The organism is Modestobacter sp. SYSU DS0511 (genome assembly GCF_054050755.1).
This window is the reverse complement of sequence record NZ_JBJGZY010000008.1, coordinates 1-56,774: the sequence shown is the minus strand read 5'-3', so window position 1 is coordinate 56,774 and position 56,774 is coordinate 1. Positions and strand designations below refer to the sequence as shown.

Annotated in this window: 50 protein-coding genes (1 of these 50 running past the window's edge); 25 read left to right on the top strand and 25 right to left on the bottom strand. The window is 75.8% G+C overall.

Features of this window, described 5'->3' with window-relative positions; genetic code table 11:
- From ACI783_RS05995 to ACI783_RS05985, 3 genes are all read left to right on the top strand, one after another.
- Positions 1 to 867 carry the 3' end of a hypothetical protein gene (locus ACI783_RS05995; protein ID WP_457139598.1) on the top strand. The gene continues 894 nt to the left of window position 1, outside the view, so the window shows 867 of its 1,761 coding nt (coding positions 895-1,761); the start codon falls outside the window, past its left edge; its stop codon occupies positions 865 to 867.
- Between the two features lie 194 nt (positions 868 to 1,061).
- The gene (locus ACI783_RS05990) at positions 1,062 to 2,303 is read left to right on the top strand and encodes an MFS transporter (protein WP_457139597.1); all 1,242 of its coding nucleotides are present in this window, start codon (positions 1,062 to 1,064) and stop codon (positions 2,301 to 2,303) included.
- Positions 2,304 to 2,424: 121 nt separating this feature from the next.
- Entirely contained in the window at positions 2,425 to 3,408 is a 984-nt protein-coding gene (locus ACI783_RS05985) for an NAD(P)-dependent alcohol dehydrogenase (RefSeq protein WP_457139596.1), read from the top strand.
- 72 nt (positions 3,409 to 3,480) lie between these two features.
- Here the strand turns inward: ACI783_RS05985 and ACI783_RS05980 are convergent, their stop codons facing one another.
- From ACI783_RS05980 to ACI783_RS05965, 4 genes are all read right to left on the bottom strand, one after another.
- Positions 3,481 to 4,029 carry a hypothetical protein gene (locus tag ACI783_RS05980; protein WP_457139595.1) on the bottom strand — a complete coding sequence of 183 codons (549 nt, stop codon included), beginning with the start codon at positions 4,027 to 4,029 and terminating at the stop codon, positions 3,481 to 3,483.
- Between the two features lie 69 nt (positions 4,030 to 4,098).
- A complete protein-coding gene (locus ACI783_RS05975) occupies positions 4,099 to 4,494 on the bottom strand; it encodes a hypothetical protein (protein WP_457139594.1) in 396 nt (131 codons plus the stop codon).
- A 161-nt stretch (positions 4,495 to 4,655) separates the two neighbouring features.
- Positions 4,656 to 5,186 carry an NUDIX hydrolase family protein gene (locus ACI783_RS05970; protein ID WP_457139593.1) on the bottom strand — a complete coding sequence of 177 codons (531 nt, stop codon included), beginning with the start codon at positions 5,184 to 5,186 and terminating at the stop codon, positions 4,656 to 4,658.
- Between the two features lie 131 nt (positions 5,187 to 5,317).
- Positions 5,318 to 6,844 (bottom strand): DUF4407 domain-containing protein, encoded by a 1,527-nt coding sequence (locus ACI783_RS05965; RefSeq protein ID WP_457139592.1) that lies wholly within the window; start codon positions 6,842 to 6,844, stop codon positions 5,318 to 5,320.
- A gap of 180 nt (positions 6,845 to 7,024) precedes the next feature.
- Between ACI783_RS05965 and ACI783_RS05960 the strand changes: the two genes are divergently transcribed.
- A complete protein-coding gene (locus ACI783_RS05960) occupies positions 7,025 to 7,231 on the top strand; it encodes a hypothetical protein (RefSeq protein WP_457139591.1) in 207 nt (68 codons plus the stop codon).
- A 165-nt stretch (positions 7,232 to 7,396) separates the two neighbouring features.
- Here ACI783_RS05960 and ACI783_RS05955 read toward each other — a convergent pair whose 3' ends face one another.
- Entirely contained in the window at positions 7,397 to 8,413 is a 1,017-nt protein-coding gene (locus ACI783_RS05955; RefSeq protein WP_457139590.1) for an LLM class flavin-dependent oxidoreductase, read from the bottom strand.
- Between the two features lie 75 nt (positions 8,414 to 8,488).
- Entirely contained in the window at positions 8,489 to 11,164 is a 2,676-nt protein-coding gene (locus ACI783_RS05950; protein WP_457139589.1) for a S8 family serine peptidase, read from the bottom strand.
- 250 nt (positions 11,165 to 11,414) lie between these two features.
- Here ACI783_RS05950 and ACI783_RS05945 point away from each other — a divergent pair, with 250 nt between their 5' ends.
- The 6 genes from ACI783_RS05945 (at position 11,415) to ACI783_RS05920 (ending at position 19,489) form a co-directional block, all read left to right on the top strand.
- Positions 11,415 to 12,146 carry a hemerythrin domain-containing protein gene (locus tag ACI783_RS05945; protein ID WP_457139588.1) on the top strand — a complete coding sequence of 244 codons (732 nt, stop codon included), beginning with the start codon at positions 11,415 to 11,417 and terminating at the stop codon, positions 12,144 to 12,146.
- Positions 12,147 to 12,329: 183 nt separating this feature from the next.
- A complete protein-coding gene (locus tag ACI783_RS05940) occupies positions 12,330 to 13,223 on the top strand; it encodes a glucose 1-dehydrogenase (protein ID WP_457139587.1) in 894 nt (297 codons plus the stop codon).
- Positions 13,224 to 13,291: 68 nt separating this feature from the next.
- Positions 13,292 to 15,076 (top strand): glycoside hydrolase family 15 protein, encoded by a 1,785-nt coding sequence (locus tag ACI783_RS05935; protein WP_457139586.1) that lies wholly within the window; start codon positions 13,292 to 13,294, stop codon positions 15,074 to 15,076.
- A 108-nt stretch (positions 15,077 to 15,184) separates the two neighbouring features.
- On the top strand, positions 15,185 to 16,837 hold the full coding sequence (locus ACI783_RS05930) for a protein kinase domain-containing protein (protein ID WP_457139585.1): 1,653 nt from the start codon (positions 15,185 to 15,187) through the stop codon (positions 16,835 to 16,837).
- A gap of 136 nt (positions 16,838 to 16,973) precedes the next feature.
- A complete protein-coding gene (locus ACI783_RS05925) occupies positions 16,974 to 18,527 on the top strand; it encodes a protein kinase domain-containing protein (protein ID WP_457139584.1) in 1,554 nt (517 codons plus the stop codon).
- 113 nt (positions 18,528 to 18,640) lie between these two features.
- Positions 18,641 to 19,489 carry a formate/nitrite transporter family protein gene (locus ACI783_RS05920; RefSeq protein WP_457139583.1) on the top strand — a complete coding sequence of 283 codons (849 nt, stop codon included), beginning with the start codon at positions 18,641 to 18,643 and terminating at the stop codon, positions 19,487 to 19,489.
- A 73-nt stretch (positions 19,490 to 19,562) separates the two neighbouring features.
- Here the strand turns inward: ACI783_RS05920 and ACI783_RS05915 are convergent, their stop codons facing one another.
- Entirely contained in the window at positions 19,563 to 19,814 is a 252-nt protein-coding gene (locus ACI783_RS05915; protein ID WP_457139582.1) for a hypothetical protein, read from the bottom strand.
- A 106-nt stretch (positions 19,815 to 19,920) separates the two neighbouring features.
- Between ACI783_RS05915 and ACI783_RS05910 the strand changes: the two genes are divergently transcribed.
- Together ACI783_RS05910 and ACI783_RS05905 are read left to right on the top strand one after the other, a co-directional pair.
- The gene (locus ACI783_RS05910) at positions 19,921 to 20,961 is read left to right on the top strand and encodes a glutathione S-transferase family protein (protein WP_457139581.1); all 1,041 of its coding nucleotides are present in this window, start codon (positions 19,921 to 19,923) and stop codon (positions 20,959 to 20,961) included.
- A 51-nt stretch (positions 20,962 to 21,012) separates the two neighbouring features.
- On the top strand, positions 21,013 to 21,852 hold the full coding sequence (locus ACI783_RS05905) for a hypothetical protein (RefSeq protein ID WP_457139580.1): 840 nt from the start codon (positions 21,013 to 21,015) through the stop codon (positions 21,850 to 21,852).
- Here ACI783_RS05905 and ACI783_RS05900 read toward each other — a convergent pair.
- Together ACI783_RS05900 and murJ are read right to left on the bottom strand one after the other, a co-directional pair.
- On the bottom strand, positions 21,842 to 23,005 hold the full coding sequence (locus ACI783_RS05900; protein ID WP_457139579.1) for an ATP-grasp domain-containing protein: 1,164 nt from the start codon (positions 23,003 to 23,005) through the stop codon (positions 21,842 to 21,844). The two genes, ACI783_RS05905 and ACI783_RS05900, sit on opposite strands and share 11 nt — an antisense overlap.
- A 62-nt stretch (positions 23,006 to 23,067) precedes the next feature.
- The gene (gene murJ, locus ACI783_RS05895; RefSeq protein ID WP_457139578.1) at positions 23,068 to 24,663 is read right to left on the bottom strand and encodes a murein biosynthesis integral membrane protein MurJ; all 1,596 of its coding nucleotides are present in this window, start codon (positions 24,661 to 24,663) and stop codon (positions 23,068 to 23,070) included.
- A 207-nt stretch (positions 24,664 to 24,870) separates the two neighbouring features.
- Between murJ and ACI783_RS05890 the strand changes: the two genes are divergently transcribed.
- The 3 genes from ACI783_RS05890 to ACI783_RS05880 all read left to right on the top strand — a co-directional run bounded on the left by ACI783_RS05890 (position 24,871) and on the right by ACI783_RS05880 (position 28,418).
- Positions 24,871 to 25,494 (top strand): antibiotic biosynthesis monooxygenase, encoded by a 624-nt coding sequence (locus ACI783_RS05890; RefSeq protein ID WP_457139577.1) that lies wholly within the window; start codon positions 24,871 to 24,873, stop codon positions 25,492 to 25,494.
- Between the two features lie 24 nt (positions 25,495 to 25,518).
- Positions 25,519 to 25,944 (top strand): DUF1810 domain-containing protein, encoded by a 426-nt coding sequence (locus ACI783_RS05885; RefSeq protein WP_457139576.1) that lies wholly within the window; start codon positions 25,519 to 25,521, stop codon positions 25,942 to 25,944.
- A gap of 161 nt (positions 25,945 to 26,105) precedes the next feature.
- Complete coding sequence (locus ACI783_RS05880) at positions 26,106 to 28,418, top strand: HelD family protein (RefSeq protein ID WP_457139575.1); 2,313 nt, start codon at positions 26,106 to 26,108, stop codon at positions 28,416 to 28,418.
- 81 nt (positions 28,419 to 28,499) lie between these two features.
- On the opposite strand, the gene ACI783_RS05875 is transcribed toward ACI783_RS05880, so the two are convergent.
- From ACI783_RS05875 to ACI783_RS05850, 6 genes are all read right to left on the bottom strand, one after another.
- A complete protein-coding gene (locus ACI783_RS05875) occupies positions 28,500 to 29,507 on the bottom strand; it encodes an Acg family FMN-binding oxidoreductase (protein WP_457139574.1) in 1,008 nt (335 codons plus the stop codon).
- A 95-nt stretch (positions 29,508 to 29,602) separates the two neighbouring features.
- Positions 29,603 to 31,852 carry a SpoIIE family protein phosphatase gene (locus tag ACI783_RS05870; protein WP_457139573.1) on the bottom strand — a complete coding sequence of 750 codons (2,250 nt, stop codon included), beginning with the start codon at positions 31,850 to 31,852 and terminating at the stop codon, positions 29,603 to 29,605.
- A gap of 7 nt (positions 31,853 to 31,859) precedes the next feature.
- The gene (locus ACI783_RS05865; protein WP_457139572.1) at positions 31,860 to 32,669 is read right to left on the bottom strand and encodes an alpha/beta fold hydrolase; all 810 of its coding nucleotides are present in this window, start codon (positions 32,667 to 32,669) and stop codon (positions 31,860 to 31,862) included.
- 52 nt (positions 32,670 to 32,721) lie between these two features.
- Entirely contained in the window at positions 32,722 to 33,972 is a 1,251-nt protein-coding gene (locus tag ACI783_RS05860) for a cytochrome P450 (RefSeq protein ID WP_457139571.1), read from the bottom strand.
- 46 nt (positions 33,973 to 34,018) lie between these two features.
- Positions 34,019 to 35,563, bottom strand: coding sequence for an SIR2 family protein (locus ACI783_RS05855; RefSeq protein ID WP_457139570.1), 1,545 nt, complete (start codon positions 35,561 to 35,563; stop codon positions 34,019 to 34,021).
- Positions 35,560 to 36,267: a phosphodiesterase gene (locus ACI783_RS05850; RefSeq protein WP_457139569.1), complete on the bottom strand. Its 708-nt coding sequence runs from the start codon at positions 36,265 to 36,267 to the stop codon at positions 35,560 to 35,562. The genes ACI783_RS05855 and ACI783_RS05850 overlap by 4 nt, the downstream gene beginning before the upstream one ends.
- A 64-nt stretch (positions 36,268 to 36,331) precedes the next feature.
- On the opposite strand from ACI783_RS05850, the gene ACI783_RS05845 reads away from it, so the two are divergent.
- Positions 36,332 to 37,204: a hypothetical protein gene (locus ACI783_RS05845; protein ID WP_457139568.1), complete on the top strand. Its 873-nt coding sequence runs from the start codon at positions 36,332 to 36,334 to the stop codon at positions 37,202 to 37,204.
- Between the two features lie 290 nt (positions 37,205 to 37,494).
- Here ACI783_RS05845 and ACI783_RS05840 read toward each other — a convergent pair whose 3' ends face one another.
- Positions 37,495 to 38,127, bottom strand: a complete 633-nt coding sequence (locus ACI783_RS05840; protein WP_457139567.1) for a hypothetical protein — start codon at positions 38,125 to 38,127, stop codon at positions 37,495 to 37,497.
- A gap of 105 nt (positions 38,128 to 38,232) precedes the next feature.
- On the opposite strand from ACI783_RS05840, the gene ACI783_RS05835 reads away from it, so the two are divergent.
- On the top strand, positions 38,233 to 39,072 hold the full coding sequence (locus ACI783_RS05835; RefSeq protein ID WP_457139566.1) for a DUF1206 domain-containing protein: 840 nt from the start codon (positions 38,233 to 38,235) through the stop codon (positions 39,070 to 39,072).
- On the top strand, positions 39,069 to 39,944 hold the full coding sequence (locus tag ACI783_RS05830) for a DUF1206 domain-containing protein (protein WP_457139565.1): 876 nt from the start codon (positions 39,069 to 39,071) through the stop codon (positions 39,942 to 39,944). Before ACI783_RS05835 ends, ACI783_RS05830 begins: the two co-directional genes overlap by 4 nt.
- A gap of 96 nt (positions 39,945 to 40,040) precedes the next feature.
- Here the strand turns inward: ACI783_RS05830 and ACI783_RS05825 are convergent, their stop codons facing one another.
- Both ACI783_RS05825 and ACI783_RS05820 read right to left on the bottom strand, forming a co-directional pair.
- Positions 40,041 to 40,406, bottom strand: coding sequence for an STAS domain-containing protein (locus tag ACI783_RS05825; RefSeq protein WP_457139564.1), 366 nt, complete (start codon positions 40,404 to 40,406; stop codon positions 40,041 to 40,043).
- 198 nt (positions 40,407 to 40,604) lie between these two features.
- Positions 40,605 to 41,729: a 5-methyltetrahydropteroyltriglutamate--homocysteine S-methyltransferase gene (locus ACI783_RS05820; RefSeq protein ID WP_457081747.1), complete on the bottom strand. Its 1,125-nt coding sequence runs from the start codon at positions 41,727 to 41,729 to the stop codon at positions 40,605 to 40,607.
- Between the two features lie 67 nt (positions 41,730 to 41,796).
- On the opposite strand from ACI783_RS05820, the gene ACI783_RS05815 reads away from it, so the two are divergent.
- A complete protein-coding gene (locus tag ACI783_RS05815; RefSeq protein WP_457139563.1) occupies positions 41,797 to 42,096 on the top strand; it encodes a hypothetical protein in 300 nt (99 codons plus the stop codon).
- A 239-nt stretch (positions 42,097 to 42,335) separates the two neighbouring features.
- The gene (locus ACI783_RS05810; protein ID WP_457139562.1) at positions 42,336 to 42,716 is read left to right on the top strand and encodes a hypothetical protein; all 381 of its coding nucleotides are present in this window, start codon (positions 42,336 to 42,338) and stop codon (positions 42,714 to 42,716) included.
- A 16-nt stretch (positions 42,717 to 42,732) separates the two neighbouring features.
- Here ACI783_RS05810 and ACI783_RS05805 read toward each other — a convergent pair whose 3' ends face one another.
- On the bottom strand, positions 42,733 to 45,687 hold the full coding sequence (locus ACI783_RS05805; RefSeq protein WP_457139561.1) for a sacsin N-terminal ATP-binding-like domain-containing protein: 2,955 nt from the start codon (positions 45,685 to 45,687) through the stop codon (positions 42,733 to 42,735).
- 136 nt (positions 45,688 to 45,823) lie between these two features.
- Positions 45,824 to 47,026, bottom strand: coding sequence for a DUF222 domain-containing protein (locus ACI783_RS05800; RefSeq protein ID WP_457139560.1), 1,203 nt, complete (start codon positions 47,024 to 47,026; stop codon positions 45,824 to 45,826).
- 154 nt (positions 47,027 to 47,180) lie between these two features.
- On the opposite strand from ACI783_RS05800, the gene ACI783_RS05795 reads away from it, so the two are divergent.
- Positions 47,181 to 47,903, top strand: a complete 723-nt coding sequence (locus tag ACI783_RS05795) for an SDR family NAD(P)-dependent oxidoreductase (protein ID WP_457139559.1) — start codon at positions 47,181 to 47,183, stop codon at positions 47,901 to 47,903.
- 176 nt (positions 47,904 to 48,079) lie between these two features.
- On the opposite strand, the gene ACI783_RS05790 is transcribed toward ACI783_RS05795, so the two are convergent.
- Genes ACI783_RS05790 through ACI783_RS05775 form a run of 4 tightly spaced genes read right to left on the bottom strand, consistent with a single transcriptional unit; the run spans position 48,080 to position 52,031 of the window.
- Positions 48,080 to 48,544, bottom strand: coding sequence for a MaoC family dehydratase (locus ACI783_RS05790; RefSeq protein ID WP_457139558.1), 465 nt, complete (start codon positions 48,542 to 48,544; stop codon positions 48,080 to 48,082).
- Positions 48,545 to 48,569: 25 nt separating this feature from the next.
- The gene (locus tag ACI783_RS05785; protein ID WP_457139557.1) at positions 48,570 to 50,192 is read right to left on the bottom strand and encodes an AMP-binding protein; all 1,623 of its coding nucleotides are present in this window, start codon (positions 50,190 to 50,192) and stop codon (positions 48,570 to 48,572) included.
- Positions 50,189 to 51,115: an amidohydrolase family protein gene (locus tag ACI783_RS05780; RefSeq protein WP_457139556.1), complete on the bottom strand. Its 927-nt coding sequence runs from the start codon at positions 51,113 to 51,115 to the stop codon at positions 50,189 to 50,191. Before ACI783_RS05780 ends, ACI783_RS05785 begins: the two co-directional genes overlap by 4 nt.
- A gap of 4 nt (positions 51,116 to 51,119) precedes the next feature.
- Positions 51,120 to 52,031, bottom strand: coding sequence for an SDR family NAD(P)-dependent oxidoreductase (locus ACI783_RS05775; RefSeq protein WP_457139555.1), 912 nt, complete (start codon positions 52,029 to 52,031; stop codon positions 51,120 to 51,122).
- Between the two features lie 191 nt (positions 52,032 to 52,222).
- Between ACI783_RS05775 and ACI783_RS05770 the strand changes: the two genes are divergently transcribed.
- Complete coding sequence (locus ACI783_RS05770; RefSeq protein WP_457139554.1) at positions 52,223 to 52,597, top strand: hypothetical protein; 375 nt, start codon at positions 52,223 to 52,225, stop codon at positions 52,595 to 52,597.
- On the opposite strand, the gene ACI783_RS05765 is transcribed toward ACI783_RS05770, so the two are convergent.
- Positions 52,572 to 53,540 (bottom strand): helix-turn-helix transcriptional regulator, encoded by a 969-nt coding sequence (locus tag ACI783_RS05765; protein ID WP_457139553.1) that lies wholly within the window; start codon positions 53,538 to 53,540, stop codon positions 52,572 to 52,574. The two genes, ACI783_RS05770 and ACI783_RS05765, sit on opposite strands and share 26 nt — an antisense overlap.
- Positions 53,541 to 53,630: 90 nt before the next feature.
- Here ACI783_RS05765 and ACI783_RS05760 point away from each other — a divergent pair, with 90 nt between their 5' ends.
- The 3 genes from ACI783_RS05760 (at position 53,631) to ACI783_RS05750 (ending at position 56,637) form a co-directional block, all read left to right on the top strand.
- Entirely contained in the window at positions 53,631 to 54,158 is a 528-nt protein-coding gene (locus ACI783_RS05760) for a DinB family protein (RefSeq protein WP_457139552.1), read from the top strand.
- 28 nt (positions 54,159 to 54,186) lie between these two features.
- Positions 54,187 to 54,699 (top strand): DUF421 domain-containing protein, encoded by a 513-nt coding sequence (locus ACI783_RS05755; protein WP_457081719.1) that lies wholly within the window; start codon positions 54,187 to 54,189, stop codon positions 54,697 to 54,699.
- Positions 54,700 to 54,942: 243 nt separating this feature from the next.
- Complete coding sequence (locus tag ACI783_RS05750) at positions 54,943 to 56,637, top strand: DEAD/DEAH box helicase (protein ID WP_457139551.1); 1,695 nt, start codon at positions 54,943 to 54,945, stop codon at positions 56,635 to 56,637.
- Positions 56,638 to 56,774: the final 137 nt, after the last annotated feature.

Below are 56,774 nucleotides of genomic sequence, written 5' to 3'. Positions count from 1 at the left end.
ATCTCGACCGACGACTCCTCCGGGAGCCGTGAGCCGACCCGCATCGACGGGGCGATCCGGCTCGACGCCGCCCGGATCGACGGCGGGCTCGTCCTCGACCGGACCGTCGTCCTCCCCGGCGGGATCCAGACCCGGGAGCGGCAGCCCAGGCGCTACTGGCTCTACGCCCGTGACGTCGCCGCAGGACGGCTGTTCCTCGGCGACACCGACTTCCGGCGCTCCAGCGGAGCCGACGAACCGCTCGTGGACATCAGTGAGGCCGCCATCGGCGTCCTCGACGACGACCTGGGTCGCTGGCCGAGCGGCGAAGGATCGCTCCGGCTCCGCGGTCTCACCTACCGTGCATTCGGCGACCAGGCCGCCGGGGACGCCAGCGAGCGCCTGAAGTGGCTCGCCCGCCAATGCGGCTACGTTCCGCAGCCCTACCAACAGCTGGCCGCGGTCTACCGCGCTGCGGGCGACCGGACCGCCGCCGTCCGGGTCGAGATCGCGAGACGGAAGCACCGTCGCCGAACGCTGCCGATCGCCATCCGGCCTTTCGACGCCGCTGTCCACGCGCTGCTCGGGTACGGCTATCGCATCTGGGTCCTGGCACTGGCGCTGGTGGTGGTGTACGGGGGCGGCGTCCTCGCGTTCCACGTCATCCCCGCCGATTTCACACCGCGCAATCCGGCACTGGCCGGCGACCCGCCGTCCCCGTGGCTGTACACCCTGGACTGGTTGGTCCCGGTCCTCAACCTCCAACAGCGCACCACCTGGGCGCCGCAGGGCTGGGAGTCGGTCGTCGCCGTCGCCTTGGCGGTGGTGGGCTGGCTGTCGACGGCGCTGCTCATCGCCGCCGCCACCGGCGTCGTCAAGCGGGAGTGAGCGTCGCCCGGGCGACGAGACCCGGCAGCTCCACGCCCCGCGCGGTGGCGGCTCCCCACACCCCTCCTCCCATCGACGGGCACGGGCGGTCAACGACGGCCCGGTCGGTTATCGTCGAGCGCGTTCCTGTACGTCCGTGTGTAACTACCTGCTTGTGGAGCAAGGCGGCACGCCCGATCCCGCCAGCAGAGGTCATGTTCCGCACCCGCTCATCCGGCAACGAGCTCATCCAGCAGGCCGGCTTCTCCTACTTCCCGCTCGCCTTCATCGCGCGGCTGCCGTACGCGATGATCACCGTCGGCGTGCTCACCCTCGTCGTCGCCGAGCGCGGCTCGGTCACCCTCGGTGGCCTGAACTCCGCCGCCGCCGGCCTGGGCACCGCCGTCGTCGGTCCGCTGCTCGGCGCGGCCGCCGACCGGTTCGGCCAGCGCCGGGTGCTGGTCCCGGTGGGGCTGGTCAACGCGGCCCTGCTCGGCGCGTTCCCGTTCGTCGTCGCCAGCACCCTGCCGGCCGTCGCGCTGCTCGCGCTGTCGGTGCTGATCGGCGCCTCCGCGCCGCAGATCGCGCCGATGTCCCGCACCCGGCTGGTCGCCATCATCCGGCGGGCGATCTCGCCGAACCGGCGCGAGAAGGTGCTCAACTCGACGATGGCCTACGAGTCGGCCGCCGACGAGACGGTCTTCATCGTCGGCCCGTTCCTCGTCGGGCTGCTCGCCACCGCCGTCGCACCCTGGCTGGCGATCGCCGGCGCCGCGGTGCTGACCCTCGTCTTCGTCACCGGCTTCGCCCTGCACCCGACCGGGCGTCTGCAGGTCGGCACCTCCGGGCAGGCCGGCGCCCAGGCGCCCGCCCGGGAACTGGTCCGGTTCCCGCTGCTCACGGTGGTGGCCGGCACGCTCGGCGTCGGGCTCTTCTTCGGTGCCACGCTCACCTCCCTCACCGGCTTCCTCGCCGACGACGGCAACGGCGACCGGGCCGGGCTGCTCTACGGCGTCATGGGCATCGGCTCGGCCGCGCTGGCCCTGGGATCGGCGGCGTTCCCGGTCCGGTTCAGCCTGCGGGCCCGGTGGCTGGCGTTCGGGTCGCTGATGCTCGCCGCCGCCGTCCTGTTCGCCTCCGCCCGGTCGGTGCCGGTGCTGCTGCTCGCCCTCGCGGTGCTCGGCTGCGGCATCGGCCCGACCCTGGTCAGCCAGTTCAGCCTCGCCGCCCGGTTCAGCCCGGTGGGCCGCTCGGCGACCACCATGACGATGCTGGGCTCCGCGGTCGTCGTCGGCCAGGCGCTCGCGTCGGCGGTCGCCGGGTTCGTCGTCGACCGGTTCGGATCGACGACCGGGCTGCTGCTCCCCGCTGTCGCCGCGGCGCTCGTGGTGGCCGCCGGAGTCGCCCACACCGTGTCGACGTCCCGCCACCGCTCGCCGGAGCCGCTCCCCGCCTGATCCGCCCCGGAGGAGTCGGGGTGCGGATCGGGGACCTCCCTGATCACCTTGGCCGGGTCCAGGCCCGGACGTCGGCTGCGCCGGGACCGCCCCGGAGCCCCGCGCACGGAGAGGCGCAGCCATGCAGGCGATCACCCAGGACACCTACGGATCGGCCGACACCCTCACGCTCCAGCACGTCGACGCCCCCGTCCCCGCTGCCGGCCAGGTGCTGGTCCACGTCCGCGCCGCCTCGGTCAACGCGGCCGACTGGCACGTCATGCGGGGTGACCCACGGATCGCCCGGCTCGTCCTCGGGCTGCGCCGGCCGAAGGCCCGCATCCGCGGCCGGGACGTGGCCGGGGTCGTGGCGGCCGTCGGTGCCGACGTCACGCACGTGCAGCCCGGCGACGAGGTGTACGGCGAGACCGGGACGGCCGAGGGCGCGTTCGCGGAGTTCGCCTGCCTGCCCGCCGATCAGGTGGCACCGAAGCCGGCCGGCCTGACCTTCGAGCAGGCGGCGACCATGCCGCTGGCGGGGTGCACCGCCCTGGAGGGCCTCCGCGACCACGCACGCCTGGCGCCCGGGCAGCGGGTGCTGGTGAACGGGGCCGCCGGCGGGGTGGGCACCTTCGCCGTGCAGATCGCCCGGGCGTACGGCGCCCAGGTCACCGGCGTCTGCAGCACCCGCAACGTCGACCTGGTGCGCTCGCTCGGTGCGGACGTCGTCGACTACACCGTGGAGGACGTCACCGCGCGCCCCGAGCGCTACGACGTCGTGCTGGACCTGGTCGGCAACCGGAGGCTGCGGGACCTGCGCAGCCTGCTGACCGGCACCGGGATCCTGCTCCTGGCCGGCGGCGGCGTGTGGGACGGCGGGAGCCTGCTCGGCCCCATCAGGCTCATCGCGACCGGCGCCGTCGTCGGACGTCTCCTGCGCCAGCGCATCGTCCCCTACACCGCGACCCCCACCACCGAGCGGCTCACGGCGCTGGCCGGGCTCGCCGAGTCCGGAGCGGTCAGCCCGGTCGTCGACCGCACCTACGAGCTGGCCCGGGTCCCCGAGGCCATCCGCCACGTCGAGACCGGCCACGCCCGCGCCAAGACCGTCGTCGTTCTGCCCTGATCTTCCCGCGGCGGCACCCCGCAGACGGCGGCGCCCCGGCTCCGCGAGGGAGCCGGGGCGCTCGGAGCGGGATCAGGCGCGGGTCGCGCCGCCACCCGAGGGGGTGGCCCGGTCCGTGCGCTCGTCGTGCGCGACCGGCTGGGTCACGTTCGGCTGCCCGACCGTGTTCGGCCGGTGGTCGCCGTGCTCCTGCTGGTCGCCAGGTTCCCGCGGGTCGCCGTCGACCTGGGGGTCCTCCTCGGCCCGGTGCCGGCCGTCGGTGCCCTGCTGGTCCCGCTCGGACACCCTCGGCGCCAGCTTCTCCGCCTTCGCGCGCAGCTGCTGGGCGGCCGAGCGGTCCTCGTTCGCCCGGCCGGCGTGCTCCTGCGCCTCGCGCTCGGCCAGCGCCAGCCGCTCCTCGACCTCGGCGCGTTCGCGCCGGGTGCGGGCCAGCTGCTCGTCGGCGAGCGCCTGCTCCTTGTCCGCGCGCGCCTGGCGGATCTGCGCGTCGCGCAGGGCCTCGCGCGCCTGGTCGGCCTTCCGCGCCTTGGCCGCCTTGCTGCGGCGGGCCACGGCGAAGGCGACGAGCGCCAGCAGCACGACGGCTGCGATCACGATGACGACGACGGCCCACGTGGGCATGGCCGGTCTCCTCTGTCTCGGGGGACCGGGATCTGCCCGGACGACACGCCGGGGAAACGGCTCGCCCGGTCAGGTGTGCCAGGCGACCGGGCGCAACGGTGCCGAGCGCAGCACCCGCCGGCGGTGCTCCTGGACGACGACGAGCGACCCGCCGCGCGCCGTCCCGCTGAGCGCCTCGAACACCGCGGGGTCCAGCAGCGCCGTGTCGGTGCGCCCCCGCACCCCGGTCTGCTGCTCGGCGCGGGCCACCTGCGCCTGCAGCGCCGCCCGGGCGAGCTCGCGCTCGACGTCGTCCGCCCGCGGGGAGACGACGGTGCAGGCGAGCACGCTGCCCTCCTGCCGCGCCGCGTCCCGCAGCGCACGGACCAGTTCTGCCGCACCGCCCGTGGCCCCGTCGAGCACCACGAGGAGGCGGGCGCGCTCGCGACGGGAGACCCGGCTGCCGACCACCTCTGCTGACGTCATGGCCAGGATGGTGGGGGCCACCACGACCGCCGGGTAAGGGTCCACCGTCGTTCCGAGACCGCCACGGAACTGTGAGAGCGCGGACATGGACGCTTCGTGGTCGGGCACTCACAGCCCGATGGGTGCATCCCCCGCCTCCTGTGCCCAGGGGCGGCGACCCGTCAGACGCCGAGGTGGGCCAGCGCCTGGGTCAGCAGGGCGCTCTGGCCGTTGGCCAGCTCGGCCAGCACCGCGGGCTCGCGCACCTCGTCGGGGGTGAACCAGGTCAGCTCCAGCGCGTCCTGCTGCGGGGCGCAGTCACCCTCCACCGGCACCACGTAGGCCAGCGACACCGCGTGCTGCCGCGGGTCGTGGAACGGGGTGACGCCGGGGGTCGGGAAGTACTCGGCGATGGTGAACGGCTGCGGCGCCGCCGGCACCCGCGGCAGCGCCAGCGGGCCGAGGTCCTTCTCCAGGTGCCGCAGCAGCGCCGAGCGGACCCGCTCGTGGTAGAGCACCCGACCCGACACCAGCGCCCTCTTCACCTGGCCGTCCTGGCCGATGCGCAGTAGCAGCCCGACCGAGGTGACGACGCCGTGGTCGTCGACCCGCACCGGCACCGCGTCGACGTAGAGGATCGGCAGCCGCTCCCGGGCGGCGTCCATCTCCTCCCGGGACAGCCAGCTGGAATCGGAGCTCGTCACCTCGGTCATGCCTGCCTGTCTATCCGACGCCGGCGGACCCGGCACGCAGCGGGGCGGTGCCGTCACTCACGTCGGGGAGCAGAAATGGCCATGATGGCGCCCCTGCAGGGCGCCATCATGGCCATTCTGGTGGGCTGGGGTCAGCGGTCGCTGTCGTCGGCTCCGGCGAGGACGGCGTCGGCGGCCGGCCGGGGGCCGGGCACCTGCGCGGCCGGCTCCGTGCCGCGGGACGACGTGCCGTACAGCCCGGCGTCGTAGGAGCCGGTGAGCAGCGCCTCCAGCTCGCCGGTGTCCAGCGTCGGCTCGATCAGCTCGGGAGCGGCCGGCGCACCGTCCCGGGCCGGGAAGATCGCCCGCAGGGTCCGCGGCAGCCGGCGCGCACGCCGGCGGGCGGCCTTGCGCGCCGCCTCCTCGCGCTGGGCCGCCTCCCGCTCGAGGATCTCCCGCGCCATCCGGTCGGTCTCGGCGGCGACGACGAGGTCGGCGCGGGCCCGCTGCGCCCGCTGCCGGCCGTTCACCCGGATCTTCTCCGCCTCGACCTCCTCCTCGTCGCGCACCTCCAGCAGCCGGTCGTAGGCGCTGGGCGGGGAGAAGTTGAGCATCACCTTGACCAGCACCGGCAGCACCTCGATGCAGAGGAACAGCAGGAAGAGCATCAGGTGCGCGGTGCCGATCATCGGCCGCTCCTCGCCGAGCCGGTCCATCGCCTCCAGCCGGGCCAGGATGCCGTCGCTCTCACCGTTCTCCGCGTCGAAGGCGGCCTGCTCGGCGTTGCGCGCATCGGTCAGCCGGGTGAGCTCCGCGGAGTCGGCGGCCAGGTCGGTCCGGGCCAGCGCGATCCCGCGGGCGTCGGCGCTGGCGGCGTCCGCGGCGGCCGTCGTCCGGGTCTGCTGCAGCGCGGCGTCAGCGTCGTCCAGCTCGGCCTTGGCGCGGTCGCGCACGGTGGCCTGCTGGGCGGCGGCGGCCGCGGCGGAGAAGTAGGCGTCGCCGGTGCCGGGCCGGCCGGAGCCACAGGTGCCGTCCAGCTCGCACTGCGCCTTGGCCTGCAGCTCGTCGTACCGGGCGACGGCGGCGTCGTACGCGGCGCGCTTGGCGTCCCGCTCGGCCTGCGCGGCGACGACGGTGGGGGCGGCGTTCGGGTCGGCGGTGCGCCCACCGGCGAGCACCGCCTGCGACTCGGCGATCCGCTCGGACAGCACCGGGATCTGCGCGTACCGCTGGTCGGCGTCCAGCCCGGCGCTGAACTCCTGCGCCGCCTCGGCCTGCATCGTCACGATCGTCGCGTCGATCTCCTTGCTGAACACCTGCAGCGTCAGCGGGGTGGAGATGACCGTGCCCAGCACCAGGGCGAGCGCCACGCGTGGCAGCGCCATCGCCACGTTCCGCTTCCAGGACGGGTCGTGGGACATGCCGGTGAGCAGCATCCGGTCCAGGTTGAGGATCACCAGCCCCCAGCCGAGGCCGATCGCCGCCGCGAGGGCCCACCAGGCGCCCAGGGTCATGTGGACGGCGAACGCCGCCGACAGCGCGGCCAGCGCGGCCGTGCTCACCAGCACGCCGCCGAGGGCGACCTGCCGGGCGCGGGCGCCGGGGGCGACACGCAGGACGTCGAGCCGGGCGCCGCCGAGCACGGCCAGCCGGTCGCCGAAACGGGTGCGGGTGCGCACTGGGTGGTTCCTTCCGCCGGGATCTCCTCCCCGCTATCGGTCGCCCACGACCGGTCCGGTACCGCCGCGGACGACGCCGCCGGCTGTGGCCTGCACCGCTGCCCGGTCACATCCGGCTCATCCGGCGCACCCGTGCCGCCGGACGTCGCGGGCGGCGCCCCGGCCGCCGAGAAACCCCGCATGAGCACCATCGATCACGCACTCGAGGCGGACGCGCTCGACAGCTGGATCTCCGACCTGTCCGGCGGCGCCCGGTCCATGCGCCGGCTGCGCCAGCGGCTGGGCGCGGAGGGCAACCTGGTGGCCGACCCCTGCCCCGCCTGCCAGCGGCCGGCCACCGAGGACTTCTCGCACACCGGCCACTGGCTCGCCGACCCGACCGACTGAGCCAGGGCCGCCGGACCGGCTGCCGCCCGGGTCAACCCGGCTGCCCTGATGGTGAGCCGCGCCGTGGCACGGCTCCGCGTCCGGTGGCGCGGCTCGACCCGGTCGACCTCGCCGATATGGCCATTTCGGCGGCGCAACTGGCCGCCGAAATGGCCATTTCAGCGGTCAGGCGGACGACGGGCGCCAGCCGAGCGCCGGGCCGAGGTGCTGGGCGGTGTCGGTGAGGATCTGCACGTAGTCGGCGGGCTCGAAGCTGAACGGCAGCGCGAACACCACCTCGGACACCTCGCGGAACCCGGCGTGCGCGTACAGCTGCTCGGCGATCTGCTCCGAGGTGCCGATGAGGTCCTCGGCGAACATCATCCGGGCCGGCCCCTGCGGCGACGTCGTCCGCGGCAGCCGCGCCTCGACGTAGGCGGCGTACCGCGCCCGCTGCTCGGGCGTCGCCGAGTCGGTGGGGATGACCACCAGCCCCTGCGACACCCGGCCCGCCGGGTTGGCGGCCCGGAACGCCCGCACCTGCGCGGCCTGCTCGGTGGCGAAGTCCTCGGTCTGCTCGGCCTTCACCACCGACGAGGTGAGGAAGTGCAGCCCCTGCTCCCCCGCCCACTGCGCCGAGCGCAGCGACCCGCCGCCGTACCAGACCCGCGAGGCCAGCCCGGGCGAGTGCGGCTGCACCCGGTCCGACCACTCCTCGACCACGCCCTCCCGGCCGGCGAACGACGACGCCGGCTCCCCGGCGAGGAACCGCACCAGCCGGGACACCCGCTCGTAGGAGAGGTCCTCCAGCTCGGCGGTGTCCGGGTAGAGCGCCGCCTTGACGTCGTCCCAGTGCATCGGCGGGCCGACGCTGACGCCGGGGTTGAGCCGCCCGCCGGACAGGACGTCGACGGTGGCCAGGTCCTCGGCCAGCCGCAGCGGGTTCTCCCAGCCCAGCGGGGTCACCGCGGTGCCCAGCGCGATCCGGGAGGTGCGCTGGGTGGCCGCGGCGAGCACGGCGACCGGTGAGGAGATGCCGTACTGGAGGTGCCGGTGGCGCAGCCAGGCGCTGTCGAAGCCCAGCTGCTCCCCGAGCTCGATGACCTGCAGCGTCGTCTCGTGGCCGGGGCCCGGGTCGGCGCCGTCGAACAGGCCGATGGTCAGGAAGCCGAGCTGCTGCAGCGGGTCACCGGGTGCGGGCATGCCCCGATCCTGCCCCCGGTCACCGGAGGGGTCACCGCCGGCCCGCCCTGGTGCGGGCGGGCCGGCGGGAGTCCGTCAGACGGCCATCCCGCTGCAGGCCGACGAGCAGTTGACCTGCCAGATCCGCGGCGCCAGCGACGCGAGCAGCGACGACCGCACCAGCCGCATCCCGTGCGGGCCGGCCACCTCGGTCGGCCGGGCCGCGCCCGAGGTCGGCGTGGCCGTGGCCGTCGGCGTGCTGCCGGCCGAGGTCGGCGCCGCACCACCGGAGTCACCGGCCACCGCCGCCAGCCCCTCGGGCAGGGTCGCGGACGTGACCCGGTCGGGGGCGTACACGGTGACGTCGTAGGTGCCGGCCGCCAGCGCCGGCGCGGTGAACACCAGGCGGGTCGCCGACACGCTGGTCACCACCGCCGAGCGGCTGCCACCGATGACCACCAGCGCACCGTCCGGGATGGCGGAGCCGGTGATGGTCACCGAGGTGCCGCCGTCGGTGCTCACCCGCGCCGGGCTGATCGAGGTCAGCCCGAACGGCCCGGTCGGCGGGTACTCGTTGCTCCCGCCGTCCGCCGGTGACGACGGCGCCGCCGCGGAGGTGGTCGGGCTGCTCGGCGCCGGCGCGGTGGAGCCACCGGTCGGCCCGGCGGTGCCGGTCGGGGCCGACGACGAACCGGTCGGGGTCGGCGCCGCCGTGCCCGAGCCGTCCGAGGTGGGGGCGGCCGGAGCCGAGGAGGTGGGTGCCGGGGCGGTCGGCGACGTCGTCGGGGCCGGCGCCTGGCCGGTCGGCGTCGTCGTCGGCGCGGTCGGGTCGGACGACGTCGGAGCAGCGCCACCGGAGCTCCCCGAGCCGGACGACGTCGGGGCGGCCGTCGCACCGGGCGAGGGCGCGACCGTGCCGCCGGAGGTCGGCGTCGCCGTGGGCGCGGTCGGGCCGTTCGAGGGCGCCGGGGACGTCGGGGCGGCCGACGTGGCTGCCGCCGAGGTCGGCGCGGCCGACGGCGGGGGCGCGGCGGCCGGAGCGACCAGCAGCGGCGCGGCGAACCGCCGCCCGGCCGGGGCGCCGTCCCGGTACAGCTGCACGGTCAGCACGTACCGCCCGGCGCCGAGCTCGGTCGACGGGCTCAGCACCTGCGGGCCGGCGCCGTCCCGGGCGCCCAGGTCGAAGGTCACCTCGCCGCTGTCGTCGGTGGTGGCCACCGTGCCGCCGAGGTCGAGCGCGTGCCCGGCGACGGCCATGACCTCGCCCTGGTGCTCCAGGCCCAGCCCGAACCGCACGCCGTAGGCGCCGGCCGGGGTCGAGCCGTCGACGTAGACCTGCGGGGTGACCGTGCCCGGCGTCGCCCGCATGCCGGTGAATGAGTAGTGGACGTCCTCGACGGTGGTGCCGAGCGCGGCCAGCGAGAGCCGCCCGCCGCTGATCGACTTCCCGACGAACGCGGGCACGGTTCGGGTGTCGGCCAGCAGCCGGGCCTTCAGGTCCGCGGCCGAGGCGGTGGGCAGGTGTGCGCGGTAGAGCGCGAGCGCGGCGGCCACCTGCGGCGCCGCGGCGCTGGTCCCGCTGATCGCGTTGTAGCCGCCGGTGTTGCTCGTGGTCAGCACGTAGTGGCCGGGGGCGAAGAGGTCGACGGTGGTGGCGCCGTAGGCGGAGCTCGAGCTGACCGTGTCCGCGGCGGTGCTGTTGCCGACGGTGACCACGTTGGGCGCGCGGTAGCTGGCCGGGTACACCTTGTCCACGTCGCGGTCACCGCTGTCGTTGCCCGCGGCGGCCACCACCGGCACGCCGTGCGCGTTGGCGTAGTCGATCGCGGCGACCAGCTGCGGGGTGAGGCCGGGACCGCCCCAGGAGGCGTTGATGACGTCGGCGCCCTGGTCGACGGCGTAGTGGATCGCCGCCGCGCCCGCGACCTGGTCGACCGTGCTGCCCGCGCCGATCACCAGCGGCATGATCGTGACGTCGGGGGCGACCCCGGCCGAGCCCTCGCCGTTCCCGGCCCGCGCACCGGCCAGGCCGGAGACGCCGGTGCCGTGGCTGTTGTCGCCGCCGGCGTTCGTGTAGTCGGCGTTCGCGCCGTAGAAGTTCCAGCCGTGGCAGTCGCCGGCCAGGCCGTTGCCGTCGGTGTCCGGGGCGTTGCACTCCTGGTCCGGGTTCTTCCACAGCGCGCCGGCCAGGTCCGGGTGGCCGGCCATCAGTCCGGTGTCGGTGACCGCGACCACCAGGCCACGACCGGTGCCCGCTGCCCAGCCCTCGGGGGCGGCCACGTCGGCGCCGGCGACGGCCGGCTGGCCGTAGGCGTTCGAGCCGGTGTTCTCCAGGTTCCAGCCGTACTGCGCCCAGAACGGGTCGGTGATGCCGCCGAACACCGACCCGGTGACCGACGGCTGCACCTCGGCGCCGGGGACGACACCGTCCAGGTCGGCCACGGACAGGCCCTCGGTGGCCACCAGGACCGAACCGTCGAAGATCCGCTGCGCGCTGACCACGCCTGGCCGGGCCTGCAGCGCCGCCAGCTCGGCGTCGCCCACGGCGCCGCCGTCGGAGGTGACCACCAGCCGGCTGAGGCCGTCGCCGTCCGGGCCGAAGTCGGCCAGCGGCTCGACCCCGTCGGCCAGCGCCAGGTGGTCGATGACCGCGGCCCCGCCGAAGCCGAGCACCGCCGCCACCCCGGCGGCGAGCAGCCGTCGTCCGGTCCGGCGCCGCGGGGGCGCGGCGGGGCGGCGCACGGCGCGCTCATCGGCTCGCTGGGGGTCCATTCGGGTGCCTCCTGGTCGGGACCGCGCAGGTCCCGGACGGGGACTGCCTCGCTGGTATCGACCGGGAGCAGGGAGAGCTGGATGACCCGGACGGGTGAGACCCCCTTCACCCTGGGGATGACCCCGGCGGCGTGTCCCCCCGACCTCGGGCTGATCTTGGCCGCCGGGCCCGGAAATGGCTGTCCGGCCGGGGCCCGCCCGCCCTACCGTGCTGGCGTCCGAACCATCGCCGAGCGCGAGAAGGTGCGCCATGACCGCCGCGGTCCTCCCCCGCCCTGCGGCCGCCCCGACCCCCGACCCCACCCGCCTGCCGAGCACCGCCGCCGTCGCCTACCAGCGCGTGCTGCACGGGCTCGCCCGCCGCGAGCTGCGGCTGCTCGCCGAGCTGACCTCCTGGGCGCCGACCGACGACACCGCCCGCGCCGCCGAACTGGCCGGCCACGCCGACCTGGTCGCCCGCGTCGTCGTGCAGCACCACGCCACCGAGCGCGACCTGCTCTGGCCGCTGCTGCTCACCGGCCTCCCCGACGACGTGCGCGCGGACGCCCGCACCGAGGTGCAGGCCTGGTCCACCCGGGCCGCGCTGATCGACCAGCTGCTGCGGGACCTGACCACCGCCGGCCGGCAGTGGGCCGCCGCCGGCGACGACCGGGCCCAGGAGGTCTTCGCCGGGGCCTGCACCCGACTGGCTGCCGCGGTCGGCGTGCACACCGCCGCCGAGGAGCGGGCCCTGCTGCCGCTGGTGGCCGCCCACCTCACCTCCGCGGACTGGGCGGCGATCAGCCGGGCCGCGGGCAACCCGCTGTCCGGCCGGGAGCAGATGCTCGTGCTGGGCCTGGCCCTGGAGGACGCCTGCGCCGGCGACCGGGCCCGGCTGATGGTGGGGCTGCCCCGCGCGGCGCGGACCGCGTGGCGGCTGTTCGGCCGCCGGGACTTCCGTGCCGCCGTCGTCCGGCTGCGCGGCGCCCCGCCCGCCGGCTGACCTCCCTGCTCCGCCGCCGACATGGCCATCTCGGCGCCCTCGTGGGCGCCGAGACGGCCAGGTGGGCGGGAGCCAGGAGGTGGGGCGTCGATCTCCTGCAGCGGGCCGGTGCGCCATCGCGGTGTGTCGTCCGCAACCGGACCGGGCACTCCGGGTGCGCTCGCCCACGATCCGAGGAGCCCCGTGCCCGACCAGTTCACGTTCACCGACCCGACCACGATGTACCGCACCGACGGCTTCCCGGAGCAGAGCCAGGACGCCCCCGGCCTCGCCCGGGACCTGGCGCCCACCGCCGACCACGGCGAGACCAGCTACCGGGGCACCGGGCGGCTCACCGGCCGCAAGGCGCTGGTCACCGGCGCCGACTCCGGCATCGGCCGGGCAGCGGCGATCGCCTTCGCCCGCGAGGGCGCCGACGTCGTCCTGAACTACCTGCCCAGCGAGCAGGCCGACGCCGAGCAGGTCGCCGCGCTCATCGAGGAGGCGGGCCGGAAGGCGGTGCTCGCCCCGTCGGACATCTCCGAGGAGACCGCCGCCCGGCAGCTGGTGCACACCGCGCTGGAGGCCCTCGGCGGGCTGGACATCGTGGCCAACATCGCCGGCAAGCAGACCTTCGTCGACGACCTCGCCGACGTCACCAGCGAGCAGTTCGACCAGACCTTCAAGACCAACGTCTACGCGCTGTTCTGGATCGTGCAGGAGGCGTTCCCGCACCTGCCGGCCGGCGCCACGATCATCAACACCAGCTCGATCCAGGCCTACCAGCCCTCCCCCGGGCTGGTCGACTACGCCACCACCAAGGCCGCCATCAACACGATGAGCAAGGCGCTGGCCCAGCAGCTCGCGCCGAAGGGGATCCGGGTCAACGTGGTGGCCCCCGGCCCGTTCTGGACGCCGCTGCAGGCCTCGGGCGGTCAGCCGACCGAGGCGCTGCCGGAGTTCGGCCAGGAGACCCCGCTGGGCCGCGCCGGCCAGCCGGCCGAGCTCGGCCCGGCCTACGTGTTCCTCGCCTCCCCGGAGTCCAGCTACACGACCGGGGCGACCCTCCACGTCAACGGTGGGATGCCGACACCGTGACGTCCGCGGACCCCGCACGGCGCCGTCCCGCCCTCCACTGGGGTGCGGACGGCGCCGGGTCCGGCCCGGTGGACGAGCGGGACGCCGCCGGCTACGCCGACCTGCGCTCCTACGCCGCCGTCGGCGACGGGCGCACCATCGCGCTGATCGCCCGCGACGGCCGGGTCGACTGGCTGCCGCTGCCGGCGATGGACGCCGCACCGGTCTTCGGTGCGCTGCTCGACGCCGAGAACGGCGGGTGCATCGAGCTGTGCCCGGTCGAGGAGTTCACCGTCAGCCGTGAGTACGTCCCCTCCACCAACGTGCTCACCACCACCTTCACCACCGCCTCGGGCTCGGTGCGGGTCACCGACGCGATGAACACCGGGGTGGCCGGCCGGCTGCCGTGGGCGGAGTTCGCCCGCCGGGTCGAGGGGCTGACCGGCTCGGTGCGGATGCGCGCCGCCGTGGTGCCGGGCACCTGCATGAACGCGGCCGCGCCGTGGGTCTCCGCGACGGCGAACGGTCCGGTGCTGCGGGTGGCGGGGCTGACCCTCGCCGTGCGCACCCTGGCGCCCGACGAGGTCGACGTCGGTGACCGGCGGATCGCGGTCGGCTACACGACCACCCCCGGCTCGCGGCACCTGCTCGCCGTCGTCGCCACCGAGGACGAGCCGCTGTTCCTGCCCCCGGCGGAGCTGATCGACGAGGGCATCGACCGCACCGTGGGGAACTGGGCCACCTGGTGCCGCACCTTCGACTGGGACGGCCCGTGGAAGACCGCCGTGCAGCGAAGCGCGCTGATGCTCAAGCTGCTGATCCACGCCCCCAGCGGGGCGATGGTCGCCGCGGCCACCACCTCGGTGCCGGAGTCGCTGGCCGGCGGGAAGAACTGGGACTACCGGTACGCGTGGGTGCGCGACTCGGCGTACGCGCTGACCGCGCTGTTCCGCTTCGGCCTGCGCGAGGAGCCCCACGGCGCGATCAGCTGGCTGCTGTCGACCATCCGCCGGCACGGCCCGGAGCCGGCGGTCTGCTACTCCCTGGCCGGCGAGCCGATCCGCCCGGCTGCCTTCCGCGACGTCCCCGGCTGGCGCGGCATCGGGCCGGTGGTCAGCGGCAACACCGCCATCGAGCAGCTCCAGCTGGGGCCCTACGGCGACCTGTTCGCGATCGTCTCTCTCTACGTGGCGAACGGGAACGTGCTCGACGCCGAGACCGGCCGGCTGCTGGCCGGCATCGCCGACCTGGCCTGCGACCGCTGGCAGAGCCGCGACTCGGGCATGTGGGAGCTGCCCGAGGCCCGGCACTACACGACCTCCAAGCTCGGCGCCTGGGTCGCGCTGAGCAGGGCGGTGGAGCTGGCCGAGTCCGGGCACATCCCCGGCGACCCCGCCCGCTGGCGCAGCGAGGCCGGGCGGATCCGGCGGTGGGTGGACGAGCACGCGTGGAACGAGGAGCGGGGTGCCTACGTCTGGTACCCGGGCACCGAGCAGCTGGACGCCTCGATCGTGCTGCACGCCATCAGCGGGTTCGACCGCGGCGAGCGGATGAGCCGCACGCTGGACGCGCTGCGCGAGGAGCTCGGCGACGGCCCCCACCTGTACCGCCACAGCGGGGCCGACGCGGACGAGGGCACCTTCCTCGCCTGCTCGTTCTGGATGGTCTCCGCGCTGGCGCTGTGCGGGCGGGTGGAGGAGGCGGTGACGCTCATGGAGGAGCTGATGGGCGCCGCCAACGACGTCGGCCTGCTCACCGAGATGCTCGACCCGCGCACCGGCGACCTGCTGGGCAACCTCCCGCAGGCGCTGTCCCACCTGGCCCTGGTCAACGCCGCCATCACCGTCTCCGAGCACCGCGGGTCCGGCGGCTGAGCGCACGCCGGTCCTGCCCCCGCGCCCCCGGGGTGGCAGGGTCGTCGGTCGGGGCGTCCACCGGGCGTCCACCGGGGAGCCACGAAGGACGACGACGGGAGGGTCAGGGTGGAACCGACGGGCCGGCTGATCGACGGCCGTTACCAGCTGACCTCCCTGATCGCGACCGGCGGGATGGGCCAGGTCTGGCAGGCGCGGGACACCGTGCTGAACCGGGACGTCGCGGTGAAGCTGCTGCGCAGCGAGTTCACCGGCGACCCCACCTTCCTCGCCCGGTTCCGCAGCGAGGCCCAGCTGTCGGCCGGGCTGCTGCACCCGAACATCGCCACGCTCTTCGACTACGGCGAGGTCACCCCCCAGCACCCCGGCGAGGAGCACCTGGCCTACCTGGTCATGGAGCTGGTCCGCGGCGAGTCGCTGTCCCAGCTGCTGCACAGCCGGGGCCGGCTCGACCCCGATCGCACCCTGGACGTGCTGCGGCAGTGCGCCGCCGGGCTGGCCGCCGCGCACGCGGCGGGCGTGGTGCACCGCGACGTGAAGCCCGGGAACGTGCTGCTCGGTGCCGACGGCACGGTCAAGCTCACCGACTTCGGCGTGGCCCTCTCGGCCGCCAGCGTCTCCCTCACCCAGACCGGCCAGGTCATCGGCACGGCGCACTACCTCTCCCCGGAGCAGGCGCAGGGCTCTCGGGCCACCCCGGCCAGCGACGTCTACGCCCTGGGCCTGATCGGCTACGAGTGCCTCGCCGGACACCGGCCGTTCGACGCGGAGAGCTCGGTGCAGGTCGCGCTGATGCAGATCCGGGACACCCCGGCACCGCTGCCGGCCGACGTCCCCGAGCCGGTCCGCGCGCTCATCGCGGCCGCGATGGCCAAGGACCCGGCGCAGCGCATCACCGACGGCGCCGCCTTCCGGGACGCCGTCGACGACGTCCGCGCCGGCCGGCCGCTGTCCGGACCGGCCGCCGACCGCACCACCGTGCTGCCCACCGCCACCGCCGACGAGACGGCGGTCCTGCCACCGGCCGGCCCGGAGCCGACGACCCGCTCGACGCCGGCCACCCGGGTGTTCGCCGCCCCGGTGTCCCCTGGCGGGTCCGGTACCGGCGCCCGCCCGGCCGGGGCCACCGCCGGTGCCCGCCCCGACGGTCCGGGCCGCGGCACGCGCCCGGCGGCAGCCCCCGGACCGCGGCGGCGCAGGCAGCTGGCCGCCGCCGCCGTGGCGCTGCTGGCCGTGGCCGCGCTCGTCTTCGGGATCACCCAGGTGACCGACCGCGCCGCGACCGGCGAGGCCGACCCCTCTCCCTCGCCGACCACCGGAGCCGACACCTCCGCACCGGAGACGACCGGGGCGCAGACCCCGGAGACCGTCACCGTCGCCGCCGCCGACCTCGTCGGCCGGCCGGTCGAGGACGTGCAGGCGGAACTGAACGAACGGGGCCTGGCGGTGGAGCTGGTCCCCCGCCAGACCGGTGACGTCAGCCCCGGCCAGGTCGTCTCGGTGTCCCCGACCGGCGAGCTGAGCCCCGGCAGCACGGTGACCGTCGCGTACGCCACCGCGCCCCCGGCGCCCTCCACGCCGACCAGCAGCCCGACCAGCACACCGACCACCCCGACCACCGCCCCGACGCCGTCGACCGGCGGCGACGAGGACGAGGACGAAGCCGACGAGGAGGAGCCCGACGAGGACGAGGACGGGCCCGGGAACGGCGGCGGGAACGGCGGGGGGAACGGCGGCGGGAACGGCGGCGGGAACGGCTGACCGCGGCACCACCCGGGCAGCCCCGGTCGGCGCCGTGCCGGGCCGCCGACGGTCTCGGTCCGGGCACTCCCGTGCCGGCTGCGACTCCCGCCCCAGCCGTCACACACCGACGCCGCGCAGCGGGGACCATCGGCCGGTGCTCCCTGACCGTCAGCTGCTCGGGCAGCGCTACGACCTGCTGACGCCGATCGCCTCGGGGGGCATGGGCCAGGTGTGGCAGGCCCGCGACACCGTGCTCGGCCGCGACGTCGCGGTGAAGGTGCTGCGCAGCGAGTACACCGCCAACGCCACGTTCCTCGCCCGTTTCCGTGCCGAGGCTCAGCACTCGGCCGGCCTGGTGCACCCGCACATCGCCACGCTCTTCGACTACGGGGAGGTGCTGCCCGCGGCCTCACCCCTCGGCGAGCACCTCGCCTACCTGGTGATGGAGCTGGTCCGCGGCGAGTCGCTCGCGACGCTGCTGCGTCGGGAGCGGCGGCTGTCACCGGAACGCACCCTCACCGTGCTCCGGCAGTGCGCCGCCGGGCTGGCCGCCGCCCACGCCGCCGGGGTCGTCCACCGCGACGTCAAACCGGGCAACGTCCTGCTCGGCGACGACGGCGCGGTCAAGCTCACCGACTTCGGGGTCGCCGTCTCCGCGAGCAGCGTGCCGCTGACCGTCACCGGCGAGGTCGTCGGCACCGCCCACTACCTCTCGCCCGAGCAGGCCGCCGGGGAGCGCGCCACCCCGGCCAGCGACGTGTACGCCCTCGGCCTGGTGGGCTACGAGTGCCTGGCCGGCCACCGCGGCTACGACGGCGGTGACGCGGTGGAGGTCGCGCTCCGGCGGATCCGGGAGGTCCCGCCGCCGCTGCCCGACGCGGTCCCGGTGGCGGTGCGCCGGCTGATCGACCGGGCCATCGCCAAGGACCCCGCCGAGCGGTTCAGCGACGGCGCCGCCCTCCGCGCCGCCCTCGACGACGTCCTCGCGGCCCGGCCCGCCGACGGTCCGACCGACGGGCCGCGGACGCTGGTGATGCCCGCCGTGCGCATGGCCGCGCCGCCGCCCCCGCCGCCCCACCCGCGGGCCGACGAGGACCAGCCGGAGCCGGCGCGCCACCGGCGCTGGCCGTTCCTCCTCGCCGCACTGCTCACCTTCCTGGTCGTGGCCGGCGGCACCTCCGGCCTGCTGCAGCTCGCCGCCGACCGCGCGGCCCCGGCGGCCGCCGCTCCGACGCGCACCGCCCCGATGCCCACCGCCCCCGCGGTGCGGCTGGTGTCGCTGTCGACGGCCGACTACGTGGGTCGGCCGGTGACCGAGGTGCAGGCCGAGCTGGCCGAGCGCGGGATGGCCGTGACGTTGCGGCCGCTGCAGACCGGCGACGTCCCGGACGGCCAGGTGATCGCTCTGCACCCGGTCGGTCAGGTGCTCCCGGGCGCCGTCGTGGACCTCACGCACGCGATCGCCCCGCCACCTCCCGCCCCGCCACCTCCCGCACCGACACCTCCCGCACCGGCGCCCACCCCGCTCCCCGCCCCGGCGGAGAGCGCCGTCGAGCCGCAGGACGACCACGGCAGGGACCACCGCAAGGACCACGGCAGGGACCACGGCAGGGACAGCGGCTGGTACGACGGCCGGGACGGCGACCCGGACGGCGACCGGCAGGACCGGTGGGACCGCCGGCGCGATCGCGGCGACCGGGACGGCTGACCACCCGCCGGCCCCGGTGCCGGTTCGACGGGCAGGACGGCGCGGTGTCCGAGAGGCTGGTACCCCGGGGCCCGGGACCACGGGTCGGTCCGCTCGACACGGAGGAGGCAGTCGTGCCAGCTCGCACACCACCGGAGATCGCCCAGGCCGCTGCGCAGACCGGCGCCAAGAAGACCCGCCGCACCTGGGACAAGGTCCTGGTGAGCGCGTTCCTGGCCGGTGCCTACATCGCCTTCGGCGGCCTGGTCGCCATCACCGTCTCCTCCGGGCTGGACCCGGCGACCTGGGGCACGCTGCCCACGCTCTTCACCGGCGCGACCTTCACGCTCGGCCTGGTGCTCGTGCTCGTCGCCGGCTCCGACCTGGCCACCGGCAACATGGCACTGGTGCCGCTGAGCGCGATGCGCGGCAAGATCGGGCTCGGTGACGTCGCGAAGAACCTCTCCCTGGTGCTGATCGGCAACCTGATCGGCGCGCTCTTCGTCGCGTACTTCCTGGCCGTGCAGACCGGCGTGATCGGCGACTCCGGGGCCACCGGCACCGGCGCCCTCACCTACGAGCGGCTGGCCTCGATCTCCGAGGGCAAGGCCCTCGAGGAGTCGTCGTGGCAGGTGTTCCTGCGCGCGGTGGGCTGCAACTGGCTCGTCTGCCTCGCGGTCTGGATGTCCCTGGCCGCCAAGACCGTCTCCGGCAAGATCCTGGCGATCTTCTTCCCGATCATGGCGTTCGTGGCGATGGGCTTCGACCACGTCGTCGCCAACATGTTCTTCCTGCCGGCGGCGATCTTCGCCGGGGTGCCCGAGCTCGGCTGGGACGACGTGGCGCTCAACTGGCTGTTCGCGGGCCTGGGCAACCTGGTCGGCGCCGTCGTCTTCGTGTCGACCTCCTACTGGTACCTGTTCCTGCGCGATGAGCCCGAGACCGAGGCCGCCCAGGACGCGCCGGACGCCGAGCGAGGCTGAGCCGGCCCCAGACGCAGCACCGCCCCGGAACTCTCGGGGGCGTCCGGGGTGGTGCTGCCCCACCCGCGGCCGATCACTCCACCGGCGGCGTGGTCTCCTCGTCGGCCGCGGCCTGCGCGGCCTCCTGCTCCCGGCGGAAGCGCAGCGACTCGACCATCACGTACCCGAAGACGGCGCACCACGCGAAGCTGAGGAACGCCTCACCCCACAGGCCGTCGACCAACCGCAGCACGAGCTGGACGGCGTTGTAGAGGGCGGCACCGCCGGCCACGACCGGCAGCACGGGGTGGGCGAACCACGGAGGACGGAACGGGGCGGCGGCCATCCCCCGAGGCTAGCGACCGCCCCGACGTGATCCACCCGACTCCACGACCGGCGGCACCCGGCGGGGTCGGCGCGCGCGATGGCGCGCCGTCGGCGAGGCTGGGGCGGTGAGCACCTCGAACAGCGGCAGCGGTTACGTCGAAAAGGGTCAGGACTACCAGCGCGACCAGAACTACATCACCGACCGGATCACCGCCGACGGCTCCAGCGGGTGGCCGGTCGAGGCCGGGCGCTACCGCCTGGTGATCGCCCGGGCCTGCCCGTGGGCCAACCGCGCGGCGATCGTGCGCCGGCTGCTCGGCCTCGAGCAGGTCATCTCGATGGGCATCTGCGGCCCGACCCACGACGAGCGCAGCTGGACCTTCGACCTGGACCCCGACGGCCGCGACCCGGTGCTGGGCTACGAGCGGCTGCAGCAGGCGTTCTTCGCCCGCGACCCGGAGTACCCGCGCGGCATCACCGTGCCGGCGATGGTCGACGTCCCGACCGGTGCCGTGGTCACCAACGACTTCAAGCAGATGACGCTGGACTTCTCCACCGAGTGGGCGGAGTTCCACCGCGACGGTGCCCCCGACCTCTACCCCGAGCACCTGCGCGCGGAGATGGACGAGGTCATCGAGCGGATCTTCACCGAGGTCAACAACGGGGTCTACCGCTGCGGGTTCGCCGGCTCCCAGCGCGCCTACGACAAGGCCTACGAGCGCCTGTGGACGGCGATGGACTGGCTGGAGGAGCGGCTCACCACCCGCCGCTTCCTGATGGGCGACACCATCACCGAGGCCGACGTCCGGCTGTTCACCACGCTGGCCCGGTTCGACGCCGTCTACCACGGCCACTTCAAGTGCAACCGGACCAAGCTGACCGAGATGCCGGCGCTGTGGGGCTACGCCCGCGACCTGTTCCAGACCCCGGGCTTCGGTGACACCACCGACTTCCCGCAGATCAAGGAGCACTACTACGTGGTGCACGCCGACATCAACCCGACCCAGATCATCCCGATGGGACCGGACACGTCGGTCTGGCTCACCCCGCACCACCGCGAGGAGCTGGGTGGCCGCCCGTTCGGCGACGGCACCCCGCCCGGCCCGCCGATCGACGGTGAGGTCATCCCGCCCGAGCACGGCCCGGGCGGCATCGGCCACCGCTGATCGTCGCGCCCGGCGCCCCACCACCGGGGCGCCGGGCGCATGCTGTCGGGCATGACCGGGACGGTGCACGCCGACGACGCCGTCCGGCCCGGCCTCGACCTGCCCAGCGCGGGCCCCGATCGGCTGCCGTGGGACACCGCGCTGGCCGCCGTCCTGGGTTACGTCCGAGGACGCCGGCCGCTGCGGTACCGCTCCCCCATCGAACGCGAGGGCCGGTGGGTGCAGGTGGCCGCCTTCGGCCACGACCGGTTCGACGCCCGGCCGGTGCCCCCGGGCCCGCTCGGTGACGACGACGTGCTGACCGCCGAGGGCCTGCACGGCCGGCTCGACCCGGCCGGCTGGGCGGCCGTGCGGCGCGCGCTGGACGAGGCGCAGCCCACCGCCGACGCGCTGACGGAGCGAGCCGCGGGCCGGGCGTTCTGGGAGCTCCCCGACGACGAGCTGTCCGTGCTCGGTGAGCCGGGCACCGTGGGGGCACACCTGCGCGGCCTGGGCGAGCTGCCCGAACCGCGGCCGCGCTACGTGCTGGCCGCGCTGCACCACCGGCACCCCGCCCTGGTGCCGTTGCTGGCCCGGCCCACCTGGCTGCAGCTGGTGCCCCACCTGCGCGAGGGCGACAGCGGCGTCGCGGCGGTCGCCCACCGGGAGCTGCGGGCCAACCCGCTGGCCTTCGCCGCGCTGGAGGACGCCGTCCGTCTGCTGGGCGTGCCGCTGACCCGGCTGCGGCTGCACGACCTGCTCGTCTGGCTGGCCGGCACGCTGCGGCTGACCACCGCGGTGGCCCTGGGAGAGGCGACCGAGGAATGGCACCGGTACACCAGCGACCGGCATCGCAGTGACCGGCAGACCAGCGACCGGCGGACCGGCGGCCGGGCTGGGGTCAGCGGCTGACCGGCGTGGTCGGCTTCCGGCGGGCCCGCAGCCGCGACCCGACCAGCTCCACGGTGGGCGCCGGGTCGCGGGGGTCCCAGACGCTGGTGGTGGCGCCCGGCAGCCAGCGCAGCGTCGAGCCGACGTCGGCCAGCAGCCCGCCGCGCCGCTCGGCCACCGCCCGCCGGACGTCACCCGCGGTCCACAGGAAGCGCTCCCCGGCGCGGGCGTCGGGCAGCGCCGGCAGCGGCTCGCCGAGCACCTGACGTCCCCACGCGTCCGCCAGGTTCGCCCCCGCGGCGTTGGCCAGGGCCATCGAGCCGAAGAAGCGCCCGTTGAGGTCGATGAGGTGCGGCACGCCGTCGCCGTCCCGCAGGAACTGCAGCTCGACCAGACCCGACCAGCCCAGGTCCGCCAGCAGCGCGGTCGCCCGGTCGGCCAGGTCCTCCTCGACCGGCACCGTCTCGGCCCGGCAGGAGACCCCGGTCGGGGTGGGCCAGAGCCGGGGTGACCGCTGCTGCACCCGCCCGTGCAGGCGCCCGTCGGAGAACAGCCCGATCAGCGCCATCAGCTCGCCGTCGACCGGTTGCTGCAGGACCGGCTCCAGGCCGGCGTCCCGGAGCAGCCCGATCCGGTCGGCCGCACGGGCGGCGTCCGGGTACCAGCGGGCCTCGATCCGGTGCTCGTGCCGGTGCTGGGGCCGCCAGTGGGCCCGGCACTTGACCACGGCCGCCCCGGACCACGACGCGACGGCCTCCGCCGTGGCCGGCTCGGTGCGCGGCGCGGCCAGGCCGACGGCGCCCGCCCGCTCGACCAGCCCGACCTTGTCCAGCGCGGCGGCGACGATCTGCGCCGGCGGGTGCGCCACCGCCGTGGGCACCCCGTCCCGGAGCAGGGAGAGCGCGGCCATCCAGTCGTCACCGCCACCGAAGACGACGTCGTACCCGCCCGCGCCGACGGCGCGCTGCACCCCCTCGAGGAACGCCCGGCAGTCCCCGCGCGGCCGGGGCACCACGTGCGGCCGGGCACAGGCCCGGGAGGTGGTGACCATCCCGGCGCCGTCCGGCGTCCCGACGCCGACGGTCCACCCCGCCCGGTGGAGCGCGCGGATCGCGGCGAGGGAGCCCCGTGCCCGGCCAGCGGTGAGCACGAGAGCTCGGCGGGGCGCGGGCATCGGTCGCACGCTACCAATGGACGGGTGGCGGTGCGGGCGCCCTCGCCCCCCGAGCGGCGCCCTCAGGGCCGGCGGCCGGCCCGCCGCGGTACACCGGGCAACGTCCGCAGCTCGGCCAGCTCCGGGGCCCGCAGCACCACCAGGACGCCCAGGTAGGCGACCAGGACGGCGGCCCCGGCGACGGCCAGTCGCACGAGGGAGCCCACGAGCCCGCCCTCGTCGGGGCCGAGCCAGGCCAGCAGCACCGCCGCCAGGAGGCCACCGGCGAGGGCGGCGCCGCCCAGCCGGGCCAGCGACCCCGACAGCGCCGACAGCGCCACCCCGTCGTGCCGGCGGGCCAGCAGGGCCAGCCCGAGCGCGGCCGCGACCAGCAGCGACAGGCTGGTCGCCGCGGCGATGCCGGCGATGCCGAACGCGAGACCCAGGGTGAGGTCACCGACGACGTTGACCGCCATCGCCACCAGCGCGACCAGCGTCGGGGACCGGCGGTCACCCACGGCGAGGCTGGCCCGGGACGCGACCGAGCGCAGTGCCATGCCCAGGATCGCCGCGGCGTACCACACGGCCGCGGTGCTGGTCGCCGCGATCGCTGCCGCGTCGAAGTCGCCGCGGCCGAACGCCAGCTCCACCAGCGGGCGCGCCGCCACGACCAGCACCGCGGTCACCGGGGCCAGCACCAGCAGCAGGACGCGCAGCGCCCGGTCCACCAGCCCCCGCAGCTCCGCCCGGCGCTCGGCGCCACCGGCGGCGCTGAAGGCGGGGTACAGCGCGGCGACGACGGTCGCCACCAGCAGCGACTCCACCAGGCTCACCAGCCGGAAGCCCAGGTTGAGCGAGGTGATCACACCCTCGCCCAGACTCGACCCCACCGCCCGGTCGACCAGGGTGTTCACGTTGACCACCGCACTGCCCACGAGCAGCGGCGGGGTCAGGCGCAGCACCTCGCGCACGTCGGGGTCGCGCAGCGCCAGCCGTGGGCGCAACCGGATGCCCGCGGACCGGACGGCGGGCAGCTGGGTCAGCAACCGGACCGCCGAGCCGACCACGAACCCGAGCGCGAGCGCCTCGACGCCCCAGCGGGGGCCGAGCCACAGCGCCGCGGTGATCATCACGAGGTTGAACGGGACGCCCTGGACGCCGGACCCGAAGAAGCGGCCGTGCGCCTGGGCCGCGGCAGCGAGGATGTCGGTGCCGGCGATGAACAGCGCGGCCACCAGCACGATCCGGGTCAGCTCCACGGCCAGCGCCGCGGTCTCGTCGTCGAACCCGGGCGCGAGCACCGCGACCACCTGCTCGGTGCCCAGCAGCACGAGCACCGCGCCCGCGACGAGGACGAGCACGGCCAGGGTGAGCACCGTCTGCACGGTCCGGCCCGCCCGCTCCCGCTCGCCGTCGGCCGCCGCACGGCTGACCGGCGGCACGACGGCGCGGGCCAGCGCGCCCGCCACCAGCGCGAGCACCAGGTTCATCACGCCCTGGGAGACCAGGTAGGCATCCAGTGCGGCACCGGCACCGAAGACCGCGGCGATCACCGCGTCCCGGACGAAACCGAGGACCTGGCTCACCGCCGTCAGCGAGACCAGCAGCGTGGCCGCCCGGGCGATGCCGCGGCCGGGGCCACGCGTGCGCCGTGCGCGCGGATCCGGGCCGGTGGTCACGGCGGTCCATCATCCGGGTCGCCGTCGACGGTCGGGACAGGGTGTCTCCCCGCCGACCGGGTGCCGAGCTGGGGGCGGTCGGTGACGGCTCGCCGTGCCGTGGGTCCGGCGACGCCGTCCGGGGCGCCGGGCCCGACCCGGCGCGGGGACAGTCGGAGCCTCGCGGCGATGTGGCCGAGGCGTCGCCGCCCGGCGCGGAGGCCCGCCATGTTCGCCCGAACCACCACCGTGCGGGGCGACCCCGCCGCCATCGACGCCGCCGTCGACTACGTGCGCGACGAGGTGCTCCCCGCCGTGGAGCCGATGGCCGGCTGCGTCGGCCTCTCCCTGCTGACCAACCACCGCAACGGACGCTGCGTGCTGACCAGCGCCTGGGACAGCGAGGGCGCCCTGCAGGCCAGCGCGGAGGGCACCCGCAGCTTCCGCGCCCGGTTCGGCGAGCTGCTCGACGCGGTGCCGATGGTCGCCACCTGGGAGATCGCGGTGATGCACCGGGTGCGGCCGGCCGGCGAGGGCGCCTGCTGCCGGGTGGTGCGCGGCGCGCTGCACGAACCGGCCGCGATGGACGACGTGCTCGGCACCGTGCGCACCAGCCTGTTGCCCCGGCTGGAGGAGCTGCCCGGTTTCTGCAGCGTGAGCCTCCTGGTCGACCGGCTCTCCGGGCGCACCACGACCACGGTCACCTACGCCGACCGGGCGGCGATGGCCCGGGCGGTCGACCCCGGGGGCGCGCTGCGGGAGGAGTTCAGCCGGGCCAGCCGGACGACGGTCCAGGAGGTCAGCGAGTACGCGCTGTCGGTGGCCCACCTCCGGGTGCCCGAGACGGTGTGAGCTGCCGCGGGTCATGATCGCCGCATGAACGACGACCCGTTCGACCTCCAGCGCTTCGTCGACGCCCAGGAGGCCGGCGGCACCTACGCCCAGGCGCTGGCCGAGCTGCGCGCCGGCAGCAAGCGCAGCCACTGGATGTGGTTCGTCTTCCCGCAGGTCGCCGGCCTGGGGCGCAGCCCGATGGCGCAGCGGTACGCGATCGGCGGAGCCGAGGAGGCGCGCGCCTACCTGGCCCACCCGGTGCTCGGCCCGCGGCTGGTCGAGTGCGCGCGGGCGCTGCTCGACCTGGGCACCAGCGACCCGGTCGACGTCCTGGGCGGGGTCGACGCGCAGAAGCTGCGCTCGTCGATGACGCTGTTCGCCGCCGTCACCGCGGAGCCCGCCTTCGGCGCCGTGCTGGACCGCTTCTTCGCCGGCGACCGGGACGACGCCACTCTCACCCGCCTCTGACCCGGCGTCCCTGTCGCCGAAATGGCCATTTCGGCGAAGGGGGGCGTGGGCGTGCGGGTCCTCTGGGGGAAGATCGACGGCCGCTGGGCGGAACAGCGACCGACCGGGCGTGGTTGGTCGATGACCGACGGAGGACGACGACAGCAGGGAGAACCCGGAACGTGTCGAGCTCACCGGCCGGCGTCACCGACGACTCGGCGCAGGACACCGAGCGGGCGGCCGAGCAGCCGGCCGTCGCCGACCTGTACCGCCGGCTGGACGCCGCCCGCGAACTCGCGGTGATGCGGTTCCGCCAGGCGCTGGCGATGCCGGTCATCAACCCGCAGTCCCTCGGTGAGCGGGAGGCCGCGGCCCGGTTCCAGTCGGCCCGGATCACCGCGCTGGACGCCGCCGAGCACGGGCTGGTGATCGGCCGGCTGGACCGCGAGGCCGCGCCGCAGCCGCTCTACATCGGCCGGGTCGGGCTGCCCGCCGACGACCCCGCGGGTGACCCGGCGCTGGTCGACTGGCGGGCTCCGGCGTCCCGGCCGTTCTACACCGCCACCGCGTTCCGCCCCGAGGGCGTCGTCCGGCGCCGGCACATCCGCACCCGCGGGCGCACCGTCACCGCGGTCAACGACGAGGTGCTCACCGTCGACCCCGCGCGCGGCGACGGCCCGGAGCTCACCGGCGAGGCCGCGCTGATGGCCGCGCTCACCGCCGAGCGCACCGGCCGGATGACCGACATCGTCGCCACCATCCAGGCCGAGCAGGACGCGATCATCCGCAGCGACGTGCGCGGCGTGCTCGTCGTCCAGGGCGGGCCGGGCACCGGCAAGACCGCGGTCGCCCTGCACCGCGCGGCCTACCTGCTCTACACCCACCGCGAGCGGCTGGCCCGCAGCGGCCTGCTCGTCGTCGGCCCGACGCCGACCTTCCTGCGCTACATCGCCGACGTGCTGCCGGCGCTGGGTGAGACCGGCGTGCTGCTGTCGGGCCTGGGCCAGCTGCGCCCCGGGCTGGACGCCCGCGGCACAGAGGCGCCCGAGGTGGCCGAGCTCAAGGGCCGGCTGGCGATGGTCGACGTCCTCAAGGCCGCCGTCCGGGACCGGGAGGTCGTGCCCCGCGGCGGTCGCGACCTGGTGATCGACGGGGTGCGCATCGGGCTGCGCGGGCCCGACCTCACCAGCTGCCGCACCGTGGGCCGGCGCGCCTCACGGATGCACAACCTGGCGCGCCCGGCGTTCGCCCGGGCCGTGGTCGACCTGGTCACCGACCGGTTCCTCGGCCGGATCGGCAACGACGTGCGCGGCGCGGAGAGCCTGCTGTCCCGCCGGGACGTCGACGACGTGCGCCGCGAGATGGCCGCCGACGCCGGGGTGCGCGCGCTCATCGACGAGATGTGGCCGGTGCTCACCCCCGAGCAGCTGCTGCGCGACCTGCTGGCCGACCCCGACCGCATCCGGCGGGCCACCCGAGGCTGGACCGACGAGGACCGGGCGCTGCTGCACCGCCCGGCCGACGCCGAGTGGACCCCGGCCGACGTGCCGCTGCTGGAGGAGATCGACGAGCTGCTCGGCCACGACGACAGCGCCGAGCGGGCCGCGGAGGCCCGGCGCCGTCGGCAGGCACGGGAGCACGCCCAGGAGACCCTCGACCTGCTGTACGGCTCGCGGTCGCACGACGCCGACGAGGACGAGGAGAGCGAGGAGCTCACCGCCGTCGACCTGCTCGACGCCGAGATGCTGGCCGACCGGGAGACCGAGGTCGACGTCCGCACCGCCGCGGAGCGGGCCGCCACCGACCGCACCTGGACCTTCGGGCACGTCGTCGTCGACGAGGCGCAGGAGCTCTCCCCGATGGCGTGGCGGCTGCTGGCGCGCAAGTGCCCGACCCGGTCGATGACCGTCGTCGGCGACCTGGCCCAGACCGGCAGCCTGGCCGGCGCGACCGACTGGGCGCAGGCGCTGCGCCCGCACGCGGAGGGGCAGTGGCGGCTGGCCCAGCTGACCGTCAACTACCGCACGCCGACCGAGATCATGGACGTCGCCGCCGACGTGCTGGCCGCGAGCGATGCGGTGACCGCGGCGCCCCGCTCGGTGCGCAGCACCGGCGTCCCGCCGACCGCCCACCGGGTGCGGGAGGACGCGCTGGCGACCCGGGCCGCGGAGATCGCCGCCGAGCTGGCCGCGCGGGGCGGCACCGCGGCGGTCATCGTCCCGCCCAGCCGGCAGGCCGCCGTCGCCGCCGCGCTGCCCGGCGCCCAGACCGGCCCGGCCGCCGACTCCTCCCGCGGCACCGTGGTGCTGCTGCCGGTGGAGGCCAAGGGGCTGGAGTTCGACTCGGTCGTCGTCGTCGACCCGCAGGCGGTCCTGGACGAGGGCGTGCGCGGGCACAGCGACCTGTACGTGGCGCTGACCCGGGCGACCCAGCGGATGGCCGTCGTCCACCCGGGCGAGCTGCCCCCCGAGCTCTCCCGCCTCACCGACGACTGAGAAAGGCCCCTCTCCTCCGCCGAAATGGCCATTATAGCGGGCCTGGAACCCGCCAGAATGGCCATTTCGGCGGCGACGGAGTCAGGCGAGGGTGAGGACCTCGGCGACCGGGCGGCGGCCGCTGGACACCGCTGCGCCGGACGGGGCGCCCAGCCGCAGCAGCATCTGCGGGTGGCCGACCAGGTCCAGCCGGCGGGTCAGCCGTGCCCGTGCCCAGGACTGGTCCAGCGCCTGGGTGAGCGGTGAGGCCACCAGCCCGGCCTGGGTGAGCTCCAGCAGCAGCCGGCCCAGCGCCATCCCAGCGCCCACCCAGGCGGCACGGTCGTCGGCCACGGTGCCCAGCAGCAGCACCGAGGGGTGCTCCACCGGCGGCGGCGGGTCGTCGTCGTCGGGCACCGCCGCGGGGGCCGGCCGGGCGGTGCCGAAGTCGCGCACCGGCATGTTCGACGTCCGCTGCTCACCGTCCGGGACGGCGGCGGCCGGCACCCCGTCCGGTGACGCGGGGTCGGTGCGGGTCCAGGCCCGCAGCTCCGCCAGGTACGCCGGGTCGCGCTGCTCGGACTCCTCGGCCTCGCCCAGCAGGGTGGAGACCGCGGTCTCCTCCTCGCTGTGGTCGATCAGCTTCAGCCACACGCCGTCCCGCCCGAGGGTGCGCTCGAGACGTTCGACCAGACCGGCCGGCAGCGGCTGCCCGAGGAACCGGGCCCGTTCGGTGTGCCGCTGCCCGATCGCCTCCGCGGCCCGCTGGTCGGCGGCGCTGGGCTCGTGCTCGCCGGTGACCCGGACGACGGCGACCAGCTCGGGGTCGGCCGGGTCCGGCAGCACCTCGACCTCGGCGGCAACGCCCAGCGCGGCCAGCGCGACGACGGCGAGCTCCACCGCGACGCCCACGCTCAGCACCTGCTGGCGGCCGGTCGGGTCGACCGCCGGGAGCGCCCGGGACGGGTCGTGCCGCACCTCCAGCCGGTCGCGGTCCGCACGGAACGACCAGGGCTGGGTGTTGTGGATCGACGGCGCCCGCACCGCCCGCTCGACCACCTGCGTCCACCGGTCCGCGTCCAGCATCGAGGTCCCCTCTCCGTGCGCCACGCCCCCACCCTTCCCCGGGCCGGGCCGGACATCACGGGCCGAAGGTCCCGCGCACACCCCAGGCAGCGGATCCCATGCCTGTCGGGATGCGGGGGTCAGCGGTGGCGGGTGAGGGCGAGCAGGGCGATGTCGTCGGCCCGGTGGGTGCCGGCCAGGTCGGCGAGGAGCCGGTCGCACAGCTCGTCGGGGTCGGCCGTCGGCGTGCGCCCAGCCGCCACCCGCAGCCGTTCCAGACCGGCGTCGAGGTCGTCGCTGCGGCTCTCCACCAGCCCGTCGGTGAACAGCACCAGGGTGCCGCCGGGTGGGAGCACGCCGCTCCACTCGACCGGGGTCGACGCCGGGGCACCGAGCATCCGGCTGGGCCGCACCGGCAGGAACTCCGCGCCGTCGTCGGTGACCAGCAACGGCGGCGGGTGGCCGGCCGAGGCGACGTGCAGCAGGCCGGTGGGCAGGTCGAGGGTGGCGAACAGCGCGGTGGCCATCCGCTGCAGCCCCAGCAGCGGCCAGCTGGCCTGCAGCCGGTCGATCACCGCGGTCGGCGAGGGGCTCTCCACCAGCAGCGCCCGGTAGACGCTGCGCAGCTGCCCCATGGTGGCCGCGGCGGTGATGTCGTGGCCGACGACGTCCCCGACGGCGATCGCCACGTGGTCGCCGGGAAGCGGGGCGACGTCGTAGAAGTCCCCGCCGATCTCCACGCCGTGCGTGGCCGCCAGGTACCGCACCGCCACCTGCATGCCGGGCACCCGGGGCGGCGGCGGGGGCAGCAGGGTGGCCTGCAGGGTGTGCGAGGTGCGGGCCTCCAGCTCGTAGCGCTGTGCCTTGGCCATCATCAGCGCCAGCTGCACCGCCAGCTGCTCGACCAGCTCGACGTCGGCGGCGGTCAGCGGACGACGGCGGCGGTCGGCGGAGACGGTCAGCACACCCAGCGACCGCCCCTCGGCCACCAGCGGCACGCTGACCACCCCGGCCAGCTCCAGCGCCTGCACGGCGGCCAGCTCATCGGGGGTGCGCACCACACCGGCCAGCCACTCGTCGGTGACCACCGGGAACCAGTGGGTCCGGCCCTCCGCCATCGCCGTCCGGGCCGGGTACGGCAGCTCCCGCACCGGGGGTGCCCAGGCGCGCAGCGCGTCGACCAGGTGCTGGCGGTCCGGGTCACCGTGCCGGGCGACCACCCGGGCGGTGCCGGTGTCGGTGACCAGGTCCAGCAGGCAGACGTCGGCCAGCCGCGGCACCACCATCTCCGCCAGCCGCTCGACGGTCTCGCTGACGCCGGTGGCCCGGGCGAGCAGCCGGGCGGCGTCGAGCAGGAACGCCGACCGCTCGGCCTGCCGCGCCGTCTCCTCGTGCAGCCGGGCCCGCTCCAGCGCCTGCCCGGCCTGCCGGCCCACGGTGGCCAGCAGGTCGACGTCGGCCGCGCCGAGGCGTTGGTGCCCGGTGGGCTCCTGCAGGCTGATCAGCTCGTTCTCGGCGCGCTCGCCCAACGCCACCACGAGGGCGCCCAGCGGGGTCTCGTCGGCGGTCACCGGGACGACGACGAGCTCGGTGTACCCGGCAGCCGTCGCGGCGCGGGCCAGCCGGGGCCATGCCTGCGCCAACGGATCGGCCACCGGGACCGTGCGCACGCCCTCCCCCAGCACCAGCTCCGCCCGGCCGTCGGCGGTCTCGGTCAGCGCTGCGCACATCTCCTCGTCGAGCCCTTCGCAGGCGGCCAGCTCGACGCGGGCGTCGTCGCTGCGGCGGCGGCCGTTGCGGTCCAGCAGCCACAGCCCGGCGCCGGTGGCCCGCACGGCCCGGCGGGCGCGGTGGACGGCCACGTCCGCGGCATCGGCGGTGGTGACCGCGGCGGCCAGCTCCGAGACGAACTGGTGGAGCGTCCGGGAACGGAGCTCGGACTCCTCCGCGGCGCGCTGGGCAGCGAGCCGGTCGGCCTCGTACCGGCGGCGCACCGTCGCCTCGAAGAGGGTGTGCCGGATGAGCACCGGACGGCCTGCCTCGTCGCGGACCTCGACCGCGTGCGCCAGGCAGGGCACCGTACCGCCGTCGGCCCGCAGCAGGTCCAGCGCCACCTCGCGCACCACCCCCTGGGTGCGCAGCATCGGCACCACGTTGGTCTGGACGAGCACCCGGCCACCCACGGTCAGCAGGTCGGCGAACTGCACGCCCAGCACCTCGGCGGCGGGCCGGCCGATCCACCCGCAGAAGGTCTGGTTGACCTTGACCACCGTGCCGTCGGGCAGCGTGGACAGGTACCCGCAGGGGGCGTGCTCGTAGAGGTCGGTGACGTCCTGCTCGAGCAACCGGGCCAGGTCGGGGCGGGTGCGGGACCCGGTGTCCGCGCTCACCGGCGCCTCAGTGGGCCGGCGCGGGAGTCAAGAAGGAGCGGATCGCCGCGATCGTCTCCTCCGGCGCGCTCAGGTGCGGGCAGTGACCGGTCGCCGCGAGCTGCGTGAACACGCTGCCGGGGATCGCCGCGTGCACGTAGCGGCCCACCACCTCAGGGGCGATGACGTCCTCGCTGCACTGCAGCACCAGCGTCGGCACGGTGACGCCGGGCAGGTCGGCCCGGTTGTCGGAGAGGAAGGTGACCCGGGCGAAGAGACGGGCCACCTCCGGGTCGGTGCGGCAGAAGCTGGCGGTCAGCTCGGCGGCCAGCTCCGGTCGCTCCGGGTTGCCCATGATCACCGGACCCATGGCCGTGGACCACCCGGTGTGGTTGCCGTCCAGGGTGTCCAGCAGCTCGGCGATCTCGGTGCGGCTGAACCCGCCGGTGTAGTCACCGTCGTCGACGTAGCGCGGGTTGGGCCCCACCAGCACCAGGGCGCCGACCAGCTCCGGCGCCTGCTGGTGGACCAGCACGGCGATCATCGCGCTCACCGAGTGCCCGACCAGGACGACGTCGGACAGGCCCAGGTCACGGCAGACGGCGACGACATCGGCCGCGTGCCCGGCCAGCGACCCGTGCCGCTCGGGGTCCCACGCGTCGGCGTCGGAGTCGCCGAAGCCGACCAGGTCGAGGGTGACCACCCGGTGGTCGGTGGCGAACTCGGGTACCAGGAACCGCCACATGTCCTGGTTGCACCCGTAGCCGTGGAGGAAGACGATCGGCCGCCCGTCGTTGGGACCGGTCACGCGAACGTCGTTGCGCGCGCTCACGATCATGCGTCGACCGTACCGACCGGCCAGCATCCGCGACAGCCCCGTGTCGCAACACTCAGGTTGGACGGACGTCGGTGAGGACGACTCCGCTGGCGGGCCGGGCCGGGATGCGGCTCAGCGAGATGGAGAGGTCCTGCTCGGGGACGGTGTAGTCCAGCTGCGCGAGCTTCAGCACCAGCGCGGACAGCAGCGCGACGGTGATGTCCTCCCCGGGGCAGCGGTGCCCGGTCCGCGGGTCACCGGCGCCCTGCGGCACCAGCTCCCACTGACCGATCTCGCGCACCTCGTCACCGTCCAGGAAGCGCTCGGGCCGGAAGGCGAACGGCTCGGGGAACAGCTCGGGGTCGTGGTCCTGCCCCCACAGGTCCAGCAGCACCATCGACCCGGCGGGCACCCGCTCGCCGTCGAACTCGACCTCCTGCGGGCTGCGGCCGCCGATGAACGGGGCGAACGGGTAGAACCGGCGCACCTCGTGGGCGAAGGCGACCGCGAAGGACCGGTCGCCGGCGCGCAGCCGCTCCCGGTGCTGCGGCCAGGTGTGCAGCGCGTGCGCGGCGAAGCCGACGAACCAGCTGACCGCGACGGTGGGCCGGACGACGTTGAGGATCTCGACCGCGGCGACCCGCGGCTCCAGCAGCTCGCCGTCGGCGTCGCGGTGCCGGGCGACGACGTCGACGACCGACCCGGAGGGGACCGAGCGGGTACCGTCCCGGACCTCCTCCACGATGCCCGCCAGCCAGGCCTCGCGGCGCTGCCGGGCACGGCGGGCGCGCCAGTGCCGCGGAGCAGCGGTGGCGAACCCGTCGACCTCCACGGTCAGGTCCCGGGCGAGTGCGGGCAGCTCCTCGTCGGACACCGGGACGGCGGCCCAGTCGCAGACCCCCCGGGTGATCACCCGGGCGGCCTCGTCCATCAGCACGATCTCCGGCTGCCCGGACCAGCGGTCGACGGCGGCGTCCCAGGCGGCGGAGACCTGACCGACCAGCGGCCAGATCCGCTCCGGCCCCATGAGCAGCTCGATGAACATGCCCTTGCGCACCCGGTGCGCCTCGCCGTCCAGGGTGTGCACGGCACCGTGGCCGAACAGCGTGCTCACCACCGGCTCGGGCAGCGCACCGCTGCGCCGCACGTTGTCCTCGTCGTAGAGGAACCGCGCGGCCGCGGGCCCCTTGACCCCGAGCGTCCGGCGGAGCATCAACCGGCTGTGCACGGTGCTCCGGCCGGCGGCGCGGCGGCGGTCGGGCAGCCAGGCGTAGCCCTGGGCGAGCATCGGGATCGTCTGGTCCAGTCGCGGCCTCCACGTCATGGTGCTGTCTTGCCCACCGGAGGGGCGGGGGGAAACCGGCCGCCGGTCACTCGGCGTCGGCCCAGCCGAGGTCGACCAGCAGCCGGCGGACCTCGTGCCCGGCCCAGCTGCGGCGGGTGCCGTTGGCCAGCGCCTCGGTCACGCCGCCCAGGGCGCCGGCCAGCTCCTCCTCCTCCGCGTCGAGCAGGCCCCGGTAGGCCGGGTCGAGCAGGTAGCCGGTGGGCCGGCTGGACAGGCAGCCGAGCAGGTCCAGCAGCACCTCCAGCCGCCGGGCCGCCTCCGGGGTGGGGGTGTCGGGGTCCGCCATCGCCACGGTGTCCACGTCGCGCTCCCACAGCCGGGCGCGGACCGGGTCGGCCTTCACCGAGAGCACCGTGCCGGTGCGCCGCCGCGGGGACCCGCCCGGCCGGTGCAGCACGCTGCGCACCTGGTGGGCGATCCGGATCAGGTCGTCGTCCAGCATCGAGGTGCCGACGAACAGCACGTGCCGAGTGAGCAGCAGCGACTGCAGCACCCCGGCCAGCGCCGTCCGGTGGTCACCGAACTCCAGGTACTGCTCACGGGTCAGCACGATGCTCTCGGGGTGGGCGGCGTCCCCGTGCAGCTTGAGCAGCCACGGGTCGCCGGCGGTCGCCTCGTCGAAGGGCAGCACCCGCAGCGGCCGGCCGACGTCGGCGGCGGCGAGCTCGACCAGCGGGTCGTAGTTGGTGGTGACGTACTCGCCCACCGGCAGCCCGGCGACCAGCGCGTGCGCCAGCGAGTACGGCGCGGGCCCGAAGCGCTCCTGCACGTACCCGGCGAGCTCGTCGCGGCCCATCGACCGGGCGAGGAGCGCGGCGGCGTCCTGGGGCGGCAGGTCGGACAGCCCGGCCCGCTCGGCGCCGGTCAGCCCGGCCCGCTCGGCGAGCTCGTCCAGCAGCGCCTCCCAGGTGGGCAGCCCGGCGGCCGCGCTCACCCCCGCGCCGAGGAAGACCGCGAGCTCCCCGGCGCGGGCCCGGCCGCCGAGCTCCTCCGCCACCGCGCGCAGCTCCTCCGGCAGCCGCCAGCCACCGCCCTCGGCCCGGCGGACCCGCTGCGCAGCGGCGAGGTCGCTGGGCCGCCGCAGCACCAGCGCGACGTCGAAGCCGTGCTCCTCGGCGGCCGACCGCAGCACGGGGAGCAGCTGCTGCAGCAGCTCCCCGCGCCGGCCGGCCGCGCCACCCCAGCCGGTGCCCAGCGCCGGCAGCCCGACGAGCCGGCGGACCCGCCCGTGCACCGGCCCCTCGACCGCCCGGGCCGCGACCGCGGCCAGCGCCTCCCGCGCCCCCTCGAGCAGCCAGGCCAGCCCGGCGTCGTCGGCCCGGGGGCCGGTGTCGACGGTGTCCAGCAGCCAGGCGCGGCGTTCGCCGCAGCCGGGCACCTCGCGCACCCGGTCGCCACCGGTCCAGCCGTCGACGCAGGCCCCCTCCGCGTCCCGGTCGCGCAGTGCCTCTGCGGGCAGCAGCGGGAGCCAGCCGGCGGCGACCCGGCCGGTGCGGTCGGTGGGCACCAGGACGTCGTCGCAGGAGAGCCGGGTCAGGTCGGCCCCGACGACGAAGACGTGGCCGGTCATCGGCCGGACGGCGCCGGGTCGCCGTCCTGCTGCTCGGCACGGACCGCCGCGTAGGCCGGCCGCCGGAACCGGGCGATCAGGCCGTCGGGCACCAGCCCCGGCGGGTGGTCGAGCACGGCGTCGAAGTGCAGCGGTGGGTCCGGGGGGTCCGGAGCCGCGCCCAGCACGATCCGGGCGAACGGCTCCCACGGCCCCCGGTCCAGCGCCGCGGCGAGGGTGAAGACCGTGCCGGGCGCCCGGACCGCCAGCGTCGCGCGGTCGCTGGGCAGGGTGGCCGGGCGCGCCCAGGCGGCGAGCCGCACCGGCCCGACCGGCGTGCGGTAGGCCATGATCGAGCCGTAGGTGGCGGCGGCGTCCCGGCGGAGCACCGGGACCAGCCGGGTCAGCCGCCCGCGGCCGGTGGTGCTCAGCAGCAGGTCGACCGGGCGGCCCCCGGGGCCGCCGTCCGGCAGGCGCAGCGCCAGGCCGAGCACGTCGGGCAGCGTCCGGGGCAGCCCGGCCCCGCGGCTGAGCCGCACCAGCGCCTCCTGCTCGCCGGGGCCGTCGATCCAGTCCACGCCCCACGGGGCGGCGGGTCCGGTCCGCTCGACGCGGGCCCGGAAGAGGACGCCGTACGGGTGCATCGGCTTGGCCCGCCGTAGCCGGGTCAGCGCCACGAGCGGTCGGGCGGCCGCGCGGCCGGCCAGCGTTCCCAGGTCTGCCATGCCGTCCCGGTTACCAGCCGGGGCCCGCGTCACCCATCGGATGCCCGGTGAGCAGGATGGCCCGGTGACCACCACCGCTCCCCCGCTGGGCCTGCTGCTGGACGTCGACGGGCCGATCGCCAGCCCGGCCACCCGCACGGTGGCCGCCCCCGGTCTGGTGGCGGACCTCCGCGCCCTGCTGGCCGCCGCTGTGCCGGTGGTGTTCAACACCGGCCGCTCCGACGCGTTCCTGCGCGCGCAGGTCGTGCCACCCCTGCTGGCAGGTGGGCTACCGCGCGGCGCGCAGCTGCACGCGGTGTGCGAGAAGGGCGCGGTGTGGACCTCGATCGGCCCGGACGGCATGGGCCCGGTGCACGTCGACGAGGCGCTCGCGGTGCCCCCGCTCGTGCACGAGGTGGTGGGCGAACTGCTCCCCCGGTACCGCGACACGATGTTCCTCGACGACACCAAGCGCTCGATGGCCAGCGTCGAGGCGCGCACCGACGTGCCGGCCGCGGACTACACCCGGGCCCAGACGGCCTTCGACGCCGAGCTCGTCGCCGCCCTCGCCGACCGCGGGCTGGGCGTGGGCTACCGGGACCAGGTGCGCCCGGACGCCGCCGGCGCCGTCCCGTGGCGGGTCGACCCCTCGGTGATCGCCACGGACGTCGAGTCCGCCGACGTCGGCAAGGACCTCGGCGCCCGGCGGGCCCTGACGCTGCTGGCCGCCGACGGTCCGTTGCCCCGGGAGTGGCACACGGTGGGCGACTCGCGCAGCGACTACCGGATGGCCGATCAGCTGCACGCGCTCGGCCACCGGGTCACCCACGTCGACGTCCGGCCGGCCGGACCGCTGCCCGCGACCCCGTACCCGGTGCGCACCGACCCGGCGCTGGTGGACGACGCCGCGGGCGCGGCGCACCTGCGCGGGCTGGTCGCGGAGCTGCTGGGGGGCTGATCCGGCGGACCGACCGGGCTGCCGCCCCGGCTCAGTGCCGGGTGGTGCCGCAGTCGGTGCAGCGCTTGCGGCTCGAGCTGTTCGAGCGGTTGCAGTTCTCGCAGACCCAGACGGCCCGCTCGATCGTGCGCATCGGACTCGCATCCTCCCCGGCCGGGGAGCCGGCCTCGTCGTGCCCGGCAGACGCCGGGACCACCGGCGTCGTCGCCAGGACCGACGCTAGGCCGGTCGGGTGACGGGGAGGTTGCGCGGACGGAACGACTCGGAGCGAGCCGGGGGACGCCGCGGGGTCAGCGCAGCGCGGCGGCGCCGCACCCACCGGAGCTGCACGCGCACCCGGAGCACCCGGCCGGGGCGGCCGGCTCCGGGCGCCGGGCCAGCCGCACCAGCCCGGCGGCGGCGACCAGGTCGGCCGACCCCAGCACGCAGACCAGCGCGGCCGCCGCGACCCGGCCGGTGGCCAACAGGGAGTCGGCCCCGCCGGTGACGCCGACGACGACCGCACCGGTCACCAGCGCGCCACCCACCGCGAGCGCGGCCGCCCGGCCGGTGGCCGCGACGGCGAGCGCGGCCGGGACCAGCACGACACCGGCGACGAGGACCCAGCCGGTGGCCGTCGCGGACACCAGGGCGACGAGGACCGCGACGACGCCGAGCCAGACGGCGACCGCGCCACCGACGGCGCCGGCACGCGCCACCTCTCCGGCCCGGGCACTCCGCAGCAGGGCCGCTCCGCGCACCACCGCGACCACCCCGGCGGCGCCGAGCAGCAGCTGCGGCCCCCACGACCAGGTGAGCGCGAGGACCGCCAGGACGATCAGCGCGGCGCCGAGAGCGGCCGTCCGGGGCCACGTCCGCCGGGCCTGCGCAGGGGTGGTCGGGGCGGTGCCGGGCAGGCGGCCGGCGGTCACGGCGTTCGTCACCGGCCCAGTGTCCCCCACCCGGTCCGGTGATCGTCCGCGGGCGGCACCTCCCCGGCTGTGCCACGCTGATCGCCGCCACAGGGGCCGGACGACGGGGAGTGACACGTGGGGACGACCTCAGGGCCAGGCACCTCCGCACGGCAGGCGGGGAACAGCGACGCCCTCGAGCACCTGGCCCGGGTCGGGCTGATCGCCTACGGCGTGGTCCACCTGCTCATCGCCTGGCTGGCGCTGCAGCTGGCCTGGGGCGGAGGGGGGAGCTCGGCGGACCAGTCCGGTGCGATGGCCACGCTGGCCCAGCAGCCGTTCGGCCGCCTCCTGCTGTGGGTGCTGGCGGTCGGGCTGATCGCCCTGGCGGTCTGGCAGCTGGCCGAGCTGCTGCGCCACCGGGACGGGCTGCGCAGCTCGGGTGAGCCGCGGAAGAAGGCGGTCGCCGGCAGCGGGAAGGCGGTGGCGAAGGCCGTCGTCTACGGATTCCTCGCCGTCACCGCCATCCGGTTCGCCACCGGCGGCGGGCAGTCCAGCTCCGGGCAGGAGCAGCAGACCGTGGCCGGCGTGTTCGGGTGGCCCGGTGGCCGCTGGCTCGTCGGCGTCGCCGCCCTGGTCGTGATCGGCGTCGGCGTCCACCACGTGCACAAGGGCCTCACGAAGCGCTTCCTGGAGGAGATCGACACCGCGCAGGCCCCGGCCGGCCAGCGGCGGGTCATCGAACGGCTCGGGCAGTTCGGCTACCCGGCCAAGGGGGTCGCCCTGGCCCTGGTGGGCGGGCTGCTGGGCTGGGCGGCGCTCACCTTCGACGCGGAGAAGGCCAGCGGCCTGGACGGCGCCCTGCAGACCCTGCTCGACGCGCCGTTCGGCCGGCTGCTGCTCACCGTGGTCGCGGTCGGCATCGCGGCGTTCGGCGTCTTCTCGTTCTTCCGCGCCCGCTTCCCGCAGCGCACGTGAGCGCGGGGGCGGACGGCGCCCTGCGGCGGGTGCACGACGTGGTCACCCGCGCCCGTGAGGTGACCGACCACCCGGCGCTGGAGCACCTGGCCCGGGTCGGGCTGGTCGCCTACGGCGTGCTGCACCTGCTCATCGGCTGGCTGGCGGCCCGGATCGCCTGGGTCCTGCAGCCGCAGACCCAGGACGCCGACCAGACCGGTGCCCTGCAGGCGGTGGCCGGCTCCCCCGGCGGGCTCGCGCTGCTGTGGGTGATCGGGCTCGGGTTGCTGGCGCTCGCCGTGTGGCAGGGCGGGGAGGTGCTGCGCTGGTGGGCGGGGGTGCTGCGGCCCGGCCACCGGCTGCGGGTCTGCGTGGTCTGCGCCAAGTGCGGGGCGAAGGCGGCCGTCTACGCCGTCCTGGGGGTGACGGCGCTGCTGTTCGCCGCCGGCGCCGGGTACCAGGCCGACGAGCGGTTCCAGGAGCTGACCGGGGACGCGCTGCGCATCCCCGGTGGCTCGACGCTGGTGGGCGCGGTGGGCGTCGGTGTCGCGGCGGTCGGCGTCTACGTGCTGGTGCGCGGGGTGACCGGCGGTTTCATGCGGGACATCGACCTGCACACGGCCCCCGACCGGTGGGAACCGCTGATCGAGCGGATCGGGCAGGTCGGCTACGTGGCCAAGGGCATCGCCTTCGGCCTGTCCGGCGGGCTGCTGGTCCACGCGGCCGTGGTGCGGGACGTGGCGACGGCGACCGGGCTGGACGGCGCCATGCGCGCCATCGGTGCCGTGCCGACCGGGCGGTGGCTGCTCACCGCCGTCGCCGTGGGGTTCGCCGCGTTCGGGGTGTACGCGCTGGCCCGGGCCCGCTACCCCGACCGCGACCCCTCGACCTGACGCAGGTCGGTCACGCAGGCGGCCGTTCCACGCTCGTCGTGCGCTTCCCCCGCGGTGCGACGCGAGGGGAGCGCACGAGGAGCGCGGAACGCCGCGTCAGCGCGCGTCGACGACGTCGAAGACGTCCCAGAGGCCGGTGATCTGCAGCGGCCGGACGACGGCGCGGGCGGTGCCGCACCGCATCCGCAGCGTGCGCCCGGCGGCCAGCGCGGTGCGGTGCGCGGTCGCCAGCACGGACAGGCCGGCGGAGTCGAGGAAGGTGATCCCGGACAGGTCGAGCTCGACGACGTCCAGGCCCGGTCGGGCGAGCACCTCGAGGAGGGCGCCGCGCAGACCGGGGGCGGTCGTGGAGTCCACCTCACCGCTCACGGTGACGGTGCACCCGGCGGCGGTGGGGAGGGCGGCGAGGTTCACGGTGACGTCGATCCGGGTCGGGTCGATGTCGACGGGCAGTGCGGTCATGATCGCCTCCGGCGGGGCCCGAGCACGGCCGGCGACGCTGCCGGCCTTGCGGCCGGACCCCAGTGGGGCCCGGTCACGGCTGGTGGTTGAACCGCGTGCCCTTGACGCTAGGGAGCCGATCGGCTGCGCACAAGAGGCCTTCGGCGTGGCGGACCTCGCCACGCCGGGACCGCCGGGCGCCCGACCGTCCTCGACGACTCAGCCCCAGACCTCCTGGGCGGTCTCCACCACCAGCGCCAGCTTGGCGATCTGGTCGTCCCGGGTGAGCGCGTTCCCCTCCACGGTGGAGGAGAACCCGCACTGGGGCGAGAGCGCCAGCTGCTCCAGCGGCACGAACCGGGCGGCCTCGTCGATGCGCCGCTTGAGGTCGTCCTTGCGCTCCAGTTCCGGTCGCTTGCTGGTGACCAGACCGAGGACGACGCGCTTGCCGGGCGGCACGAACCGCAGCGGCTCGAACCCACCGGAGCGGTCGTCGTCGTACTCCAGGAAGAAGCCGTCGACGTCCAGCCCGCCGAACAGCGCCTCGGCGACGAAGTCGTAGCCGCCCTCGGCCGCCCAGGAGGAGCGGAAGTTGCCCCGGCACAGGTGGGTGGTGACCGTCAGGCCCGCGGGCCGGTCGGCCAGGGCGGAGTTCATCTGCCGGATGTAGCGCTCGTGCTGGTGCTCGGCGTCCCGCCCCTGGTCGGCCAGCTGCGCCCGCTGCGCCGGGTCGTTGAGGTAGGCGAGGCTGGTGTCGTCGAGCTGCAGGTAGGTGCACCCCTGCGCGGCGACGCCCTGCACCTGCTGGCGGTAGGCGGCCGACAACGCGTCCCAGAAGGCGTCCTCGTCGGGGTAGACGGCCGGGTCGATCGCCGCCGCCCCGCCCCGGTAGTGGACCATCGACGGCGACGGGATGGTCAGCTTCGCCGTCTGGCCGGGCTGCACCTGCGACTGCAGGAACGCGAGGTCGGCACCGAAGATCGGCTCGTCGATCCGCAGCGGCCCGTCGACCCGCAGCCCGGCGGGCGCCCAGTCGATGCTCCCGTCGGCGTTGCGGAAGTGGACCTTGGCCCCGGAGCCCTCGACCTTGCTGATGCCGTCGATCGCGTAGATGAAGTCCATGTGCCACGTCGTGCGGCGGAACTCGCCGTCGGTGGCGGTGGCCAGGCCGACGTCGGCCTGCAACCGGACGGCGTCGGCGATGGCGGCGTCCTCGATGCCGCGCAGCTCGGCGGCGTCGATCTCCCCGGCGGCGTGCCGGGCGCGGGCCTCGAGCAGCGACGGCGGGCGGAGCAGGCTGCCGACGTGGTCGGCGCGGAACGGCGGGCCGGAGAGGTCGGGCATGCCCTCAGCATGCCCGTGCCCCCCGGCGCCCGCCCACACCGCCCCCGCGGCGGGGGATACTGGCGGCATGTCGAAGCGCACCGTCGTCGCCGGGGTCGTGTGGCTGGTGCTCACCGTGCTGGCGTTCCTCACCGACCCGCTCCTCGGTGCCGTGGTGCTCATCTTCGGCGCCATCGGGGTGGTGATGGTCCAGCTGGCCAGCACCTGGAACCAGCACCCCGACTTCGAGGCCCGCGAGCAGGCCCGCGCCGTGCGCCGCAAGGCCAAGTGGGAGGCGAACGCACCCGCGCGCGAGCGGGACCGGCAGCGCTACGAGGCGCACAAGGCGCGGCAGGCCGAGAAGGCCCGGCAGCGCGCCGAGCGCTGACCCCGGACCACCCGTCGGAAAGTCGTTCGACGCACGGGGACGCGCCCCCTACCGTCCTCGACATGGGCACCTCCTTCCTGCGGCTGCGGACCTCCGCCTGAGCTGATCCGCCCGCGGGCGCTGCCGTGCAGCCCCGTCGGCCGCCGGTCACTCCCGACCGGCCGCACCGCACTCCCCCCGTTCCCCGGCCTGCCCGCCGGATGTCGCGGGCTGCCCTCTGCTCCCTCCCGGAGGCCTCCATGTCACGACCCACCCCTGCCCCCGCAGGCGCCGCCGCCGAGGCGCGTGCCCAGCTGCCCGAGGACGCGCACGCCGGCTTCGACCGCCTGGTGCACGCCGTTCTCGCGTCTCCCGGCAACGGCCGGCAGCCCGCCCTGGGCGCGGCTCTGCGCAGCCAGCTGCCCGGCACCGCCGGCGTCCGCTGGCTGCACGCCGAGGGGCTGTCCCCGACCGCGCGGGCCTCCGCGCTCACCGCCGCGCACTGGCTGTCCCTGCACGCGGCCTGGCTGGCGCACGAGCGGGCGCCGCGCGGTGGCGGCCGCCCCGCCGCATCATCCGGCCGGGCGGACAGCCGGCACGGGCACGCGCCCGGCGCCCAGGCCGCACCGCGCTGGTTCTAGCGGCCGGTCGAGGATGTCATCCCTCGATGGCGTCCTCGACCGCCAGCTCGGCGGCCCGGTCGGGGTGCGCGAACGCCTCGGTCAGCGCCGCGCGCAGCGGCCACGCCCCGGCGCGCCAGGCCAGCGCCCGGCCGAACGCCGCCGGGGTGCCGTCGACCGCGTCGGGTTCACCGGGCCACCAGGGCACGGTGCGCCCGCCGGTGACGGCGACCTCGGCGTGCACCGCCACCTGCCCGCTCAGCTCGGCCACCCCGAGCCGGGCGGCGGCCAGCCCGGCGCCGGGGACGTCGTGCCACGGGAGCGTGCGGACCGGGCGACTGGTCACCCGCGCCCGCCCGGCCAGCTCCGAGGCCAGCGGCAGGTCGAGCAGGTCGGCGACGGCCTCGGGCGCTCCGCCCGCGGGCACGAGGTCACGTTCGACCAGTGGCTGTAACCACGGGGCATCGAGGACGACGGCATCCTCGCTGACCTGTCGCGGCCCCACCCGGGCCCGGTCCGGCGGGTCGACGTCCATGCCGTCCAGCGCGGCTGCGAGCTGCGCGTACACCGTGCGCAGCACCGCCGGGACGACGGTGCGCCGGGGGTCGCCGAGCCGGTCGAGCAGGTCCAGCGCGTCGTCGGTGTCGGCCAGCAGGGCGGCCACGGTGGCCGGGGGGCCGAGCAGCGCCAGCACGTCGGCGGGCAGCTCGGGCGCAGGTTCGTACAGTCCCTGCAACTCTGCGCTCGCGGGGTGCCGCAGCCGGTCGGGTCGCTGGCCGTCGAGCACCGGCGACGTCCGCAGCCACCAGCGCAGGTAGCCGGGAACGACGGCGCCGCCCAGCTGGACGTCGGCCCGGGCGTCGGCCGGGAGCGCGGCCAGCAGCGGCAGCGCACGGGGCCAGTCACGCACCAGCTCCAGGTCCCGGACGGCGGTCAGCGGCGGCCAGTCCGGCGGCGGGGCGTCGGCGGGCAGCCGGTCGAGCACCGCGTCGGCCCACTCCTCGGCGCGGTCGACGTCGAGGTCGTCGGGGTGCTCGGCGCGGACGGTGGCGAACCCGTCGAGCACGCCGACGGCGACCAGCGCCGCCCGGTCGTGCCGGCGGGCGAACCCCCGGTCCAGGGTGCCCAGCGCACCGCGTTCGAGGACGCCGGCCAGCGGCGAGCCGGGCAGCACCAGCTCCCCGGCCGGCGCCCAGCCGCCGTCGTCGTCGGGCAGCGCGAGCTCGGCCAGCTCCGGGTGCGGGTCCGGGCCGGCGGCGGCCACCAGGGTGAGCACCGCCTCGGCCAGCGGCTCGACGTCCTCCCCGTCGTCGACGCGGTCCAGCGACGCCTGCACCGCGGCAGCGACCGCCGGGTCGGCGAGGACGGCGGCCGCGGTGGCCGGCCGGGCGCCGAGCCGTTCCAGCACCTGCGCCGCCCGGCCGGTGGTCGCGGCGGGGTCGGCGATGCGCAGCCCCAGCGGCGCGAGCCGCGCGGTGGGCAGCGCAGGATCGGGCAGCAGCACCCCGGCCGGTGACTGCGCGGTGCGGCCGTCGGCGAGCGGGACCGGCAGCGCGGCCAGCTCGCCCCGGTCGGCATCGGCCAGCGCGGTGTAGAGCGCGGCCCACCACTCCCCCGGCCGCTGCACGCCGCGGACGGCCTCGACCACCTCGGCCAGCCCGGCGCGGCGGACGCCCAGCGCGGCGAGCACCGGCCCGTCGGCGCGCCGCGACCAGCCGGCCGGCAGCAGGCCGGGCAGCACGCCGGTCAGCGCCGCGACCCGCTCCGGCGTCCCGTCGTCGAGGGCGACCGCCCGGCCGGTCCGCAGCGGGGGCTCCTCGGGGTCAGCGGCCGGCAGCCACGCGGTGTGGGTGAGCCGGTCGAGCACCGCCCGGCAGAGCGCGGCGTCCAGCTCGGTGGCGGCGAGCGTTGCCTTGGGCACCAGCTGCAGCAGCACCGGGTCAGGCAGGAGCTCGGTGATCAGGTCGGTGTAGGCGTCGGCGAGCACCGCGACCAGGGCGTCGGTGAGCGGGCCGGGGGCGACGTGCCGGCGGTCGGGGTCGAGCGGGAACGGCGCGGTCAACCGGGCGGGCAGCGACAGCGGCTCGTCGCTGGGGGTCGGCGCGTGCAGCACCTGGCGGCCGGCCAGCGGGGCCGGGGCGCCGTCGTCGTCCAGCGGCACGGCACAGGTGACGGTGTAACCGCGGCGGTCGCGCTCCTCCACCGGGCGGTCGGCGAAGAGCTCGGCGGGCAGCTCGCCGGTGCGCGAGACCACGGCCCAGGTGGCGCGGACCCCGTCGTCGCTGAGCACGACCCGGTCGCCGTCGCCGGATCGGCCGAGCGTGCGGACGACGCCGTCCAGCACCACCTCGATCTCGGCGAGCGCGGAGAGGCCGAGCAGCAGGGTCGCGTCGAGGTCGCGCAGCGCGGCGCGGACGGCGTGGGCTGCGCCGGGGCGCAGCGGCAGGACGACGGCGGTGGCGAAGCCGTCGGGCACCACGCCCGTCACGTCGAACGGCAGTCGGAGCACCGGGACGGCGCCGGCGCGGCGGTCCAGCTCGGCGGCGAGCTCGGGAACGGCGGCGACCGCCTCCCGGGTCGCGGCGGCGCTGAACCGCACTGACCGGTCGGTCGAGAGGACAGCGGGCTCGTCGCTGACCGCGAGCACCGCGGCGAAGCCGACACCGAACCGGCCCACGCCCGCGCCGTCGCGCTTGGCGGAGGCGCGGAGGGTGGCCAGCGCCTGGACACCGGCGTCGTCCAGCGGGGCGCCGGTGTTGGCCGCGATGAGCGTGTTGCCCGCGGTGTTGCTGCTGAGGGTCAGCCGCAGCCGGCCGGGGGCGCCGGCTCGGGCCGCGGCGTCGGCGGCGTTCTGCGCGAGCTCGACCAGCAGGCGGTCCCGGTAGCCGCCGCGAACCAGGTCCTCCTCGGCGTTGGCGTCCTCCCGGAAGCGAGCCGGGGAGTCGGTCCAGGCGGCGAGGACCCGCCGCCGCAGCTCAGCAGGCTCGGGCACGCGGCCGAGCATCCCACCCAGGGGACACGTCGTTAGGCGAACGCCGCCGGAGCTGTCCGCCGCGCGCCCGTGAGACGACCATGCCCGGGAACAGGGTCAACGCCACGGTGACAGGAGTTCGGGCGCAGGTCCTCCGCTACTCGAGGAGCGGTCCGATGAGGATCTCGGTGCCGTCGGGGCGCCAGGTGCGCCATCGCCCGTCGGGTTGTCGTTGCACCCGGAAGCCGTGGTGGACCTTCGTGTGGTGGCGCTCGCACAGCAGCGCGGAGTTGGTCAGTGACGTCTCGCCGCCGTGGAGCCAGTGGATCAGGTGGTGGACGTCGCACCACCAGGTGGGCGCACCGCAGCCGGCGAACACGCAGTGCTTGTCCCGCCGCTCGACCGCCCGCCGCAGCCCCGGTGTCACGACCCGGTGGTCACGGCCCAGGTCCAGCGGGACCCCGTCGGGGCCCATGACGATCCGGGAGATGCTGCCGTCGCAGGCCAGGTACCGGGCCCGGGCGGCGGAGATCCTCGCCCCGAAGCCCATCTGCGCGGCGCCCGCACTAGTCGCCGGGGCAGCCAGGTCGTCGAGGTCCACACCGACGACCACATGCGGCTTGACGGTGCGCAGCGTCGGCAACGAGCCCGCCGCGAGCTGGTTGTCGCAGAGCTGGACGAGGGCATCCGCCTGCTGCTGCGCTCGGGTCCGCTCATCACCCTTCGGGCGGTCGGCCTGCACGATCGATTCCAGCGCCGCCTGCACCTTCTCCCCACCCACGGCGTCCAGGTCGAATCGCCCGGTCACCGAACCATCGGCGTGCTTGGCGATCGACAGCCGCCTCCCCTCGGTGGGGTCCGGCTCGGCACCGTCGGGATCCAGAGCTTCCTCGAACGCCCGCACCGCGACCGCGAGCGAGGCATGGGGCGAGTCCTGCGCCACGTGCGCCCAGGCGTCGTCGAACGCGCCCAGGTCGATCCCCTGCTCCGCGGCCTGCGCCCGCTCCGGCTCGCCCACCGCGCTCGCCACGACGTCGACCTGCGCGCCGGTGATCGACCCGTCCGTGAACCCCTCGGCCATCGCCGGGAAGTGCTCCAGCGCCCGCCCGGCCCGCACCACCCGGCCGGCCTCGCCGGCGGACAGTCGCTGGTGCCCGATCAGCCACGACCGCATCGACGCCAGGCCGTCACGCTCCGCGGCCTGCGCGAGCTCGCAGGCCCGCACCGTGCGAGCCAGCTCCGCCGCCGCCCGGTTCTGCAGCCGCACCAGCTCGCCGACCCGGTCGAGCAGCTCACCGTCACCGAACGCGTGCAGGTCGTCGGCTGCGAGCGCGTCGAGAGCGGACTGCAACTCGCTCACGGCGACCTCCCGACGTGTTCGAACGTGTGTACGAATCCTATCGGGAGTTGCGCCGCTCCGCCAGGCGAATCCCCAGGTCAACTGCCCAATCCGGCCTTCCGCTGACCGGGCTGGCCACGTTCGCCAGCACGCCGCCCCCGGTAACGTCCGAGGCATGGGAACAGCGACGACGACGGCGGTGGTGACCGGCGGCGCCCGCGGGCTGGGCGCGGCGATCGCGACCCGCCTCCGGGCCGACGGGCACGCGGTGGCGGTGCTCGACGTGGTGGCGCCGGACGACCCCGACCTCACCGCCGCCTGGACCGAGTGCGACGTCACCGAGCCCGACCAGCTCGAGGCGGCGATGACCGCGATCACCGGGCAGCACGGCGGCATCGACGTGCTGGTCAACAACGCCGGCCTGATCTCGCCGCGGCGTCCCTACACCGAGAGCTCCAAGGAGGAGCTGCTGCGCTTCCTGACCGTCAACGCGGTCGGGTACGCGCTGGCCACCCAGGCCGCGCACCCGTGGTTGGTCGTCAGCGACCGCGGCTGCGTGGTCAACGTCGCCTCCCGCACCTTCTTCACCGGCGGGCCGGGCCAGCTGGCCTACGTCGCCAGCAAGGGCGCGGTGCTCGGCATGACCCGGGTGCTCGCCCGGGAGCTGGGCGAGCACGGCGTCACCGTCAACGCGGTCATGCCCGGGCAGGTCGCCACCCCCGGCACCGAGCAGTACAACTCCGAGGACGACTTCGACCGGACCATGGCCCAGCAGGCGATCCGCCGCCGGGTGCAGCCCGACGACCTCGCCGGCCTGGTCTCGTTCCTGGCCGGCCCCGACGCCCGGATGATCACCGGGCAGACCATCGTGTGCGACGGCGGCGGCCTGCTGCACTGACGCCGGCGGTCCCGGCCGGGAGAGCTCGGCGGGGCAACCGCAGGGCGCGGCCGGCCCGACACGTCGCGGGCGTCCGGTTCACCGGCGGTCTGCGGACGCCCCCAGACGAGGCGAGGCTCCCGGGGGCGGGGGAAGCAGGGGTCGGGGCCGCGCCGGTGACCGGCGCGGCCCGACGATCACACGTACTGCCGGACGACGATCGTCGCGACGCAGGCCGGCTTGGTGCCGCCCTCGACCTCGAAGGTCAGCGTGGTCTGCATCTGCACGCCACCCGGGACGTCGGTGACCTGGTCGACGACGGCGCGAGCGCGGAGCTTGCTGCCCACCGGCACCGGGGAGGGGAAACGGACCTTCTCGGTGCCGTAGTTGACGCCCATCGAGAAGCCGGTGATGTTCATCAGCTGGGGCAGGAACTGCGGGGTGAGCGACAGGGTCAGGTAGCCGTGCGCGATGGGCCCGCCGAACGGGCTCTCCTTCTTCGCCCGCTCCGGGTCGACGTGGATCCACTGGTGGTCGCCGGTGGCGTCGGCGAAGGTGTTGACCATCTCCTGGGTGATCTCCACCCAGTCGCTGGTGCCCAGGTCCTTGCCGGCCAGGCTCTTGACGCCCTCGATGCCGTCGACGGTGATGGGGTTGCTCATGGGTCTCTCCTCGGGTCGGGGTGGATCAGGGGGTGGGCGTGTCCGTGCCGGTGGCGACGGAGCTGGCCCACCGCAGGTCTGCCTTGCCCGACGGGCTGCGCCGCAACTCGTCGACGACGACGAGCTCGCGCGGGCGCTTGTGGTCGGCCAGCCGCTCGCCGACGTAGGCGCGGGCCTCGGCCTCGGTGAGCTCCGCGCCGGGGTGCAGGGCGACGACGGCGACGATCCGGGAGCCCCAGCGCTGGTCGGGTGCGCCCACGACCATCGCGTCGCGGACCGCCGGGTGGGTGAGCAGCAGCTGCTCGACCTCCTCGGCGAACACCTTCTCCCCGCCGGTGTTGATCACCCGGCTGCCGCGGCCGTGGAAGACCACGGTGCCGTCGGCGTCCAGGCTGGCCATGTCGCCGGGTACCACCCAGCGCTTCCCGCCGATCTCGCGGAAGGTGGCCGCGGTCGCGGCGTCGTCACCCTGGTAGCGGATGTGCTCGTCGACGGGCGCGGCGAGCATGCCGACCTGGCCGGAGCCGGGTTCGACGTCGCGCCCCTGCTCGTCGATGATCCGCGCGCCGGGGACCAGCCGGAAGCGCGCGGTCTCGGTCGGCTCGCCCCGACGGGTCTCGATGACCGCGTACGGGCCGCCCTCGGAGGAGGCGACCAGGTCGCGGCACACGATGTCGGCGTGGTGCAGGAGCCGCTCCTTGACGTCGGCGCTCCAGGTCACGCCGACGCTGATGATCCGGCGCAGGCTGGACAGGTCGTACGGGCGCCCCTCGGCCTCGGCCCGGTCGAGCGCCTCGGCCAGCGGCCGGGCGAACACGTCGCCGACGATGGAGACGGTGTCCACCCGCTCGCGCTCGACGGTGGCGGCCAGCTCGTCGGGGTCGTAGGACCGCGAGGCCAGGTAGACCACCCGGCCACCGGCGAGCAGGGCACCGAAGGTGGTGTACATGCCGGTGGCGTGCATCAGCGGCGGCGCGGGCAGGCAGACCATCGCGTCGCGGTCGAGCCCGAGCCGCTCGAGGGTGGCCCGCAGCTCGTCCAGGCTCTGCGGGAACGGCTCGCCCAGCAGCAGGAACCCGTTGGCGCAGACGGTGTTGTACAGCCCCGAGTGGCGGGAGAGGACGCCCTTGGGGCGCCCGGTGGTGCCGCCGGTGTACATCAGCCAGTGGTCGTTGCCGCGTTCCTGCCGCGGCGCCGGCTCGGCCGCGGCCAGCGCCGTGTCGTAGTCGGCGGCCCGGTCCGGCACCTCGTCGCCGCCCACCTGGACCAGCGCGCGCAGCCGGGGCAGGTCCGGTCGGGCCTCGGCCATGCGCTCGGTCAGGGCGGCGTCGAACACCACCGCCTCGGCCTGCGCGTCGTCCAGCAGGCCGACGATCTCCTCGCGTCGGTAGCGGTAGTTCACGTTCAGCGGCACCGCGCGCAGCTTGAGCACCGCGTAGACGCTCTCGATGTACTCGATGCCGTTGTAGAGCGCGATCGCCACCCGCGACTCCGGACCCACGCCCTGCGCGGCGAGGTGACCGGCGAGCCGGGCGGCGCGCTCCTCCAGCTCGGCCCAGGTGCGGGTGCGCTCGCCGTGGCTGACCGCCAGCCGGTCGGGGCGGACGTCGCCGACGGTCTCCAGGATCGTCGCGAAGCTCTCGTTCACGACTGCGCTCCACCCGGGCGGAGCCCGAACAGCCGGGCGGCGTTCTCCTTGAGGATCTTCGGGCGCACCGTCTCCTTGATCGAGAGGCCGTCGAAGTCCTTCATCCACCGCTCGGGGGTGATCACCGGGAAGTCCGAGCCGAACAGCACCTTGTCCTGCAGCAGCGAGTTGGCGTACTGCACCAGCTGGGGCGGGAAGTACTTCGGCGACCAGCCGGAGAGGTCGATGTGCACCCGTGGCTTGTGGGTGGCCACGGCCAGCGCCTCGTCCTGCCAGGGGAAGGACGGGTGGGCCAGGATGATGTCCAGGTCGGGGAAGTCGACGGCGACGTCGTCGACGTCCATCGGGTTGGCGTACTTCAGCCGGATCCCGCCACCGCCGCGGGTGCCCGCGCCCACCCCGGTCTGCCCGGTGTGGAACAGCGCCACCAGACCTGCCTCGGCGATCACCTCGTACAGCGGGTAGGCGATGCGGTCGTTCGGGAAGAACCCCTGCGCCTGGGGGTGGAACTTGAAGCCGCGCACGCCGTGCTGCTCGATGAGCCGGCGCGCCTGGCGCACCCCGGCCGCGCCCCGGGCCGGGTCGATGCTGGCGAAGGGGATCAGGACGTCGGCGTGCTCGGCAGCGAGCTCGGCGACCTCCTCGTTGGCCGGCACCGGGTCGTCCCCGGTCCGGGACCAGTCGTCGACCCCGAAGACGACGGCGGCCATCGAGCGCTCGCGGTACTCGGCCGCGAGCTCGGGCACCGTGTAGGTGCGCATGCCGCCGTGGCCGAAGTACTCCCCCAGCGCCTCGATGCCCTCCTCCCCCTCCGCGGTGTGCGCCGCGCCGCGGGCGGAACGGTGCACGTGGGTGTGCACGTCGATGGCGACCAGCGCATCGACGTCCATGGGGGGCGTGCTGCCGGCGACGTTGCCGGTCATGCGGTCACTTCCCTTCCGGCGCGCCAGGGACGGTGTCGGGCTTGAACGGCTGCAGGTGCGGCTGGAAGGCGGTCGGGAACGCCTCGGCGATCGCGTCGGCGCTCCAGCCACCCGGGCGGCTCTCGACGGCGACCTCCGTGGGGTGGGACCAGATCGCGATCCGGTCACCGCCGACGCCGATGGCCTGGCCGGTGACGCCGGCGGCCTCGTCGGAGGCGAGGAAGACCACCAGCGGGGCGACGTCGTCGGCGGTGCCGAGGCCGGAGGCGCGGACGTCGGCGGGGATCGGCTCGCCCTTGTCGGCCTTCTCGACCAGCTCCGCCATCCCCGGGATGGTGGCGACCATCCGGGTCAGCGCGACCGGGATGACGGCGTTGACGGTGGAGCCGCTGCGCTCGAGCTCGGCGGCCCAGGTGCGCACCAGGCCGACGATGCCGGCCTTGGAGGCGGTGTAGCCGGTCTGCCCGAAGCTGGCGCGCTGCCCGGCCGGGGAGCCGATGAGGATGAGCCGGCCGTTGCCGCCCTGCTCCTTGAACTGCCGCGCCGCTGCCCGGGCACAGGTGAAGGTGCCGCGCAGGTGGGTCTCGACGACGACGTCGAAGTCGGCGTCCTCCATCTTCAGCAGCGAGCGGTCGCGCAGCACGCCGGCGTTGGTGACCATCACGTCGAGCCGGCCGAACTCGCGGACCGCGGTCGCCACGATCGCGTCGGCGGCCTCGGTCGAGCCGATGGCCGAGTGCTCGGCGACCGCCTGGCCACCGGCGGAGCGGATGCCCTCGGCGGTCTGCTCGGCGAGCTCGGCGTCGAGGTCGTTGACCACCACCGCCGCCCCCGCGGCGGCGAGCGCCCGGGCGTAGGCCTGACCGAGCCCGCGGCCCGCTCCGGTGACGACGGCGACCTTGCCGTGCAGCTGCATGGGAGTCCTCTCGTTGCGGTCGGCCAACGGCGGGAGGTGCGCGTCGAGCCCCCTCGCGCCGGTTCGGACGTTATTCACTTTCGTGGCGGACGTCAACGCTCGCGCCCAACGATTGCGGCGCCCCGGGCGAGGTGGCGCGGGGCGCCCGCCGCCCCGGCCCGCCGGGGTCTGGCGTCACCAGTGTGTGGCCCATGCCACTCGACGGTGAGCCGGACCGCACGCCGGGCGCGCCGGCCGGAACGCTCGCCCGACCCGGCGACGGGGAGACGTTCGAGTCGCTCGCCCCGGCCACCGGCGCGGTGGTGGGCGTCTTCCCGGTCCACGACGCCGCCGCCGTCGCCGCCTCGGTGCCGGCCCAGCCCTTCGGCGGCGTCGGGGAGAGCGGCTTCGGCCGGGTCCACGGCGCGGACGGGCTGCGGGAGTTCACCCGGGCCAAGGCGGTCACCCGCGAGCGGGCCCCGCTCCCGGTGGACTTCATGAGCTCCGGCCGCCCGGCCGGCGCCGCTGAGCCCACCTCCTCGCTTTCCGCGCCGAAAGCGGTCAGGTGGCCGCCGCCGCGGCGGTGAAGCGGGCGGCCACCTCGCGCAGCGTGTCCCGCAGCTCCGGCGGGGAGACGACGGTGAACGGCGCCCCGGCCAGGCCCAGCGCCGTCGCCGCCCAGCCGAGGTCGTCGACGTCCATCCGCACCCGGCAGGCGTCCGGGCCGTCGTCCTCCGCGGTCACCCAGCGGCCGATCCGGCGGCGCACGTCCTCGGCCGGCGCCTGCACCCGCGCCTCGACCCGGTGCGACCAGGCCAGCCCGCCGACCCGCTCGCGCACGAAGGTGGCGGCGTCGGCGGCCGGCAGCCGGCGTGCGGCGAACCGCGCGCCGGTGCCGCGGGGCGCGGTCAGCCGGTCGAGCCGGAACACCCGCCAGTCGGCGCGGTCGAGGTCCCAGGCGGCCAGGTACCAGCGCCGGCCGAGGGAGACCAGCCGGAGGGGCTCGGCGGTACGGTCGCTGCGCTGCCCGTCGGCGGCCGTGTAGCCGAACGCGATGCGCTCGGCGTCCCGGCACGCGAGCGCCACCGTGGTCAGCACCGCGGGGTCCACGTCATCGGCCGCGCCCGGCGCCTCCCAGGCGGCGGCCTCGGTCATCGCCCGGACGGCGTCCACCCGGCGGCGCAGCCGGGCCGGCATGACCTGCACCAGCTTGGCCAGGGCACGCAACGAGGACTCCCCCACCCCGGTCACGGTCGTGGCCGCCGCCGCGGACAGCCCGACCGCGAGGGCCACCGCCTCGTCGTCGTCCAGCACCAGCGGCGGCAGGGCCGCACCGGGGGCGAGCGCGTACCCGCCGTCGGCCCCGCGGGAGGCGTCGACCGGGTAGCCGATCTCGCGCAGCCGGTCGACGTCGCGGCGCAGCGTGCGGACCGAGACGCCGAGCCGCTCGGCGAGGTCGGCACCGGACCAGTGCCGGCGCGACTGGAGCAGCGACAGCAGGCGCAGGGTCCGGGTGCTGGTGGCGGCCACGTCGCGGAGCCTGCCGCACTCAAGTGACAGGAACTGACCGCTTGGGTCGCGAGCATGGTGCCAGCACCCCGACGACGGAAGGCACCGGCCATGACCAGCACCCCCACCACCAGCACCCCGGCCCTCACCGCCGAACGCGCCGATCTGCTGCAGACGCTGCAGGTCCACCGCGGCTTCCTCCGGTTCACCGTGCGCGGTCTCACCGACGAGCAGGCCACCGGCCGGCCGACGGTGAGCGAGCTGACCCTGGCCGGCCTGGTCAAGCACGTCGCGCACACCGAGGCCGCGTGGACCGCGTTCGCCGAGCACGGCCCGGACGCCTTCGGCAGCGCGGCCGGGGACGCCGAGGAGTGGACCGCGGAGTGGCGGCTCGCCCCGGGCGAGACGCTGGCGGACGTGCTGGCCGACTACGCGGACGTCGCCCGGCGGACCGACGGGCTCGTGGCCACGCTCGACCTGGACACCACCTGGCCGCTGCCGGAGGCACCCTGGTTCGAGCCCGGCGCGGTCCGCTCGGTGCGGCGCACCTTCCTGCACGTCATCGCCGAGACGGCACAGCACGCCGGGCACGCGGACGTCCTGCGCGAGTCGGTCGACGGCCAGAAGACGATGGGCTGACCGGGACGACTCTGGGCATGGGGAGGACATGAGCTTCTCCGACGTCCTCATCGGCTCACCCGCGTCCGCCGGCTGGGCGGCCCTCAAGGCCGCCCTGCTCTTCCTGACCGCCCTCGCCGTGCTGCGGTTCAGCGAGCGCCGCACCGTCGGTCAGATGACGCCCTACGACTTCGTGGTGGCGGTGGCGGTCGGCGCCATCGTCGGCCGCACGGCCACCTCGTCGGAGACGCCGTGGCTGACCGGCGCCGTGGCGCTGCTCACCCTGGCCGTGGTGCACACCGCGGTCAGCCGGATGCGCTTCCTCCCCTGGGTGCACCAGGCGATCGACCCGCAGGTCCGGGTGCTGGTCCGCGACGGCGAGGTCGACCAGAAGGTGCTGCGCCAGGCAGGTCTGCTGCGGGCCGACCTGGACAGCGCGCTGCGCCAGCAGGGCATCGCCGACGTCAGCGAGGTGCACCTGGCGGTCTTCGAGTCCAAGGGCGGCATCTCCGTGCTGAGCTCCCCCGCCCGGAACAGCGAGACCTCCACCGAGCCGGCCTGACGCCCCTCGATGTGACCAGCGCCTCCCCGGGCCACACCCGGGGAGGCGCCGGGTCTGGCAGAGTGGGGGGCACCGGCGCCGCCCCCGCTCATCCGAGAGCGAGTGGACTCGACGTCGGCGCGAGGCTGCGCCACCGAGGCGCGCCGGCGACCAGACGTCCGGTCCCGTCGATGCGACGCGGCTCCCCCGTGGTGCCCCGCACCGGGTGGACGAACGGTGGCCACCTGAGTGTTGAGGAACTCGATGACCTCCAGCCCTGCCCACGACGAGCGCCCGCGCCGTCGCGCCACCCGCCCCGCCACCGCACCCACGGGCACCGCCCCCACCGGGACGGCCGCCACCCCCGCCTTCCGCAGCGCCCCCACCGCGCCGGCCGCCCCCGCCGCCCCGTCCCGCCCGGAGAGCGACGGCGGCAACCGCCGCCGTCGCGGTGGCCGCGGCCGCGGCGCCGGTCCCCGCCCGGCCGAGCAGCAGTCGGCCCCGGTCGCCCCGGCGCCCGTCGCCCCCGTCCTCCCGGTCGGGGCCGACGCCACCGTGCTCCCCACCGATGCCTCCTGGGCCGACCTCGGCGTCCCCGCGCCGCTGGTCGAGGTGCTCACCGCCAGCGGGCTGACCTCACCCTTCCCGATCCAGGTCGCCACGCTGCCCGACTCGCTGGCCGGCCGGGACGTGCTCGGCCGCGGCCGCACCGGCTCGGGCAAGACGCTGGCCTTCTCCCTCCCGCTGGTCGCGCGGCTCGCCGCCTCGACCAGCAAGCGCCAGCCCAAGCGTCCGCGCGCGCTGATCCTGGTGCCGACCCGGGAGCTCGCCAACCAGGTCAACGCGACCGTCGAGCCGCTGGCCCGCGCGCTGGGCCTGAAGACCACCGTGGTCTTCGGCGGCGTCGGCCAGAACCCCCAGGTGCAGGCGCTGGCCGGGGGCATCGACGTGCTCATCGCCTGCCCCGGCCGGCTGGAGGACCTGATCGGTCAGGGCCACGCCGACCTCGGCGCGGTCGAGGTCACCATCCTCGACGAGGCCGACCACATGGCCGACCTGGGCTTCCTGCCCGGCGTCAAGCGCCTGCTGGACCGGACGCCGAAGGTCGGCCAGCGGCTGCTGTTCTCCGCCACCCTGGACAACGGGGTCGACGTGCTGGTCAAGCGCTACCTGACCAACCCGACCACCCACTCGGTCGACCCGGCGGTCGCCCCCGTCTCGACCATGACCCACCACGTCTTCCGGGTCGATCCGCTGGACAAGAACCAGATCGTGAAGGAGCTCGCCTCCGGCGAGGGCCGCAGCGTGCTGTTCACCCGCACCAAGCACCAGGCGAAGAAGCTGGCCAAGCAGCTCACCGCCGCCGGGGTGCCCGCCGTCGACCTGCAGGGCAACCTGAGCCAGAACGCCCGCGAGCGGAACCTCGAGGCGTTCAGCACCGGGGAGATCCGGGTGCTGTGCGCCACGGACATCGCCGCCCGCGGCATCCACGTCGACGACGTTTCGATCGTCGTGCACGTCGACCCCCCGGCCGAGCACAAGGCCTACCTGCACCGCTCGGGCCGCACCGCCCGCGCCGGCGCCGGCGGCACGGTGGTCACCATCGCCACCCCCGACCAGGCCGGTGAAGTCCGCACCCTGGCCCGCCAGGCCGGCATCACCCCGGAGGTCACGGCGATCAAGCCGGGTGCCCGGGAGATCACGGCGCTGACCGGGCCGGCCGCGCCCTACGTCGAGCCGGCCCCGGCTCCCGAGCCGCAGCCGCAGGGCACCGGCGGCGGTCGTCGTCGGCGCGGTGGCGGCGGGGGTGGCGCGTCCGCGGGCTCGTCGTCCGGCGGCTCCGGGCGAGGCGGCCAGACCCGGTCCGCCGGTCCGGCCCGGACGCGGGCCGAGCTCGCCGCCCGCGCCGGCCAGGCGCCGTCGGGCGCCGGCCGCGGCCGGGGCCGTTCGGGTCGCTGACCTCGAACTGAGCACCTCGGGGGGGGGGGGGGGGGGGGGGGGGGGGGGGGGGGGGGGGGGGGGGGGGGGGGGGGGGGGGGGGGGGGGGGGGGGGGGGGGGGGGGGGGGGGGGGGGGGTGGGGGGGGGGGGGCTGGCC

Coding starts and splice junctions, on each gene's coding strand:
- ACI783_RS05990 (WP_457139597.1), top strand. CDS start 1,062: ATGTTCCGCACCCGCTCATCCGGCAACGAGCTCATCCAGCAGGCCGGC.
- ACI783_RS05985 (WP_457139596.1), top strand. CDS start 2,425: ATGCAGGCGATCACCCAGGACACCTACGGATCGGCCGACACCCTCACG.
- ACI783_RS05980 (WP_457139595.1), bottom strand. CDS start 4,029: ATGCCCACGTGGGCCGTCGTCGTCATCGTGATCGCAGCCGTCGTGCTG.
- ACI783_RS05975 (WP_457139594.1), bottom strand. CDS start 4,494: ATGACGTCAGCAGAGGTGGTCGGCAGCCGGGTCTCCCGTCGCGAGCGC.
- ACI783_RS05970 (WP_457139593.1), bottom strand. CDS start 5,186: ATGACCGAGGTGACGAGCTCCGATTCCAGCTGGCTGTCCCGGGAGGAG.
- ACI783_RS05960 (WP_457139591.1), top strand. CDS start 7,025: ATGAGCACCATCGATCACGCACTCGAGGCGGACGCGCTCGACAGCTGG.
- ACI783_RS05955 (WP_457139590.1), bottom strand. CDS start 8,413: ATGCCCGCACCCGGTGACCCGCTGCAGCAGCTCGGCTTCCTGACCATC.
- ACI783_RS05950 (WP_457139589.1), bottom strand. CDS start 11,164: ATGGACCCCCAGCGAGCCGATGAGCGCGCCGTGCGCCGCCCCGCCGCG.
- ACI783_RS05945 (WP_457139588.1), top strand. CDS start 11,415: ATGACCGCCGCGGTCCTCCCCCGCCCTGCGGCCGCCCCGACCCCCGAC.
- ACI783_RS05915 (WP_457139582.1), bottom strand. CDS start 19,814: ATGGCCGCCGCCCCGTTCCGTCCTCCGTGGTTCGCCCACCCCGTGCTG.
- ACI783_RS05905 (WP_457139580.1), top strand. CDS start 21,013: ATGACCGGGACGGTGCACGCCGACGACGCCGTCCGGCCCGGCCTCGAC.
- ACI783_RS05900 (WP_457139579.1), bottom strand. CDS start 23,005: ATGCCCGCGCCCCGCCGAGCTCTCGTGCTCACCGCTGGCCGGGCACGG.
- ACI783_RS05890 (WP_457139577.1), top strand. CDS start 24,871: ATGTTCGCCCGAACCACCACCGTGCGGGGCGACCCCGCCGCCATCGAC.
- ACI783_RS05885 (WP_457139576.1), top strand. CDS start 25,519: ATGAACGACGACCCGTTCGACCTCCAGCGCTTCGTCGACGCCCAGGAG.
- ACI783_RS05865 (WP_457139572.1), bottom strand. CDS start 32,669: ATGATCGTGAGCGCGCGCAACGACGTTCGCGTGACCGGTCCCAACGAC.
- ACI783_RS05860 (WP_457139571.1), bottom strand. CDS start 33,972: ATGACGTGGAGGCCGCGACTGGACCAGACGATCCCGATGCTCGCCCAG.
- ACI783_RS05855 (WP_457139570.1), bottom strand. CDS start 35,563: ATGACCGGCCACGTCTTCGTCGTCGGGGCCGACCTGACCCGGCTCTCC.
- ACI783_RS05850 (WP_457139569.1), bottom strand. CDS start 36,267: ATGGCAGACCTGGGAACGCTGGCCGGCCGCGCGGCCGCCCGACCGCTC.
- ACI783_RS05825 (WP_457139564.1), bottom strand. CDS start 40,406: ATGACCGCACTGCCCGTCGACATCGACCCGACCCGGATCGACGTCACC.
- ACI783_RS05820 (WP_457081747.1), bottom strand. CDS start 41,729: ATGCCCGACCTCTCCGGCCCGCCGTTCCGCGCCGACCACGTCGGCAGC.
- ACI783_RS05815 (WP_457139563.1), top strand. CDS start 41,797: ATGTCGAAGCGCACCGTCGTCGCCGGGGTCGTGTGGCTGGTGCTCACC.
- ACI783_RS05810 (WP_457139562.1), top strand. CDS start 42,336: ATGTCACGACCCACCCCTGCCCCCGCAGGCGCCGCCGCCGAGGCGCGT.
- ACI783_RS05795 (WP_457139559.1), top strand. CDS start 47,181: ATGGGAACAGCGACGACGACGGCGGTGGTGACCGGCGGCGCCCGCGGG.
- ACI783_RS05790 (WP_457139558.1), bottom strand. CDS start 48,544: ATGAGCAACCCCATCACCGTCGACGGCATCGAGGGCGTCAAGAGCCTG.
- ACI783_RS05780 (WP_457139556.1), bottom strand. CDS start 51,115: ATGACCGGCAACGTCGCCGGCAGCACGCCCCCCATGGACGTCGATGCG.
- ACI783_RS05775 (WP_457139555.1), bottom strand. CDS start 52,031: ATGCAGCTGCACGGCAAGGTCGCCGTCGTCACCGGAGCGGGCCGCGGG.
- ACI783_RS05770 (WP_457139554.1), top strand. CDS start 52,223: ATGCCACTCGACGGTGAGCCGGACCGCACGCCGGGCGCGCCGGCCGGA.
- ACI783_RS05760 (WP_457139552.1), top strand. CDS start 53,631: ATGACCAGCACCCCCACCACCAGCACCCCGGCCCTCACCGCCGAACGC.
- ACI783_RS05755 (WP_457081719.1), top strand. CDS start 54,187: ATGAGCTTCTCCGACGTCCTCATCGGCTCACCCGCGTCCGCCGGCTGG.
- ACI783_RS05750 (WP_457139551.1), top strand. CDS start 54,943: ATGACCTCCAGCCCTGCCCACGACGAGCGCCCGCGCCGTCGCGCCACC.